This window comes from Massilia sp. CCM 8734, assembly GCF_011682155.1.
Taxonomy (GTDB): Bacteria; Pseudomonadota; Gammaproteobacteria; order Burkholderiales; family Burkholderiaceae_D; genus Telluria_A; species Telluria_A rubra.
The window spans coordinates 1-56,622 of the sequence record NZ_WHJI01000014.1; the positions used below are offsets into that span (position 1 = coordinate 1).

Genomic DNA, 56,622 nt, shown 5'->3' on the forward strand with positions numbered 1-56,622 from the left:
CCCCCCCCCCCCCCCCCCCCCCCCCCCCCCCCCCCCCCCCCCGCCCCCCCCCCCCCCCCCCCCCCCCCCCCCCCCCCCCCCCCCCCCCCCCCCCCCCCCCCCCCCCCCCCCCCGGGCGCATGCGGCTTGACCAATTCATCACCGCATGGTTATAATTCGATGCATAGCCAACCAGTGATGAGTGCCGCATGCAAAATGACGTCAATGCGCTGTTCAGGACGATGGCGGACCCGACCCGCAGGGCCCTCTTCGAGCGCCTGTGCCGCGATGGCGAGCTGACCGTGGGCGCGCTGACGGCGCAGTCCGGGGTCTCGCAGCCGGCCGTGTCCAAGCACCTGAAGCAGTTGAAAGAAGCGGGCCTGGTGCGCGACCGGCACGCGGGACGCCAGACGCACTTCACGGCGCAGCCGCAGGCACTGGCTCCCATGCTGGACTGGACTTCCCGGATGAGCGCTTTCTGGGAAAGCCGGTTCGACTCCCTCGACGACCTGTTGAAAAGGATGGACCAATGAACAACGCTACGCTTGATACCCGCACCGTCACCGTCGAACGCGATTTTGCCCATCCGCCCGAGAAAATCTGGCGCGCGCTCACCGAGCCGCACCTGATCGAAGCCTGGCTGATGAAAAGCGATTTCGCGCCAAGGCCGGCCCATCGCTTCACCTTCAGCGCCGACTGGGGCTCGGTCGCGTGCCAGGTTCTTGTGATTGAACCGAACAGCGCCCTGTCGTACACCTGGTCCGCCATGGGACTCGAGAGCGTGGTGACCTGGACGCTCTCGCCCAGCGGGGCCGGCACGCGCCTGCGGATGGAGCAGACCGGCTTCGGTCCGGAGCAGGAGCAGGCCTACCGTGGGGCGCAATATGGCTGGCCGACGTTCATGGCGCAACTCGACAAGGTGCTGTCGAGCGAAGATTGATCGCCTGGCGGCTTGCCAAGCTGACCGGCGACGGTGTGCGATTGAACAATCGCCGGTCAGCGCAACTGCTCGAGCAAGAAGGTGTACGTCAGCGCCCACATCTGCGCCTGCTGGTCGTTGTTCGCCGCGCCCGCGTGCCCGCCTTCCAGGTTTTCCCAATACAGCACGTCATGCCCCTGCGCCTCCATCAGCGCCACCATCTTGCGCGCGTGCCCCGGATGGACCCGGTCGTCCCTCGTCGAGGTGGTCAGGAGCATGCGCGGATAGCGCTTGTCGCCGAACACATTGTGATACGGCGAATAGCGCTGGATATATTCCCACTCGCCGGCCACCTCCGGATCGCCATACTCGCCCATCCACGAGGCCCCGGCCAGCAGCTTGTGATAGCGCCGCATGTCGAGCAGCGGCACCTGGCACACGACCGCGTTGAACAGGTCGGGCCGCTGGGTCATCGCGGCCCCGACCAGCAGGCCGCCATTGCTGCCGCCCATGATCCCCAGGTGACGCGGACTGCTCACCTTGCGCTCGATCAGGTCTTGCGCCACCGCTAAAAAATCGTCGAACGCGCGCTGGCGCTGGTCCTTCAGCGCCGCCTGGTGCCAGCGCGGCCCGAACTCGCCGCCACCGCGAATATTGGCCAGCACGTACACGCCGCCCTTGGCCAGCCAGGCTTGCCCGGTCACGCCGCTGTAAAACGGCTTCATCGCGATCTCGAAGCCGCCGTACCCGTACAGGACGGTCGGATTCAAGCCGTCCATGCGCGCTTTCCGGTCCATGACGACAAAATACGGCACCCGCGTGCCATCTTTCGACACGGCCTCGAACTGCTTGACGATGTACGGTTTGGCGTCAAAAAACACCGGCATCGACTTGAGCGGCTGGCGCCGATCGCTGCCGGCCTGGCACAGATACAGGCTGGTGGGCGTGAGGAAGTCGGTCACGGTCAGGAAGTACCGGTCCGACGCGGTCGCGTCGAGCGCGCTCACGCCCAGGGCGCCGAAGGCCGGCGCATTCACCTCGCGCCGCTGCCACTGGCCGTTCACATGGCGCAGTTCGACGATGCGGTTCTTGACGTTATCGAGCTCGGTCAGGAGCAGGGCGCTGGCGGTCATGGCAACGCCATCGAGCGAACTGGTCGCGCTCGGGGTGAACAGCACCGCAAAGTCGCGTTCGCCGTCCATGAAACGGACAAAGTCGGTGGCCACCAGCGCCCCTTGCGGATAGGTGCGCCCGCCCACCTCCCAGTCCGAGCGCAGCTCGATCACCAGCTGGTCGCGCACGGTGTAGGCGTTGGCGTCGTCGGGTTTGTCCACCCGCACCAGGCCCGCATCACCCCTCAAAAACAGCTCGCTGCTGTAAAAACCGATCTGGCGCTCGACGAATTCGTGTTCGAAGCCGGGCGTGAAGTCTTTGTACGCCGACACGCTCAGGTCATCGGCGCGCGCTTCGAACAGGGTGCTGGCCTGGTCCAGCGCGCCGCCGCGCCGCCATTCCTTGACGATGCGCGGATAGCCCGACGTCGTCATGCTGCCGGCGCCGAAGTCGGTGGCCACGGCCAGCCGGTCGATGTCGAGCCAGCGCGCGCTGCACTTGGACTCGGGCAGCGCAAAGCCGCCGGCCACGAAGGCTTTGCCGGCCAGGTCGAATTCGCGCATCACGTGGGCGTCGCCGCCGCCGCGCGAGAGAAACACCAGGCAGCGCGTGCCGGCCGGCGGCAGCGAGGAGGCCCCGGCCCAGACCCAGTTTTCGCGTTCGGCGATAGCCAGCTGGTCGAGGTCGAGCACCGTTTCCCATGCCGGCGCCGCGTCGCGGTAGCTCTCGAGCGTGGTGCGGCGCCACACGCCGCGCACGTGGACGGCGTCGCGCCAGAAGTTGTATACCAGTCCGCCGTGCTCGCTGATGTAGGCAATCCTGGCCTTGTCGTTGAGGATGGTCGCCAGGCGCTCGCGCAGGGCGGCAAAGTCGCTGTGGCCTTCGAGTTCTCGCTCGCACGCGGCGTTGCGCGCACGCACCCAGTCCAGCGCCGCGCCGGAGCTGACGTCTTCCAGCCACAGATGGGGATCGTCGGCGTCAATACTGCGCGCCGTTATGGACGTTTCCGATATCATTTCACCTATTAAATGCCGCATTCCTGCTCCTGTATTGTGTCTGTATTGACGTTCTGCCATGGCGCGGACGCGACAGTAAAATTTATCAATTGCATGTTCTCTTGCTGCAAAGTACTCTTGAGGTAATGAAGCGCGCGTGCGGCGGGGCCGCGCCCGCCTTTTCATGAATAGTATGCTGCCTGCCGGGCAGTTTCCAAGTGCCAGCGAGCGAAAACAACGGGGTTGGACAATGACGCAAGCGATCAAGCGCAGCATGACAGGCACCGTCGGTAGCCGTCCTGTTTCGCGCCTGGTGTGGTGGGGCGTGGGCGTGGCGCTGTCGATCCTGGTCGCGGCGCTGCTGCGCATGGGCGCGACCAGCACGGTCGATGTCGATGCGCGCCAGCGTTTCGACGCGCTCGCGCGCGGCGCGCAATCGAGCCTGGCGACCCGCATCAAGTCGTATTCGGACCTCGCGCGCGGCATGTCGGCCCTGTTCCAGAGCACCGACGCCCCCAACCGCCTGCATTTTCACCGCTACGTGCAGGCACTCGGCATGCGCACGCATTTTCCGGCCATCGAAAGCATCACCTTTGCGCGTTACGTGACGGCGGCCGGGCGCGATGACCTGATCGCCTCGGTGCGCGCCGACCGCAGCGTCGACGCCGGCGGCTACCCCGACTTCAGTATCCGTCCGGCGGGCGAGCGAGCCGGCTATACGGTACTGACCTTTATCGAACCGGAAGCGGCGCGCGCCAGCGGCCGCATGGGCCTGGACATCGGCGCCAATCCGGTCGCCGCCGCCCACCTCGAGCAGTCGCGCGACAGCGGCAAAATCAGCGCCTCCGGCATGCCGATCGTGGTCAACGAGCCGCGTCCGCACGTGGCGCTGGGCATGCGCATGCCGGTTTATCGCAGCGGCGCGCTGCTCTATAGCGTGGTGGCGCGCCGCGCCGCCTACATCGGCAGTGTGGGCGTGGGCTTCTCGGTGCCGGCGCTGGTCGGCAGCGCGCTCGAAGAAATGCCGCAGCGGCGCCTGCGGCTTGCCTTGTACGCCGACGGCAGCCTTGACCCCGAGCGCCGTACCCTGGCCCTGGGCGCCCAGGACCGGCAGCTGTATAACGACCATGATCCGCTGCCCGCCGGCGACAGCGCCGGCGACTGGTTCGACACCGTGCTTCCGGTCGATTACAACGGCAGCCTGTGGAAGGCCCATTTCCGCATCGCCCGCGCGGACCTGTACAGCGATTTCGACCTGATCCTGCCGCCGCTCACCTTCGCGGTCGGTTTCCTGGTGACGCTGCTGGCCTACGCCTACTTCCTTACCCTGTACCGCTCGCGCCGCACCGCCATCGAACAGCGCGTGCTGCTCGATTCGGTCTTGAACAGCATCGACGCGCATGTGTACATGAAGGACCGCGAGCGCCGCTACATCTATATCAACGCGCGCACCGCCGAAGCGATGGGCCAGCCGGCCGAAGCGATCATCGGCAAGCGCGATAGCGAGGTGATGGCGCCCGAACTGGCCGATGTCGACTGGAACCAGGATCGCCAGATTTTCGTCGACGGCGCGCGCCATGCCGGCCAGGTCGAATTCACCCGGCTTGACGGCGAGGTGCGCCAGCTCTGGACCGTCAAGGTGCCGGTGCTGCTCGACGGCGAAGTGAACGCCGTGATCGGCCTGTCGACCGACGTGACCGAACTGCACACGCTCAAGGCGCAGGCCGACGCCGCCAACCAGGCCAAGAGCAACTTCCTGTCCAACATGAGCCACGAAATCCGCACGCCGATGAACAGCATCATCGGCATGTCGCACCTGGCGCTCAAAACGGTGGCCAACCCGAAGCAACGCGATTACCTGGAAAAGATCCATCATTCGAGCCAGCACCTGCTCGGCATCATCAACGACATTCTCGATTTTTCCAAGATCGAAGCCGGCAAGCTGGAACTGGAAGTGCTCGACTTCGGCCTGGGCGCGCTGATGCAGAACATCGCCCACCAGCTCGGCGACGCGGCCGCCACCAAGCACTTGTCGCTCGAATTCGAGATCGACCCGGCCCTGGCGCAGCAATTGCGGGGCGACCCGCTGCGGCTCGAACAGGTGCTGCTCAACTTCACCTCGAACGCGATCAAGTTTTCGGAAAACGGCCGCATCCGCGTGCGCGCGGTGGCCGGCAACGAAGGCGAGAGCGAGAACGAGAACCAGAGCGACCTGCTGGTGCGTTTCGAGGTCGAAGACGCGGGCATCGGCATGAGCGAAGCCGAAATCGCCGACCTGTTCAAGTCCTTCCACCAGGCCGACCCCTCGACCACGCGCAAGTACGGCGGCACGGGCCTGGGACTGGTGATCAGCAAGCAGTTGGCGGAGCTGATGGGCGGCAGCGTCGGGGTCGATTCGCTTCCCGGCCGCGGCAGCTGCTTCTGGTTCACCGCGCGCCTGGGCAAGGCGCTCAACTTCCTGCCGGGCGACGGCGGTGCGGTCGATCCGGCGGTGCTCGAGCAACTGCGCGGCGCCTATATCTTGCTGGTCGAAGACAATATCTTCAGCCAGCAGGTGGGCCAGGAACTGCTCGAAGAAGCCGGGGCCACGGTGGTGGTGGCCAACAACGGCAAGGAGGCGATCGACCTGATGCTCAAGGAGCGCTTCGACTGCGTGCTGATGGACGTACAGATGCCGGTGATGGACGGCTTCGAAGCGACCCGCATGATCCGCTCCGACGCGCGCCTGCGCGACGCGCTGGTGATCGCCATGACCGCCAACGCCGGCCGCGACGACCAGTCGCGCTGCCTGGAAGCGGGCATGAACGAATTTGTGACCAAGCCGATTTCGCCCAAGCTGCTGTTCGAGGTGATCGCCAAATGGCTGGCCACGCGCCCGGCGCGCAACGGACGGCGACGCCTGGCGGAGCCGGCCGACCAGGCGCCGACCCGCATGTCGGCCGCGCCGGTGGTATCGATCGACGCCGGCATGCTCGACATGGGCGCGCTGTCGCTGACCTTCGGGGCCAATCCGGTCAAGATGCGCAAATACGCCTTCATGTTCCTCGACTCGGCGCGCGACGGCCTGGCCGACGTCAGCGAAGCGCTCGACCGCGCCGACGTCGAGCGCCTGTCCGACCTGGGGCACCGCATGAAAGCGTCGGCCAAGGCGGTCGGCGCGATGCGTTTTGCGGGGATGTGCCAGGACCTCGAACGCCTGCGCGACGGCGGCACGATCGAGCAGGCGCGCACGCTGGTGGAGGGCATGTACGCGCTGCTCGAGCAGTTGAACGAGCACATCGCGCATGAACTGACCGAATCAGCAAGTTGAGCCCGCTTTGAAGCGTTGACCGCACGTATCACCCTACCGCGCCCAGCCCAAAGCTAGTATGCTGTGCGCCATGTCTTCCTCTGTCACGCCCGGCCTCCTTATCCTTCACGGAAACCAGATGGAGCAACTGCGTGCCGCGCTTTTCGCCTGGCTGCGCAAGCACCCGCTCGACCCGCTCGAAACCGAAATCATCCTGGTGCAATCGAACGGCGTGGCCGAGTGGCTGAAAATCGCCCTGGCCGAAGAAATGGGCGTGTGCGCCGCCACCCGCGTGGCGCTGCCGGCGCGTTTTTTGTGGGAAGCCTACCGTGGCATGCTCGGGCGCGAAAGGGTCCCGACCCGCTCCCCGTACGACAAAGGCCCGCTCACATGGCGCCTGATGCGCCTCTTGCCGCAGCTGCTGGTCGACGACGCCTTCGCCCCGTTGCGCCATTTTCTGGGCGACGGCGACCCTGAACGGCGCCTGCAACTGGCCGAACGCCTGGCCGACCTGTACGACCAGTACCAGGTGTACCGCGCCGACTGGCTCGACGACTGGACTGCGGGGCGCGACCGCCTGCGCAGCGCGCGCGGCGACCTGACGCCGCTCACGCCAGAGCAGCGCTGGCAAGGCTGCCTGTGGCGCGCCGTCAACGACAGCCTGCCGCCCCAGTTGCGCGACTCGGGCCGCGCCACCATCCACCAGCAATTCGTGCGCGCGGCCGACATTGGCGAAGCGCCGGCCGCGCGCCTGCCGCGCCGCGTGGTGCTGTTCGGGATGTCGGCGCTGCCGTACCAGACCTTGCAAGCTATCGCCTCGCTCTCGCACCACACCCAGGTGCTGCTGGCCGTGCCCAATCCCTGCCAGTTTTATTGGGGCGACATCATCGAAGGGCGCGAACTGCTGAAAGCGGCGCACAAACGCCAGCGCCAGCGCGGCGGCATCGATTTATCCGGCGTGCCGCTCGAAGAACTGCACGCGCACAGCCATCCGCTGCTGGCCAGCTGGGGCAGGCAAGGGCGCGATTTCATCCGCATGCTCGACGAATTCGACACCGAGTCGGGCGAGCGCGCCGACAAGCTGCGCATCGACCTGTTCAGCGAAGGCGAGGGCGACACGCTCCTGGCGCAGGTGCAGGCGGCTGTGCGCGACATGCTGCCGCTGCGCGAGCACCCGTGCGCCAGGGGGCAGGCGCAGCCCGGCGCGTTTGCCAACCCGGCGCCGCATGACGACTCGATCGAATTCCACGTCGCCCACAGCGTCCAGCGCGAAGTCGAGGTCCTGCACGACCAGCTGCTGTCGTGGTTCGGCGCGCCCGGCGCCCGGCTGCGCCCCCGCGACGTGGTGGTCATGGTGCCCGACATCGACATCTTTTCGGCCGCCATCCACGCCGTCTTCGACCAGCACAAACGCAGCGACCCGCGTTTCATCCCGTTCGAAATCGGGGATGTGAAAGACCGCAGCGTCAACCCGCTGCTGGTCGCGCTCGAATGGCTGTTGCGACTGCCGCAGCAGCGCTGCCGCCAGAGCGAAGTGCGCGACCTGCTCGACGTGCCGGCGCTGGCCGCGCGCTTCGGCCTGTCCGAAGACGAACTGCCGATCCTGGGCAACTGGATCGAAGGCGCCAGCGTGCGCTGGGGCCTGGACCAGCAACACCGCGACGGCCTCGGTCTCGGTTCGGCCGGCGAGCAGAATGCCTGGATCTTCGGGGTGCGGCGCATGCTGCTCGGTTACGCCAGCGGCGCCGGCGGCAGCTTCCGGCAGATCGAGCCGTACGCCGAAGTGGGTGGGCTCGACGCCGCGCTGGCCGGCTCGCTGGCACAGCTGATCGAAACCCTGCTGGCCTGGCGCGCCACGCTGGCCGGGTCGCGCACGCCGGCGCAGTGGGGCGAACAGGCGCGCGCGCTGCTGGCGGCGTTTTTCGCCGCGTCCGAAGAAGGCGACCGCCTCACGCTGGTGCAACTGCAGGACGCCCTGCAAAGCTGGCTGGAAACCTGCGAGAACGCCGGCTTCGACGAAGCGGTGCCGCTGGCGGTGCTGCGCGAAGCCTGGCTCGGCGCCCTCGACGAGCCGACCCTGAACCACCAGTTCGTGTCCGGCGGCGTGACCTTCTGCACCCTGATGCCGATGCGCGCCGTACCGTTTCGGGTGGTCTGCCTGCTCGGCATGAACGACGGCGACTTTCCGCGCCGCGCGCGCCAGGCCGATTTCGACTTGCTGGCGCTGCCCGGCATGGCGCGCCCGGGCGACCGTTCGCGCCGCGACGACGATCGTTACCTGATGCTCGAAGCGGTGCTGGCCGCGCGCGACAAACTGTATGTCAGCTGGGTCGGGCGCAATGTGCGCGACAACAGCGAGCAGCCGGCGTCGGTGCTGGTGTCGCAACTGCGCGACTACCTGGCCGAAGGTTGGGACCTGGACCTGGCCGCCATGACCACCGAACACGCGCTGCAACCATTCAGCCGCCGCTATTTCGAGCAGGGCGGCATGCTGACCTACGCGGCCGAATGGCGCGCCGCGCACGGCGCCGCTGCCGGCGCCGACGGCGCCCTGGACGACGCGGTGCTGCCGCCGTTCGAACTCGAATCCGAATACCGCCTCAAGCTGGGCGAACTGGCGAATTTTTTGCGCCAGCCGGCGCGCTACTTTTTCCGGCGTCGCCTGGGCGTGGCCTTCGGCGACGCCCAGGCAGTGGGCGAGGACGAAGAACCGTTCTCGCTCGATGCGCTGGAACGCTACTTTCTAGAGGACAGCCTGCTCGACGACGCCGCCGCGCCGGAGGAGCTGCACGAAGTGCGCGACAGCTTGAGCGCGCGCGCCGAACGTCTCAAGCGCGAAGGCGTGCTGCCGATTGGCCTGGTCGGCAAGCAGTGGCAGGAACAACTGGTCGAGGGCCTGGTGCCGGTGCGTACCGCCTGGCTGACCCTGGGCGCGCGCTTCGGCGAGATCGCGCCCAAGCTGGCGGTGAGCCTGGACTTCGGCGGCGTGCACCTGGACGATTGGGTCGACAAATTGCGCAGCAACGCGGCCGAAACGGCGTGGTTGCTGCAAATTTCGTCCAAGGTGCTCGATAAAAAAGGCGCGCCGCGCGGCGACAAGCTGATCGCCCCCTGGCTGCGCCAACTGGCGGCGGCGGCGGTCGGCCAACCCGTCACCGGCTACCTGGTGGCGCGCGACGCCATCGTCATGCTGGCGCCGCTCGAGCGCGACGAATCGCACGTGCAGCTGGCCGACCTGGTGGCGCTGTGGCGTCGCAACATGGATCAACCGCTGCCGGTAGCGTGCAAGACGGCGCTCGCGCTGCTCCAGCAGGGCGAACCGCGCAGCACCTACGACGGCGGCTTTGAGCTCTCCGGCGAAGTGCTGGACCAGTGCCTGGCGCGCCTGTGGCCCGACTATGCGGCCTTGAGCGCCAGCGGCGAATTCCCGGCGGTGGCCGAAGCGCTGTACGGACCATTGGCGCGCTGGCTCGGCCAGCACATCGAAATCGCTCCCATGGACCGGGACGCGCCATGAGCCAGCTGCTCGACGCCCTCGAGTTCCCGCTGTTCGGCACGCGCCTGATCGAGGCTTCCGCCGGCACCGGAAAAACCTGGACCATCGCCGCGCTGTACCTGCGCCTGGTGCTCGGCCACGGCGGCGAAAACGGCTTTGCGCGCGCCTTGCTGCCGTCCGAGATACTGGTGATGACGTTCACCCGCGCCGCCACGCGCGAGCTGTCGAACCGGGTGCGCGAACGCCTGGTGGAAGCGGCAGGTTACTTCCGTGGCGAATTCGAACTGGACGACCCCTATCTGCACCAGCTGGCCGACGCCTGCGGCAGCGAGGGCGAACGTATGGTCGCCGCCCATCGCCTGATGCTGGCCGCCGACACCATGGACGAAGCGGCGATCTTCACCATCGACGCCTGGTGCCAGCGCATGCTGCGCGAGCACGCATTCGACAGCGGCAGCCTGTTCGACGAAGAACTGGTCAGCGACGAACACGCGCTGTTCGAAGACGCGGCGCACGACTACTGGCGCCAGAACGTCTACCCGCTCGAGCCCGGTGCGCTCGGCGCGCTGCTGGCCTGCTGGCCCGACGTGCGCGCCCTGAAGAACACCGTACGCGAACTGGTGCGCCGGGTTGCCGTGCTGGGAGATCCGCCCGACGAATCGCTGGAAGAAGCCATCGACCGGGTCGAGCGCACGCAGGCGGCCGAACTGGCCAAGCTCAAAGCCGGTTGGGCCGAACGTGCCGACGCCATGGAACAGTGGATCGCCGGCCAGCGCGAGATCGCCCCCAAGTGCTTCAACGGCAACAAGCTGCGTGCCGACTCGCTGCTCAAGTGGTTCGACGCGCTGCGCACCTGGGCGCGCGCGCCCGCCATGCTGATGCCGACCCTGACCGACACGGCCTGGCACCGCTTGACGCCGGACGGCATCACCGACGCGTTCAGCAAGGGCTTCAGCGCCGACATTCCACCATGTTTCGAGGCCACCACCGACCTGTGGGAATCGCTCAAAGCCATCGACCCGCTGGCGCACGCGCTGTACCGCCACGCCGCCTTCCATATTGCGCGGCGCATGATGGAACTGAAGCGCCGCAAGCGCCAGTTCGGTTTTGCCGACATGCTCGATCGCCTGAAAAGCGCGCTCGAAGGCGCCAACGGCGAGGCCCTGCGCCAGCGCATCGTGGACCAGTTCCCGGTGGCGATGGTCGACGAATTCCAGGATACCTCGCCCGACCAGTATGCGATCTTCAACCTGCTGTACCGGGTGGCGGACAACGACCCCGCGCGCGGCCTGTTTCTGATCGGGGACCCGAAGCAGTCGATCTACGGCTTTCGCGGCGCCGACATCCACAGCTACCTGGACGCGCGCAGCGCCACCGCAGGGCGCCACTACCAGCTCGGCACCAACTACCGCTCGACGGCGGCGCTGGTGGAGGCGGTCAACCAGCTGTTCTTGCACGCCGAAGGGCGCGACGGCCATCCCGGTTTTGCCGGCGGCGCTTTTCGCTTCCGCAAAGGCGGCGTCAATCCGCTGCCGTTCGACGCGGTGGCCGCCAAAGGCCGCGACCAGCAACTGGTGGGCGTCGATGGGCCGTACCAGGCGCTGGCCATCTGCAGCACCGACCGCGACGACCTGAAAGCGGACGATTACCGCGAATTTTTCGCCCATCACAGCGCCGAGCATATCGTCGGCCTGCTGAACGATCCGCACGCCGGCTTTAGCGAAAACGGCGTCTTCACGCGCCTGGTGCCGGCCGATATCGCCATCCTGGTGCGCGACCGGCGCGAGGCGACTGCGATCCGGCGCGCGCTGGCGCAGCGCAAGATCCCGAGCGTGTACCTGTCCGACAAGGACTCGGTGATCGAAAGCGAAGAAGCGGCCGACGTGCTGCGCTGGCTGCAGGCGGTGGCCAATCCGCTCGACGGGGCGCTGGCGCGCGCGGCGTTCGCTACCCGCACCTCGGGCCTTTCCTTGGCCGAACTGGCGCGCCTGTCGTCGGACGAACTGGCGTGGGAAGTGCGGGTCGAGCAGTTGAAGGGTTTGCACATCGTGTGGCAGCGCCAGGGCGTGCTGGCCATGCTGCGCCGCTTCATCCACGACATGCGCCTGCCCGCCGCGCTGTTGCGCCAAGCCGGCGGCGAGCGGCGCCTGACCAATCTGCTGCACCTGGCCGAACTGCTGCAAAGCGCCAGCAGCCAGCTCGAAGGCGAGCAGGCGCTGATCCGCTGGTTCGCCGAACAACTGGCCGGCGTGGGCGAGGGCGGCGACGAACGGGTGCTGCGCCTCGAGAGCGACGCGGAGCTGGTCAAGGTGGTCACGGTGCACAAGTCCAAGGGGCTTGAATACCCGCTGGTGTACCTGCCGTTCGCGGTAACGGCGCGCACCACCGACCGGCGCAACCGCAGCTTTTTCGAGTTTGTCGGGGTTGATGGCGTGCGCCGCATCGACCTGGCCTTGTCGGACGAAGCGATGAATGCGGTGGACCGCGCGCGCATCGAAGAAGACCTGCGCCTGCTGTACGTGGCGCTGACGCGCGCGCGTCACTTCTTGTGGCTGGGCGTGGCCGCGGTCACTGCGCGCAAGGCGGGCGAGAACAAGCTGCACGAATCGGCGCTCGGTTACCTGCTCACGGGCGGCACGCCGATCGGCGCGGCCGACCTTCACCCGCACTGGGAAAAGCTGCGCGGCGGCTCGCAAGCGATCGACCTGCAGGCGCTCGATACGCCGCAGCACATCACCATGCTGGCGCGCGACGAGGCCCGGCCGGAGCTGGTGAACGCCGCCGCGTTTGGCGGCAATTTCGAGCGCAACTGGGCGGTCGGCTCGTTCACATCGCTGACGCGCCAGACCAACGCGGCGCCGATGCGCGCACAGGAACAGACCTTGTTCGACGAAGAACAGCAACAACAAGCGCCGCGCACCGACGACGCGCCGTGGCACCGCTTCCCGCGCGGTTCCGTGCCCGGCAATTTTTTGCACGAACAGCTTGAATGGATGGGGCAGGAAGGCTTTGCCATCGCCGAAGACGAGCAGTTCGGCGCGCGCCTCGGCCAGCGCTGCGAGCGCGCCGGCTGGGGCCATCGCCAGGAAGACGCCGTCACCTGGCTGCACGCGGTGGCGACCACGCCGCTGCCGCAGCTTGGCGCGCCGCTGGCGGCGATCGATCGCGTGATCCCTGAAATGGAATTCTGGTTCCCCAGCGAGCACCTGAACAGCGCCGCGCTGGACCGGCTGTGTACAGCCAACCTGCTCGGCAAAACGCCGCGTCCCTCGCTGCCGGAACGCTACCTGCACGGCATGCTCAAGGGTTTTGCCGACCTGGTGTTCGAGCACGAAGGCCGCTACTGGGTGATCGATTACAAGTCGAACGCGCTCGGCCCAAACGACGCCGCCTACGGCAAGGCGGCGATGGCGGTGGGGATGGCGGCGCACCGCTACGATATCCAGGGCGCCATCTACATGCTGGCCCTGCACCGCCTGCTCAAGAGCCGCCTGGGCGACGCCTACGAGCCGGCGCGCCAGCTCGGTGGCGCGATTTTCCTGTTCCTGCGCGGGATCGCCAACGCCAGCACGCGCGGCTGCTACCTGTTGGAGCCGGATGTGAGACTGCTCGACAACCTGGACGCGCTGCTTGGCCCGTCGACGCGGGGTGAGACATGAAACCGGCGCCTACGCTCGACGCCCTGTGGACCCAGGTCGCCGTCTTGACCGAAGACGGCCAGTTGCGGCGCCTGTCCGGCACCTTTGCACGCTTTGTCGGCTCGCTCGGCAGCGCCACGCCGGCGCTGATGCTCGCTTGCGTGTTGCTTTCCGAACTGGAAGGGCGCGGCCATAGCTGCCTGATGCTCGACCAGCTGGCGCTCGACCCGGCCACCTTGATGGCCTGGGACAAGGAGCAGTGGGATGCGCTGGCCAGGTCGGCCGGGGCGCTGCCGAAAAACCGCAAGGGCTGGATCGATCAGTTGGCGGCGTCAAGCCAAGTGTGGCGGGTGGGCGACCTTGATTTCGACCAACCGCTGGTGCTCGACGGCGAGCGCCTGTACCTGCGCCGCTACTGGCGCGACGAAACCCTGGTCGCGCACACGATCCGCGCGCGCGCCGGGCAGGTGCGCGAGGTCGATGCGCCGGCGGTGCGCATCTGGCTCGACGTGCTGTTTGCATCCGAGCGCCGCATCAAGGGGCCGGACTGGCAAAAGCTCGCCTGCGCGATCGCGCTGCGCGGCTCGATCGCCATCATCACCGGCGGTCCGGGCACCGGCAAGACCTACACGGTGGCGCGCCTGCTTGCGCTGCTGTTCGCGGTGGCGCCGGATGCCGGGCGCCAGCGCATCGCCCTGGCCGCGCCGACCGGCAAGGCGGCGGCGCGCCTGAAGCAATCGATCGACAAGGCGCTGACCGAACTGGCCGACAAGGTCGGCACCACCTTGCCGCTGCGCGACCTGACGGCCCGCATGGGCGCGGCGCGCACCTTGCATAGCTTACTGGGCGCGCGTCCCGACACCCGCACCTTCGCGCACAACAAGGGTAATCCGCTCGATATCGACGTGCTCATTGTCGACGAAGCGTCGATGGTGCACCTGGAGATGATGGCGTCCCTGCTGGATGCGCTGCCCGCAGGTGCGACCCTGATCCTGCTCGGAGACAAAGACCAGCTGGCGTCGGTGGAGGCGGGCGCGGTGCTGGGCGACTTGTGCCGCGACGCGCAGGCGGGCGGTTATTCGGCGGCCACGATGGCGTATGCGCTGGCGGCCAGCGGCGAGACCATTCCGGCCGAGTATGGCGGCGCCGGCGGGGCGCTGGCGCAGCAGACCGTCATGTTGCGCAGCAGCCGCCGCTTCAGTGGCCCGATCGGGCAACTGGCGCTGGCGGTGAACGCGGGCGATGTCGCGCGTGCCGAGGAAGTGCTGCGCGGTGGCGATGACACGGTGCGCTGGATCGAGCATGGACACCAGCAGCATGTGGTGCAGCTGGGGTTCGACGGCTATGCGCCGTATTTGTCGTTGATGGGCGAGGGCGATGGCGGCGGCGCGCACGAAACCTGGGTGCGCGCGGTGCTGCACCGTTTTGAAGCGTTCCGCGTGCTGTGCGCGGTGCGCGAGGGCGAGTGGGGCGTGGGCGGCTTGAATGACGCGATCGAACAGCGGCTCGACGGGGCGGGACTGATCCGGCGCCGGGGAGAGTGGTATGTGGGACGGCCGGTGATGATTACGCGCAACGACTACGGCACCGGCGTGTTCAATGGCGATATCGGGCTGACCTTGGGCGATCCGGCGCGTCCGGGATCGCTGCGCGTGTATTTCCTGGAGGGCGACAAGGTGCGCAGCGTGCTGGCGACGCGCTTGCGGCACGTGGAGACCGCGTTCGCGATGACGGTGCATAAATCGCAGGGATCGGAGTTTGCCCACACGGTGCTGGTGCTGCCGCGCGAGCGCGGGGCGATGATTGCGCGCGAGCTGATTTACACGGGGATTACGCGGGCAAGTGCGCAGTTCACGCTGGTCTCGCCGGGGGCGGCGATTCTGGGCGAGTCGATCGCGCAGAGGACGCAGAGGGCGAGTGGCTTAAGGGAGATGATTGCGGGGTGAGTACGACCGTCGTTGGCGTCACCACGCCGTTGTTCCCGCAACTGGCTCGTCGTTCCCGGCCTGGGCGGCTCCCTTGGCGGGAACCCAAGTTTGACGAGCCGCCTGTAATTGCGGTACGAACTTGGGTTCCCGCCTTCGCGGGAACGACGGAAGTGGCGGGAACGACGGAGGTTTTTTTACGCGCGGCGGTGGACGTGAATGACCGGCTTGTTCTGCTTTAACTTCACGCGGCTGGCGAAACGCGCCTTGGCCGGCGGGGCTGCTTTTGCCACGGCCACAACGCGCGGCTGATGCCGTCCGTGACTGCGCAGGCTGGTCTTGAGCACGGGCGCACGCGCCGCCGACGCCAATACAATCACCGGCTGGGTGACGCGCTGGCGCGTCCTGGCGCGGGCAATCACCGGCGCCGGCGCTTCATCGCCGGCGATAAAACGGCGGATGCTCAGCGCGTCCACAATCCGCGCCGAACTGGCTTTGGCGTTGAGCAGCACCAGGGTGGCGTTCTTGCCCGCCGATTTGATCTTCATGATCAGGCAGCGGCCCGCTTCTTCGGTATAGCCGGTTTTCGACAGGCCGATTTCCCAGCCCTTGGCGCCCACCAGGCGGTTGGTGTTGCGGTACTCGACCTCGCGCCCGCTGATATTGATGGTGTCGCTCGACTCGGTCGTGATGCGCGTAATTTCCGAATACGCCGCTGCGGCCCTGGCCATCTTGACCAGGTCCGAGGCCGTCGATTTATTGTTCGGCGACAGGCCGGTTGGCTCTTCGATCACGGTCTGCGTCATGCCCAGCGCGGCCACCTTGGCGCGCACGGCCGACTTGAACGCCACCACGCCGCCGGGAAAGGTGCGGCCCAGGGCGGCGGCGGCACGGTTGTCGGAACTCATCAGGGCCAGGGTGAGCACGTCCTGGCGGCTGATCACGCCGCCGACCGGCACCCGCGAGGTGCTGTGCTTGACGATGTCGACGTCACGCTCGTCGATGGCGATCAGTTCGTTCATGTTTTGCCTGGCGTCGAGCACGACCATGGCGGTCATCAGCTTGGTCAGCGAGGCGATCGACACGACCTGGTTGGGGTTCTTTTCGAGGAGGATCTTGCCGGTGGCGTCCTCGATCACCAGCACTGATTGCGAGCCGAAAGGCACGGCCATGGCGGCTGCGGCCGACATCGACATCAGTAGGGTGACAAGCAATTTCTTGATCATGTGGTGGGTCTTTGCAGTAGGGCTGGTCTGGGGCGGCGCTCGGTGTGCGCGGCAGCTGCTGGATGGGTTAATTCTATGCGGCAACTACTATAAGGGGCACGATAGCATCAAAGGCGCGGCCATGTCTAGCGTGCGCGCGGCAAAACGAGCTCGAGCGCAAGAAACACGTGAATAAACGGACGTAAGTACCTGAATTATTTCAAGAAAGCAAAGTTTCTTGTATGCTATGCGGGTGGCGAAAATGCTACCGGAAGGGGTGGGGAGGGATGGCAAAAACCGCTTCCGCGCCGATGGCGGAAGCGGCCAACCAGGCTTACTTGGCCTGGTAGATTTTGTCGAATTCGCCACCGTCGTCGAAGTGGGTTTTCTGCGCTTTTTTCCATCCGCCGAAGACCTCGTCGACCGTGAACAGCGAGATCGGCTTGTAGTTGGCGGCAAACTTCTTGGCCACCGCTTCCGAGCGCGGACGCAGGAAGTGCTTCGCGCCGATCGTCTGGCCCGCTTCCGAGTACAAGAAGTTCAGGTAGGCCGTGGCCTGCTTGCGCGAGCCGCGCTTGTCGACCACCTTGTCCACCACGGCCACCGGCGACTCGGCCAGGATCGACACGGGCGGATAGACGACCTCGAAATTGTCGCCGAATTCGGTGCGCACCATCTGCACTTCGCTCTCGAACGTCACCAGGGCGTCGCCGATGTCGCGCTGGGTGAAGGTGGTGGTGGCCGCGCGCCCGCCGCCGTCGAGTACCGGTACGTTTTTGAAGATGCGCGTGACCAGTTCGCGCGCCTGGGCCTCGGTGCCGCCCTTCTTGATCGTGGCGCCCCAGGCGGCCAGATAGGTATAGCGACCGTTGCCGGCCGTTTTCGGATTCGGGATGACCACTTTTACGCCCGGCTTGGCCAGGTCGTCCCAGTTCTTGATCTGTTTAGGGTTGCCTTTACGCACCAAAAAAATCATGGTGGAATAAAACGGCGCCGCATTGTGGGGAAATTTCTTGGCCCAGTCGGGCGAGACCACGCCGCGCTCGGCCAGCATGTCGATGTCGTTGGCCTGGTTCATCGTCACCACCGATGCTTCGAGCCCGTCCGAGACCGAGCGCGCCTGCTTGCTCGAGCCCCCGTGCGACATGTTGATGCTGACCGTCTCGCCGCTCGTCTTCTTGTAGTCGGCAATGAAGGCCGGGTTGATTTCCTTGTACAGCTCGCGGGCCACGTCGTAGGACACGTTGAGCAACTGGGCGTCGGCGGCGCTGGCGCCGAGCGGCAGGATGGCCAGGCCGGCAGCCAGCGCCAGGAGCGCGCGGCGGGTACGCAAATTGCATGTTGTTTTCATGGTGTTCTCTTGGGCTTTCTATTGTAGGAACTGAGACGCATGGTCTAAAATCCGCAGCCAAAACGGAAGGATTGTTTTGTCATATGCTTAGAGCCTGTCTCAGTAGATCGGGGGAAGCTGATTGCGATGCATGGCAAGCGAGGGCAAGGCGCGAGGAGGCCGCATGGCTAGCCATGCAACGACGAGGGTATTCCGAAGGAATACCGAGGCCGCGCTCGCTTGCCAGGCGCGCCAGCAGCGACTCCGATCTACTGAGATAGGCTCTTAGACCGCCCGGTACGGGTAGCGTTGCATAAGCTTCCTTGATTTTCTTCGTTGGGTTCGGCCGCAGGTCGGGGTAGGCTGATTGGATTGGGCAGATTCGCAACAGGTCATGGCGCCGGTTCTTGGTATAGTTGGTGGGTTGCGATTGAGTCGCGGCAACAATTATTCCTTCTGATTATTAACTATGGGTACACATGGGTATTGAGATTCGCACAGCAGTGCCTGACGACGCGTTCGCCGCGTGTGATGTGTTGCGCCGCTCGATTTCCGAGTGTTGCGTGGCCGATCATCGCAACGACCCCGACTTGCTCAAGGCATGGCTGGGCAACAAGACGCCGCAGAATGTGGCGAGCTGGTTCGTGTCGCCGGCCAACCACGTTCTCATCGCCGAGCGCGACGGGGTGGTGGTGGGCGTGGCCCTGCTGACCCAGGCCGGCAAGCTGTCGCTGTGCTATGTGTTGCCCGAAGCGCTGTATAGCGGCGTCGGCAAGGCCCTGTTGCAGGGTGTCGAAGCCCAGGCCCGCGCCTGGGGCGTGAGCGTGTTGCGCCTCAATAGCACGCTCACCGCCAGCAAATTTTACGAGCGCAATGGCTACATCCTCGCGGGCAAGGAAATGAGCTGCTACGGCCTGGAATGCGACTTCTTCTGGAAGAAGCTGAACGCGACCGACGCCTGCGACCCGGCGCCGAAAAAGCGTTTTTGTCACTGCAGCGGTCAATAAAGCGCGTGCGCCCTGTGCGCGGGGCAAGCTTGCGCTATAGTGTGCGCCTTGTTTACTGAGTATTCGTCATGGCCACGCGCAGAGATTTTCTACATCAAGGTTTATGCCTGTCCACTATGGGCATGATTTCCGTTCCGCTGATTGGCTGCGGCAGCGCCAGCGCGGCGCCGTCGGCGTCGGACAAGCCCAAGCGGCCGCTCCAGGCCGCCAAAGCGGGCAAGCCCGCCCCTGTGGCCCCGGTGTCCCGTACGGCGGTGCCCGGCGCCCCGGTCGCGCAGACCGAACTGGCGCCCCCTCCCGATATTTTCGACGCGCAAGCACTCGATCTCGATTTCTGGCTCAAGCCGCGCGTGCTGACGATGACTCGTCCGCAAAGCGGCGAGAAAACCAAGGTGCTGTACTGGAAAGATGGCCAGGTCATCGATGCCGCCTATCAGGAACTGTGCCACTTGATGCGCGACGTCAACGGCAAGGAAACCGCGCCGATCGACCCCAAGCTGTTCGAAACGCTGTGGGGCACCCAGGCTTTCCTCGAGCGTTACGGGATCGAGCAACCGCTGGAAATCCTGTCGGGTTTTCGCACCTCCAAGTCGAACGAGAAGTTGCGCGAAGCGGGCGTGCCGGCGGCGCGCCAGTCGCTGCACATCGAAGGCAAGGCGGCCGATATTCGCATCGCCAACCTCAATAGCGAGGTGCTCGGCGGCCTGGTGCGCAGTTTCCGCCAGGGCGGTGTCGGCTATTACTACCGTTCCGGACCGCGCGGCGGCTGGATTCATGCCGATACGGGACTGAAACGGACCTGGAAGGGTTGAATTCGGCGCCGCTGTCCAATCGGCTGTATTTATGTCACTATGGATTTTTAATTGCCGAGTGACAATCATGCGAGTTGTTTTTGCCGTCGTGGCGCTGAGCGGCGTATTCGGGCTGGCCACGCTGGCCTGGTCAACAGAACCGGCGAAGCAGGAGAAGCCTGCGGCCTCCCAATCCGCCGCCGATCCGGAAGTCATCAAGCGGGCCGGGGAAGGGGAGCGCGATGCGCGCATTGCGATTGCCCAAGGCAAGGACCGCTTGCAATACAGTGTGGGTGGCGGACCACCGCCGCGTCCGGAAGAAGTCGAGCCCATGCGACTGCGCGCCGAGATTCCGGTGCAGGTCATGAAAAAGCATGGCATCGAGGCTGTCATCCATTCGAGCGGCTGCGACATGCAGGCCGCGCGCTGGCAGGAAGCGTACGCCACGGCCTACAACGCCGTGATGGACGCGCACCTGCGCAAACAGCGCGGTCCGGACTACCGCAAGGCAATCGACGCCGACATTGCGGCTGAGCTTCAAAAGGCGCTTGCCGCCCTGGCCAAGCGCTAAAACAAGCCACGGCCGGCAACATCCGCAGCGCTGCGGCCGGCCGGGCAAGAAATTACTTCGCCCCGTTCAGCATGATCGTCTTGACTTCCCCCTCGGTGACGTCTTCCTTCGAGGTGAGCAAGCCGCCCTGGACGCCGTGGAATGGCACAGTCCAGGTCAGTTCGCTACGCACATAGTAAAACCCGGCTGGCAATCTGGTAAATTTGAAGCGGCCGTCCGCATCGGCGGTGACGGTGCGGCGCGCTTTGGTGAAACCCGCGGATGGCGGCAGGGAAGCCCGGTGTTTCCATACGCGTCCGGCTTGCATCCACCAGTTCTGGCTGATGGTCGTCACCGGATCGAGCGTGACCGTTCTGCCCGCCGCCTTGACTGTTCCGCCGCCTTTTTGGACCAGGAACGCCTGGCCGCTGATTTCAGCCGTCCCGTCGACGATATACGGAGCGTAATCGTTTTCCAGGTTGGCATCGTACGACGATGGGTAAGTCGGCTTGGGCATGTTGACAGGCCCCGCGCACCCTGCCAGCAACGCTAACAGGGCAAGCGATAACGTAAAGTTCTCATGGTCTGCACTCGATCAGGAAGTTAACGTACCCGTTTTTATAGTTGCAGGGTACTTAAGCTAATGATTTTGATAAAATTTCTCATCGAAAATTTGTATTTTGCTGATCCGAAGCATTGCTGCGGGCAGGCCCTGCCACTGTGCGCATCGTTGATGTGTTCGCTGCGCGGGAGCGCTCGCGCCGCTATGATCGTTGAACAGCCGTGCTGCCTGCGGCAGTGTTACGCATATCAACGATTGGAGAAAACCATGAACCATCAGAATTGGCCCTGGAACTTTCCGGAGAGCGTGCCCGTCTCCCTGCGCGATTTGATCGGCCGACCTGTCCGCACCGTGCGCCCTGGTGAAGTGATTACGCTGGAGTATCTCGCCGGGCGGGTTACTTTCTTCCTCGATGAAGCCGGCCTGGTGACCGACATCGGCTTCGAGCCGGAAGAGGCCGTTACACGAACGGTATGAGGCGTGTACTTCGCGCCAAGGCCGCGTTCAGCTGGCTTTGGCGGCTGTCTGACAAAGCCAGTGCTGGCAATAGCCTGTTTTCCTGAATAAGCCACGCTCAGCCCCATTCGGACCGCCAGCGCGCCAACGACGAAGATCGTACTGCGGGGGTGTCAGTCGAACGCGCAATCGGGGTTCATTTCCCAAGGCGTTCTCCAGGTGATGCCGTAACGCTCCAGTAACTCGCGCTTTATCCACGCTGAACGACAGCCGCCACTCCCCATGCCTCTGCCAAATTCCCCTTGCTCGCTCAGTTGGTCGGCTTCACGACGGCATGCGTCATGCCCGCCATGTTCCTGTCCGTGCATAAATCACGTCGAACGATACAGGGTGAACAGCCCGCAGCTTTTCCATCTCAGTAACCAGGATGACACTCATGTTCGGTGGCCAAAAAATTGTTATGCGCAGGCCAGCGGGCATCATCGAGGCGAGTGGGCTACCAATGCCCGACCGAGCGCCTTGCCGGTGGCGGTCCATTTTATCCGGCCGCGAGCGGCGCCTGGTTTTTACACACCCCTTAGCGAGAATACTTTTCATCACCACTACGTCGGATGCGAGTGCCTTGTCCGGCATGCCTTTTTTCATGGAAGCGAGCTTGGCTGAAAGGATCTCTTGCATCCTTTCCCTGGCCGGCGTATACACCGTGCCTAACAAGCCCCATGCCTGGAAGCCGCACGCCCGTCTGAATACTTCCGAGATGGGTTCGTCCGGCACCGGATGATCGTGCAGCCAGACGAATGCTTCCAGCGCATCAGGGTAATTGCCTTGCACGACTAATTGACATGCCCTGATGTATGTTTCCTTCAGCTTTTCCATACGCCATCTCCAAGACAGGAAAATGGGTTGGACCGTGCCGGGCACCGGGTAGTTCGCCGGGTGGAGCGTGATCAGTATGGCCCGCGATAGCTGTCCAGCCAGCTCCAGTCGCCGGTGTGGCAGCTTTCCGTGCAATGTCGCAGAAAATCGTTGATCACCATCCTGCAGTTGTACCGGCCCTCGCTATCGCGCGCGTTGGTCAATTCGCAGACGACATCCAGGTTGATCGAGGCGGGTATGCAAATCGATAATTTGCAGCGGCGCGGATCTTTGTGCGCGTCGCGCAGGTTGGCCAGTGGATCACCACCGGCAACATTCCGGATCAGGTTCGGCGTTGCGCATATCGATGGATGACTACCGGACGTCATATTCGCGCGCCACCTCGGTGCATCCTCTTTTGCATTCGGCGCGACGACGATGGTCGCGCTGGCTGCCGCATCCCGTGCCGCGCCGGGCGCCATTAACACCAGCATCAGGCCAACCGCGAGTTTCTTCTTCATGGCATCCCTGTCAAAATGATTGAGCTCGACAAACAGCAAAAATGGACGCACCCCGGCGGCCAGGCCATGTACATGGGAGCTGGAAGGTGATGTAACCGGGAGTTAATATACTGTATGGATGTACAGTAGCAAACTGGAAAAACAAGGGGGTGACTCAGGGCAAAGCCCTAAGCCGAGGTGATCTCGGGCAAGCCAGGCAGCCGACTGGGTGGACGATGGGAGCGGGGCGGGGCAGGCCGCTGGTGTCAGCGGCTTTCTTTTCGTGTGGGTGAAGTCCAGCTGGAAGACGAATTGTCGGGTATTGCTTGGGGAGGTGACGGGATCGTGATCACGATAGGTGGAACGACGGCTGGGGCCTTCGTCACGACGTTATTGAAAAGAAATGTCATGATGGCGAGCCCGATCGTCCCGAGTATCAGGACAATGCCGACAACCCACTTGACGGTATCGGCTTGCGATTTGTGCATTGACGCTTCAAACCTCGCAAACTGGGCGTCGATGCTCGCTGAGTGAGCGTCCATATTGGTTTTTAACGATGAGATGCCGCTCTCAAGGGTAAGTTCGATCGCCGCCAACCGACCGTCGACTTTCGTCTCGATGGTTTTCAGCTTTGCATCAACTTCTTCTCGGCTTGGGCTGGTCATCGTGCGATCTTCAATCGCGTCGGCGCGCTTGTCAACCGGGGCGCGCAAGGACAATGCGCTTGCCTGTGTGAACACTGTTGAATCTAGTGCGTGGTCCAGGACTCGAACCTGGTTATCAGTCATTCGGTCTGTGACGCTCTTGACTGGGCTTTACCAAATAAGCGAACCGCGCACCTTCATCATAGTCCGAAAATTCTATTTGGCAATAGAAATTTATGCAGAACAATTAGATGATTCAATCGTACACGCAGGGCTTGACCGGCAACGCATTCTCGCGCTGCTTGTCGAGCTCATCGAGGTCGACGCGGTGATCCCACCATCTATACCAGCCGCGCTGGCGGTCTTCTTGCACGTCCGGATGGCGCGCCAGATAGTCGTCCATGAATTGCTCGAATTCGGACACATACTGCCTGCTCGCAGGACGATATTTCTCGGTGTGCTTCATCATCAGGCCTCCCGTTAACGCTACTATGACCACCCATGCGCGCGTTGGTTCCACGCCCATGTACGTGCGGCCGAAAATGCCGTACGATACGCGCCGTTATCGCTTAACTCTCAGGACGCAATGAACTCAGAAACACCCGCGCCAGCGCCGGCGCCGCGCTTTCGCCCCCGTCCCTGGACCGCCCTGGAAACGCCGCAAGACGTCGAACTGTGGATCGACGAGCACAACCAGAGCCTGACCGAACACATCGCCCCGCACGAAACCGGCTACGGCGTCTGCTTTACCCTGGCCGTGGGCGGCAATATCTATATGCAGACCAGCGCCGACGCCGTCATCCTCGACGTCGACGACGATGCCGCATGGATCGCGCCGCTGATCATGGCCGCTACCGGCGTCGAGGCGCCGCAGGGCCAGCTGTGGATCCTGCCGGACGATAAATTGGTCCAGCTCATCATCGGCCTGTCGACCCTGGTCGCCAGCACCACCCTGGTGGTCGGACACAATTTTGGCGGACGCCACCGTAAAGCGAGCTATTCGCGCTAAACTGATTTTCTTTTCCATAACATTGCCGCCTCCATGCCCATCCTTTCCCGTCGCCGCCTGACCCTGACCCTGACCCTCGGACTGATCGGCGCCGCCCTGGCCATGCCGGCCGGCGCGGCCGACCTGCTCACTACCGTCAAAGCCCGCGGCACCCTGAAAATCGCCATGGAAGGCACTTATCCTCCCTTCAATTTCAAGGATTTGAAGGCCAACCAGTTGGCCGGCTACGATGTCGACGTCGCCACCTTGCTGGCGGCGCGCCTGGGTCTCAAGCCCGAGTTCGTCACCACCGAGTGGAGCGCCATCCTGGCTGGCTTGGCCGCCGGCAAGTTCGATGTGGCGATCAGCCAGGTGGGCATCAATCCCAAGCGCGAGCAAACTTTCGATTTTTCCGAACCGTACACCTATTCCAATCCACAACTGATCGTGCGCAAGAATGAAAAGGCCAGCTACGCCAGCCTCGCCGATCTCAAGGGCAAGAAACTGGGCGTGGGGCAGGGCAGCGTCTACGAGCAGCAAGCCAAGGCCGTGCCCGGTATCGACGTGAAAAGTTACCCGGCCGCGCCGGAAACCTTGCAGGACCTGGCGTTCGGGCGCATCGACGCCGCCCTCAACGACAGCTTGATGGTCGCTTACCTGCTCAATCATTCCAAGCTGCCGATCCAGGCCGGCGCGCGTGTCGGCAATGTGGAGCGCATGGGTATTCCCATCCGCAAAGGCAATCCCCAGCTCAAGGCCGCCTTGAACAAGGCGCTGGCCGAGGCCCAGGCCGACGGCAGCCTCAAAAAAATCTCGGTCAAGTGGTTTGGCAGCGACGTCAGCCGCCCGGCCGCCCAGCCCTGATCCGGGGCGCTGCCGATGGACTGGGCCGCACTGGCCGAACTGTTGCGCGATGCCGCGCCGTCGATGCTCAAGGGCACCGGCTACACGGTAGCCTTTGCGTTGGCCTCGATGGTCGGCGGTTTGCTGCTCGGCTTTCCCACCGCCCTGATGCGCCTGTCGCGCTGGAAACTGGTGCGCGCCCCCGCCGAACTGTACGTCAGCGCCATGCGCGGCACGCCGCTGCTGGTTCAGTTGTACGTGATCTACTACTGGCTGCCCAGCATCGGCATCGACTTCCCGCCCGTGGTGGCAGGCGTGCTGGCGCTCTCGCTCAATGCCGGTGCATTCCTGTCGGAGAGCATTCGCGGCGCCGTGCTCGGCGTGAGCGAGGGCCAGTGGCGCGCCAGCTTCAGCCTGGGCCTCGGTTACTGGTTCACCCTGTATCACGTGGTGCTTCCGCAAGCCTTGCGGGTAGCCGTGCCGTCGATGAGCAATACCCTGATCAGCCTGATCAAGGATACCTCGCTGGTGTCGGTCGTCACCATTAGCGAGCTCATGCTTGCTACCAAGGAGGCGGTGGCCGGCAGCGCCAATCCCTTGCCGCTGTATATGACCGCGGCCATGATCTACTGGTGCCTGAGCCTGCTGTTCGAAGCGCTGCAGCGCTACCTGGAACGGCGCCTGAACCGCGCGCAGCGCTGACGACTGCATCGCGCCGCGCGAATATGCGGCGCGATCGCCGGCTGCGTCCAGACGGCGCTCGACATCGCGTCCGCGCCCATGCTAGTCTAGGCGACAGTGCTTCCACCTTCCGTCCTGCGCTGCTTGCGTGCCGGTGCGTGGCAGGTCCGCTGGCGTGTGCTATGTGTGCGAGGTGAGATGGACAAGGATCACGATCCGGCAGCACAGGGTTCCGCGCAGGCGCGCCAGCGCCGGGCCACGCCAGGCCAGGCCGGGCAGGGCGCGGCCCGGCCGGACAGCGCCCTGCCGGGTGGCGCCTTCGCCTGGCATCCCGGACAGCCGGCCGCCGTGCCCATCGCCCCGCATGCTCAAGCGCTTGCCCCCGCCCTTGACAGCAGTGGCGTGAGCATCGAGCGCCTGCGCCACGAGCAAGACCTGGCCCGTTCGGGCGACTTGTACCTGCTGGCCCCGGTCGGCTATTTCCTGCTCGCCTTCGACACGACCATGCTGCAGGTTAACCTGGTCGGCGCCACCATGCTCGGGGTGGCGCGCGCCAGTCCCGGCCTGCACCATTTCCGCTCCTTCGTGGTACCCGCCTTCCTGCCCGACTTCGACGGATTTTTTTCCCGTTCCCTCAACAGCGGCAAGGGCGAAACCTGCCGCATGCGCCTGCGAACGCCCGATGACGGCGCGCTCGACGTCACCCTGCACGGCTGCGCCGACGGCAGCGGCCAGGCTTGCCGCCTCGTGGTCGAGCGCGCCGACGGCAGGCAGGCCGCGCTCGAACGCAGCGAGGAACGCTTCCGGCGCATCGTCCACAGCGCCGGCGAAGGTATCTGGGAAATCGACGCCACCGCCAGCACCACCTTCGTCAACCCGCGCATGGCGCAGATCCTCGGCTACAGCATCGAAGAGATGCTGGCGCGCCCCTTGCTCTCGTTCATGGATGACGAGGGCATGGCCATGCTCGAGCAGTGCATCGGCGAGCGCGCCCAGGGCGTGCCGGCGCCGTACGAATACCGCTTCATCGGCAAGGATGGCAGGGTGGTGTGGACCACCATGTCGACCAGCCCCATCCTCGACGCCGACGGCGCCTGTCTGGGCGTGCTGGCGCTGGTCACCGATATCACCGAGCGCAAGCAGTCAACCGAGCTGATCTGGCATCAAGCCAACTACGACACCCTGACCGGACTGCCCAACCGCCACATGTTCATGGACCGGCTGGGCCACGAAACGCGCAAGGCCGATCGTGGCGCCGCCTTCCTGGCGCTGCTGTTCATCGACCTCGACCACTTCAAGCAGGTCGACGAGCGCCTCGGCCATGCGCTCGGCGACCTGGTGCTGATCGAAGCGAGCCGGCGCATCGCCAACTGCGTGCGTTCGAGCGATACCCTGGCGCGCATGCAAGGCGACCAGTTCACGGTGGTGTTGTCGGGGCTCGACCATGTCGGCAGCGTCGAGCGCATCGCCCACGCCGTGGTGGCGGCGCTGGCCATGCCGTTCGAGCTGGGCGGCGAGAAAGCGTTCCTGTCGGCCAGCATCGGCATCGCCCTGTATCCGCCGGACGGGCGCGACGTCGGGCACTTGCTCGAGCGCGCCGAGCGCGCCATGGTGGTCGCCAAACACGCCGGCGGCCACCAGTTCAGCTATGTCACGCCGGATCTGCAACAGGCGGCGCAGGCGCGCCAGAGCATTGCCGACGACTTGCGCGCGGCCATTGCGCTGCGCCAGTTCGAGATCGTGTACCAGCCGATTGTGTCGCTCCAGACGGGGACGGTGCACAAGGCCGAAGCGCTGTTGCGCTGGCGCCATCCCACGCGCGGCTTGCTGGGACCGGCGGAGTTCATCCCGTTTGCCGAGTCGAACGGGCTGATTGTCGAGATCGGCGACTGGGTGTTCCGCGAAGTGGCGCAGCAGGTGCAGCGCTGGCAGCGCAGTATCGACCCGTCGTTCCAGATCAGCGTCAACAAGTCGCCGGTGCAATTCCGGCGCGACGCCGACCTGTATCTGAGCTGGCTCGATTATCTGAACGAGCTCGGTTTGCCTGCGAACAGCATCGTCATCGAGATTACCGAAGGGGTGCTGTTCGAAGGCGCGACCGAGGTCATCGAGCGCCTGCGCCAGTTTCGCGCGATGGGCTTGCAGGTCGCGCTGGACGATTTCGGCACCGGATATTCCTCGCTGTCGCACCTGAAGCGCTTCGATATCGATTATGTGAAGATCGACCAGTCCTTCGTGGCCACGCTCGAGAACGACGTGGGCGACCTGGCGCTGTGCGAAGCGATCATCGTCATGGCGCACAAGCTGGGACTCAAAGTGGTGGCGGAAGGGGTGGAGACCAAGGTGCAGCGTGCGCTGCTGGTCGACGCCGGCTGCGATTACGCGCAGGGCTATGTGTTTGCCCGGCCGATGCCGGCGCCGGAGTTCGAAGCAATGGCGGCTGCGGGGGCGCCGCGCTTGCCGCATTGACCGGGCACCGTCGGCTTCGCCATGGCGAAACCGACGGTGAGGGTCTTACATTCCCGGATAATTCGGCCCGCCGCCACCTTCCGGCGTGACCCACACGATATTCTGCGTCGGATCCTTGATATCGCAGGTCTTGCAATGCACGCAGTTCTGCGCATTGATCTGCAGGCGATCCTTGCCCTCGTCGGTCTTCACATACTCATACACGCCCGCAGGGCAATAACGCGACTCCGGACCGGCATACTGCGCCAGATTGACCGATACCGGAATGCTATCGTTCTTGAGCGTCAAGTGAATCGGCTGGTCTTCCGCGTGGTTGGTGTTCGAAATAAACACCGACGACAAACGGTCGAAGGTCAGTTTGCCATCCGGCTTAGGATACGCGATCGGCGCATAGTTGGCCGCCGGTTTCAGGCACTCATGGTCGCCATAATCGCGGTGCAAGGTCCACGGCGCCTTGCCGCGCAAGATCAACTGGTCGATGGCGGTCATGATCGAGCCCAGGTACAGGCCTTTCGACAGCCACGGCTTCACATTGCGCGCCACGTGCAGCTCCTCGTGCAGCCAGGACTGTTCGAACGCGGTCGGGAAGGTCGACAATTCATCGTGCTGGCGCTGCTCGCCCAGCGCCGCGAAGGCCGACTCGGCCGCCAGCATGCCGGTCTTGATCGCCGCGTGGCTGCCCTTGATGCGGCTCATGTTCAAGAAACCCGCCTCGCAACCGATCAGCGCGCCGCCCGGGAACACCAGCTTCGGCAAGGCTTGCAGGCCGCCGGCCGTGATCGCGCGCGCGCCGTAGGAAATGCGCTTGCCGCCTTCGAAGAAGGTGCGGATTTCCGGGTGCGTTTTATAGCGCTGGAATTCTTCATACGGCGACAAATAGGGATTCTCGTACGACAGCCCGATCACATAACCGACCATGACCTGGTTGTTTTCCATGTGATACAGGAACGAACCGCCATAGGTATCCGACTTGAGCGGCCAGCCGGTGGTGTGGATCACCAAGCCTGGCTTGTGCTTGGCCGGATCGATTTCCCACAGTTCCTTGATGCCGATGCTGTACGACTGCGGGTCCTTGCCCTTGTTCAGGTCGTACTTGACCATGAGTTGCTTGCCGAGGTGACCGCGCGAACCTTCGGCGAACATGGTGTACTTGGCATGGAGTTCCATGCCGAGCTGAAAGGCTGCGGTCGGCTTGCCGTGGCGGTCGACCCCCATATTGCCGGTCGCCACGCCCTTGACCGAGCCATTCTCGTTGTACAGGATTTCGGCGGCAGGGAAGCCCGGGAAGATTTCCACGCCCAGCGCTTCGGCCTGTTGGCCCATCCAGCGCACCACGTTGCCCAGCGAAACCACGTAATTGCCATGATTTTCAAAGCAGGCCGGCACCACGAAACCCGGCGTCTGGTACGCCTTGCTTTCGGTCAGGAACAGGATGCGGTCTTCGGTGACGGCGGTATTCAGCGGCGCGCCGAGTTCTTTCCAGTTTGGAATAAGTTCAGTCAGTGCGCGCGGATCCATCACGGCGCCGGACAGGATATGGGCGCCAATTTCGCCGCCTTTTTCCAGCACGCAAACGGACACTTCCTGACCCTTGTCGGCCGCCATTTGTTTCAGGCGGATGGCGGCGGCCAGGCCGGCAGGCCCCCCGCCGACGACGACAACGTCGTACTCCATTGCTTCGCGCGGACCGTATTGTTCGAGGATGTTGATAGGCTCTGTCATGGTCTCTTCATGGGATAGAAAAATTTAAGCACGAGTGTGCGGCTTTTTGTCGAGGATTGCAACTTTGACGCCATTTTACGGACAATATTAGACGCTGCCATCTAATACTGGCAATTTGTGACATCATTATGCTTTCGCAAGACCACCGCACAGGAGCCGATCGTGGGTATTGAAGTAAATTTCGAAGGAAAAATCGCACTCATTACCGGCGCATCGAGCGGCCTGGGCGCACGTTTCGCCAAGGCCCTGGCCGGGGCCGGGGCTCAGGTTGTGCTCGCTTCACGCCGCACCGACCGGCTCAAGGAGTTGCGCGCCGAGATCGAAGCCGACGGCGGCGCCGCGCACGTGGTCACGCTCGACGTGACCGACCTGGCCAGCATCAAGTCGGCCATTGCGCACGCCGAAACCGAAGCCGGCCCGATCGACATCCTGGTCAACAACTCGGGTGTTTCGACCACCCAGCGCCTGGTGGACGTGACGCCGGAAGACTACTCCTACGTCATGGACACCAATTTGCGCGGCGCGTTTTTTGTCGCGCAACAAGCCGCCAAGCGCATGATCCAGCGCGCCAAGGGCGATCCCAAAAAGCAGCACCGCATTATCAATATTGCCTCCGTGGCCGGCCTGCGCGTGCTGCCGCAGATTGGCGTGTACTGCATGAGCAAAGCCGGGGTGGTGCAGATGACCAAGGCGATGGCGGTAGAGTGGGGCAAATATGGCATTAACACCAACGCCATCTGCCCCGGCTACATCTCGACCGAAATCAATGAAGAATACTTCGCCACCGAGCAAGGCCAGAAGCTGATCGACATGCTGCCGCGCAAGCGCCCCGGCAAGCCGGAAGACCTGGACGGCCTGCTGCTGCTGCTCGCCGCCGAAGAAAGTCACTTCATCAACGGCGCCATCATCACCGCCGATGATGGTATGACCGCGCAATAAGGTCATAGTTCCCCGTTCATCGGCGCGGCAAGCAATTCGCTCAACAGACGATGCGCGTCCACCAGGCGGTGCCAAGACGCTGTGTGCCAAAGACGGTGTCAGGTCTGACATTCGGACACGGCCTGTGCAGTTGAACGCCCCCCCGGCTGGTGTCAGGCATCGTAGTGCGGTCGAGGCCGTGTCTGAATGTCAGAGACCTGACACCGGCGGTAGTGTCGAGGTCGTGTCCGAATGTCAGACCTGACACCAAGGTTTGCGCACCAAGGTTGCGTCATTCCGCCATTTTCGCAACACCCGCCATCCTGCGAGTACTGTCCACCTGCGCCCAGGCCGAGAATCGTCTTTGTTGCTCCCCGGCCTCCCTCCAGCCTCCTCCCTGTTGTGTATCAGCTATTTATTTGCATAAAATCCGCTAACAGTGGGACAATTCGCACTTCTGTTGCTTGGTGCTACTTTAGTTTCTCGAATGGAAGTATTCCCCTAGGAGCCAGTATGACCGGCAGTTTATAATTTGGGCTGTATGTACCTTTGAGAAATTAGTACCCAATGCGAGTAGACGGGCTGAAGTTTTCCATTGCTGCGCATTCGGCGTGGGCGCCCGGGCTGGCAACGGCCGAGGCCTGGTCCGCATGGGCGCAAGCGCCGACCCGGATCGGCGAGGGCGCCGACCCGGTCGTGGCGGCGATGCCCCCCATGCTGCGCCGCCGCGCCGGCTTTCTGGGCAAGATGGCGCTCGACGTGGCTTACCGCTGCCTGGATGGACGCACGAATGTTCCGGCCGTATTTTGCTCGCGCCATGGCGAAGTGTCGCGCGCGGTCGACTTGCTTGGCGAGCTCGCGCGCGGCGAGCCGATGTCGCCGACCGGCTTCGGCCTGGCCGTGCATAACGCCAGCGCGGGCCTGTTCTCGATCGCGCGCACCGACCGCGCCAATCACATGGCCCTGTCGGCCGGTGCGGCGACGGTGGAACATGGGGTGGTCGAAGCCTGCGGCCTGCTGACCGACGGCGCGCCCATGGTCCTGCTGGTGGCGTACGATTGCGCGCTGCCGGCGGCGCTCGCGCACTTCGAGGATTGCGACGAACAGCCGCACGCGTGGGCATGGCTGATGACCGCGCCCGGCGCGGACGCCATCAGCCTGGCCTGCGATGGCGGCGCTGGCGAGGTGGCGGCGTCCACCCGGCCCGGTGGCCTGGACGTGCTGCATTTTCAGTTGAGCGGCGCGCCCCGCCTGGTGCGCCACGCCGGCCCGCAACGATGGACCTGGACGCGTAATGGTTAAGCGGATCGGCCGGTACTGGCGCGTGCTCGCCACCGGCCTGAGTTTTCTGGCGTTCGGGATCGGCGGCCTGCTGCTGCGCATCGTGGTGTTTCCGCTGCTGCAGCTGGTGGTGTGGGAGCGCGCGGCACGGGTGACGGCGGCGCGCGCCATCCTGCGCCTGACGTTTCGCAGCTTTGTAGGCCTGATGCGCGGCCTTGGTGTACTGCGCTACGAATTCATCGGCCTCGAAAAACTCGAACGCGGCGGCCTGCTGATACTGGCGAACCATCCGTCGCTGATCGACACCGTGTTCCTGATGGCGTTCGTCAAGCGTGCCGACTGCATCGTCAAGAGCCATTTGTGGAATAACCCGTTCACCCGCGGCCCGGTACGCGCCGCCGGCTACATCAGCAACGACAGCGGCGAGCAATTGGTCGAGGCGTGCATCGCCTCCCTGCGCGCCGGGAACAACCTGATCATTTTCCCGGAAGGGACGCGCACCCCGGCCGGCGGCGCGATCAGCCTCAAACGCGGCGCCGCCAACATCGCCGTGCGCGGCGCGCGCGCCGTGACGCCGGTGGTTATCGACTGCCAGCCGCCCACGCTCGGCAAAGGCGACAAGTGGTGGCGCGTGCCGGAGCGCTTCGTGCAGTTCCGGCTTGAAGTGAAAGACGATATCGAAATCGGCGCCTTCCTCGGCACCGGCGTAAGTGAAGTAATGGCGGTGCGTCATCTGACGGATCACCTGCAACGATTTTTTACTGGAGAGTACCAAGGCCATGCTTGAAACAGAAGTGAAACAACTGATCATCGACGTCCTGCAACTGGAAGATATTGGCGTCGACGATATCGACAGCGCAGCGCCGCTGTTCGTCGAAGGCTTGGGCCTGGACTCGATCGACGCGCTGGAACTGGGCGTCGCGCTGCAAAAGCGTTACGGCATTTCGCTGTCGGCTGATTCGGAAGATACCCGCAGCCACTTCGCGTCGGTGCGCGCGCTGGCGGCGCTGATTGAAACCCACCGCAAAAAGTAATGGAGGTTGTATGGTAGACGTAAACAATATGAGCCGCGACGAGCTGCAAGCGTGGGTTGTCGATCTGCTGGCCGAGATGTTCGAGCTCGATAAATCGGCCCTGACGGCCGAGTCGAACCTGTACGCCGATCTCGATATCGACAGCATCGACGCGGTCGACCTGGCGGTCAAGCTCAAGCAGTTGACCGGCAAGCGCCTGCAGCCGGAAGTGTTCAAGACCATCCGCACCATCGGCGACGTGGTCAATGCGCTCGATGCCCTGGTCGAGGAACAGGCGGTATAAGCGTGCGCCTGTTGGCCGCGCTGTTGGCCGCGACCTCGGTCGTTCTCACGCTGTGTTATCCGCTGGCCATCTGGTATGGACAGGGGAGGGTGGAGCCGCGTTGGCTGGCGCTGCTGCTGGTGCTGGCCGCCGGCGCGCGCCTGCCGGCCATGAAGGCCAGCGTGGCCGCGCGCTGGTCGGTCGCCGGCGCCCTGCTGCTGGCGGCGCTGACGGTGATGGGCAACGGCATGCTGCCATTGAAGCTGTATCCGGTGCTGGTCAACGCCGGCCTGCTGGCGGCGTTCGGGTACACCTTGAGCACGCCGGTTTCGATGGTCGAGCGCTTTGCGCGCATGCGCGAGCCGGACCTGCCGCCGGCGGCGGTGGCGTACACGCGCACCGTCACCAAGGTATGGTGCGGGTTTTTCGTGGTGAACGGCGCCATTGCGCTGGGCACCGCGCTGTGGGCTTCGCAAGAGGTTTGGTCGCTGTACAACGGCGTGATTTCGTACGGCCTGATGGGCGTGCTGTTCGCCGCTGAATTTTTGGTACGCCTGCGCTTTAAGCGATTGCATCATGGTTGATTTGTTTTCTGTTCTCGGCGCGCGCGATGGCGCCGCCATCGCCGGCTGGCGCAAGGCCGCCTCGGTCAGCACGCCTGTCAGCGTGGCCGCCTTGCGCGCGCGCGTGGGCGCGTGGCGCGCGCTGGCGCTGCGTACGCCCGGCGCCAACGCCGCCCTGTACCTCGACGATAGCCTCGAATTTGCCGCCGCGCTGCTCGGCGCCTGGCAGGCCGGCAAAACCGTCTGGCTCAGCGCCGATACGCTCGACGCCAGCTGCGTCGCGCTGGCGCGTTCGGTCGACTGCTTCCTGGGCGAGTTCCCGCCGCGCTGGACCCCGCTGCACCCTCGGCAGGACGAGGCCTGCGCGCTGCCATGGAGCGGCCCTGACGCCAGCTTCCCCGCGCTGGTGGTGCACACCTCCGGCAGCACCGGCGAGCCGCAGGCGATTCCCAAGAAACTGTCGCAGTTGATCAGCGAAGTGAGCACGCTGGAGGCACTGTTCGGCCCCGCCATGGGCGACGCCGACATCATCGCGACCGTCTCGCATCAACATATCTACGGCCTGCTGTTCAAGGTGCTGTGGCCGCTGGCGGCCGGTCGCGCAATCCACGCGGCCAGCCTGGCCTTCCCGGAACAACTGGCGCTGATGCTGGGCCAGCGCCCGTGCGTGCTGGTGGCCAGCCCGGCCCATTTGAAACGCCTGCCGTCGCACCTGGACTGGCGCGCCGCCGCAGCCTGCCTGCGCGCGGTGTTCTCCTCGGGCGGCCCGCTCGCACCCGACGCTTCGGTGGCGGCCGCCCACCTGCTCGGCCACGTCCCGGCCGAAATTTACGGTAGCTCCGAAACCGGCGGCGTGGCCTGGCGCCGCCACCATCCCGGCTCGCCCGGCGCATGGGAAGCGCTGCCCGGCGTGGCCTGGCGCATCGCGCCCGACAGCGGGCGCCTCGAAGTGCGCTCGCACCACCTGGGCGACGACGGCTGGCTGGAACTCGAAGACCGCGTCAGTTCCGCTCCCGACGCACGCTTCCTGCTGCTCGGGCGGGGCGACCGCCTGGTCAAGATCGAAGAAAAACGCATCTCGCTCGACGCCATCGAAGCGGCCTTGCTGGCGTCCGGCTTTGCCAGCGAAGCGCGCGTGATCGTCTGCCCCGAACGCGCCGGCGAGCGCCAGGTGCTGGCCGCCTTCGTGATTGCTTCGGCCAGCGGGCGCGCGCTGCTGGGCGCCGAGGGCAAGCAGGCGCTCAACGCGCTGCTGCGCGCCCACCTGGGCGGCGTGGTGGAGGCGGTGGCGCTGCCGCGTCGCTGGCGCTATCTCGATCAACTGCCATTCAACGCCCAGGGCAAGACCACCCACGCGCAGCTGCTTGCCTTGCTCGGCGTGGGCGACGCCCGCCCGCGCGTGCCGCAGGTGCGCCTGATCGAGCGCGACGCGCCACCGAACGGCGCCCGGGTGCTGCTCGAACTGGTGGTGCCGTCGACCCTGTTCTACTTCGACGGCCACTTCACGCAGGCGCCGGTGCTGCCTGGCGTGGTGCAGGTCGACTGGGCCATCCGTTACGGGCGCGAGCACTTCGCCGTGGCGCCGGGGTTCCGCGGCATCCACGCGCTCAAGTTCCAGCAAGTGGTGCGGCCCGATGTGCCGTTCCGGCTCGAGCTCAAGTACGACAGCGCAAACTGCACCCTGCATTTCCGCTATTTCTCCGACGCCGGGCAGCATGCCGGTGGTCGCATCCTGTTTGGCCCTTAACCTGAAGCGTCGCATGTTAGATAAAAAATTCTCCCCTGAACGCCAGACTGCCTTCGAAGCCCGTTTCGAAGCGCAAAAAATCGCCTTCGGTCCGGTGGTCTTCCAGTGCGTGCGCTACGCCTGGAAGCGCGGCATGCTGCAAACGCTGGCCGACGCCGGCGAAACGGGGCTGACCGTGAGCGAGATGGCGGCCAGCGGCCGCTGGACCGAGTACGCGCTCAAGGTGGTGCTGGAAACCTGCCTGTCGGCCGGGGTGGTGTTCGTCCATGGCGGGCGCTATGCGCTCGACAAGGCGGGCTTTTGCGTCCTTACCGACAGCATCACCCAGATCAATATCGATTTCAATCACGACGTCTGCTATCAAGGCCTGTTCAAGCTGGACGAGTCGCTCGACGCCGAAAAGCCGATCGGCCTCAAAGCCCTGGGCGAGTGGCCCACGTTGTACCAGGGCCTGTCGGAATTGTCGGAGCCGGCCAAGACCAGCTGGTTCGCCTTCGACCACTACTATTCGGACACCTCGTTCCCGTCGATCATGCCCGACGTCTTCGCCACCGCGCCGCGCAAGTTGATGGACGTGGGCGCCAACACCGGCAAATTCAGCTGCGTCGCGCTGGACTACAACGCCGACGTCGAACTGCACCTGGTCGACCTGCCGCGCCAGTTGTCGGTCGCCGCAAGCGCGCTGGAGACGGCCGGCGTGCGCGAACGCGCGCACCTGCACCCCACCGACCTGCTCGACCCGGCCCTGGCGCTGCCGTCCGGGATGGACGTGATCTGGATGAGCCAATTCTTGAGCTGCTTCTCGGAGCCGGCGATTGCCACCATCCTCGAACGCGCTAGCGCCGCGCTGGCGCCGCAGGGCCAACTGCTGGTGATGGACACCTTCTGGGACCGCCAGCGCTACGACATCGCCTCCTACTGCCTGATCAACACCTCGCCGTACTTCACGGCCATGGCCAGCGGGAACAGCAAGATCTACGAGAGCGGTGACTACGTGCGCCTGGCCGAAGCGGCCGGCCTCAAACTGCTCACCGCGCGCGACGGCATCGGCTATTGCCACTCGCTGCTGCGTTTCGGCCGCGCGGCGTAAGTCATGTTCAAGCCCTGCGTGATGATCCCCGTGTACGACCACGAACACGCCATCGGCGCCGTGGTCGACGCGGTGCTCGCTCACGACCTGCCATGCCTGTTGGTCGACGACGCCAGCTCGCCTTCGTGCGCGCGCGTGCTCGACCAGCTGGCGCAAGCGCATCCGGGCAAGGTCGCGCTGGTGCGCCACGCCGTCAACCAGGGCAAGGGCGGGGCGGTGCTAACGGGTTTCAGGAGCGCCGCGCAAGCCGGCTTTACGCACCTGCTGCAAGTGGACGCCGACGGCCAGCACGCTACGTCCGACATCCCGCGCTTCATCGCGCTGGCGCGCCTGCATCCGCGCGCCGTGATTGCCGGCTGCCCGGTGTACGACGAGTCGGTGCCGAAGCTGCGCCTGTACGCGCGCTACCTGACCCACGTCTGGATCTGGATTAACACGCTCTCGTTCGCGATCCGCGATTCGATGTGCGGCTTTCGCATTTACCCGGTGGCGCCGGTGCTCTCGCTCGACACGCGCTGTTCGCTCGGCAAGCGCATGAACTTCGACCCCGAAATCCTGGTGCGCCTGTTCTGGGACGGCGTGCAGGTGGTGAACCTGCCGACCCGGGTCACGTATCCGAGCGACGGCGTGTCGCACTTCCATGCCTTTCGCGACAACGTGCTCATTTCGCGCATGCATACGGTCCTGTTCTTCGGCATGCTGGTCCGCCTGCCCAAGCTGTTGGCCCGCAAATGGCGCAGCGCATGACGCGCCTGCACGCCAGCCACTGGGCGTCGATCTCGGAATCGAGCTTCGTGGGCGGCATGCGCCTGCTGTTCTGGGTGTGCCGCGTGTTCGGGCGCTGGCCGTTCCGCGTAGTGCTCTATCCGGTGCTGGCCTGGTATGTGCTCACCAAACCGGCCGCGCGCCGCGCATCGACGACCTACCTGGACCGCGTACGCGCCTTTGCCCCGGTTCCCAAAGGCTGGTACGGCGTGCTGCGCCACTTCGGCAGCTTCGCCGAAACCATTCTCGACAAGATGCTGCTGTGGGGCGGCCTGTTCGACACCGCCTCGGTCAGCCATATCGGCATGGCGCCCATGCGGCGCCTGCTCGATGAAGGGCGCGGCGCGGTGCTGGTCTGCTCGCACCTTGGCAACGCCGACTTGTGCCGCGTGCTGTCGAATGACGTGCCGGGCCTGAAACTAACGGTGCTGGTGCACACGCGCCACGCGCAGGCCTTCAACAACATGCTCGCTTCGCTCGACCCGCGCAGCCAGACCAACCTGCTGCAAGTGACCGAGATGAATCCGGCCACGGCAATGATGCTGTCGGAGCGGGTAGGGCGCGGCGAACTGGTCGTCATCGCCGGCGACCGCGTACCGGTCGCGCCCGACCCGCGCGTAGCAACGGTGCCGTTCCTGGGCTTTGACGCGGCCTTTCCGGTCGGCCCCTACGTGCTGGCCTCGGTCCTGCAATGCCCGCTCTACATGATGTTCTCGACCCGCATCAAGCGCGGCTACGAAGTCCACTTCGAACTGCTGCGCGAGTCGGTGCGCCTGCCGCGCAAGGGCCGCGACGAAGCCGTGTCGGCCATCGCCACCGATTACGCGGCGCGCCTGCAGCACCACTGCACCCGTTCCCCGCTCGAGTGGTTCAACTTTTACGATTTCTGGCACTTACCCCATCTGGACAAGCACGATGCACCCTGACCCGAGCACCACCCGCCGCGCCGTCACCTTCGACCGCGAGCGCCTCACCATCGAGGATATTGTCGATATTGCGCGCGGCACCGCCAGCGCGGAACTGTCGCTCGATCCGGTATTTCGCGCGGCGATCGCCCGCGGCGCCGATTTCCTCGACCGCCTGCTGCGCGAGGACGGCACCATCTACGGCGTGACCACCGGCTACGGCGACTCGTGCACGGTGGTCATCCCCCCCGAACTGGTAGCCGAACTGCCGCACCACCTGTATACCTATCACGGCTGCGGCCTGGGCGAGTACCTGACTCCTGCGCAAACGCGCGCGGTCATGGCCACGCGCCTGGCGTCGCTCTCGAAAGGCTTTTCGGGCGTGAGCGTCGAACTGCTGGAACAGATCGCGCGCCTCCTGGACGCGGGCCTGTTGCCGCTGATCCCGAGCGAAGGCTCGGTCGGCGCCAGCGGCGACCTGACCCCGCTGTCCTACCTGGCGGCGGTATTGTGCGGCGAGCGTGAAGTCTGGCGCGACGGCGTGCAGGTCCCGGCCGCGCAAGCCTTGCGGGAAGCCGGCATCACGCCGCTGCGCCTGCGCCCCAAGGAAGGGCTGGCGATCATGAACGGCACCGCCGTCATGACCGCGCTGGCCTGCCTGGCTTACGACCGCGCCGAATACCTGACCCGCATGTGCACGCGGATTACCGCCATGGCCTCGTTCGCACTCGACGGCAATGCGCACCACTTTGACGAAACCCTGTTCTCGGTCAAGCCGCACGCCGGCATGCAGGGCGTGGCCGCATGGCTGCGCGAAGACCTGCACGTGGGCCGGGCCGAACGCAATGGCAAGCGCCTGCAGGACCGCTACTCGATCCGCTGCGCGCCGCACGTCATCGGCGTGCTGGCCGACGCGCTGCCGTTCTTCCGCCAGTCGATCGAAAATGAACTCAATAGCGCCAACGACAATCCGATCATCGACGCCGAAGGCGAACGCGTACTGCACGGCGGCCATTTTTACGGCGGCCATATCGCCTTTGCCATGGACGGCATGAAAAATGCGGTCGCCAACCTGGCCGATCTGCTCGACCGCCAGATGGCATTGCTGGTCGACAGCCGCTACAACCACGGCCTGCCGGCCAACCTGTCCGGCGCCGAAGGTCCGCGCGCGGCCATCAACCACGGCCTGAAAGCCTTGCAGATCAGTTCTTCGGCATGGACCGCGGAAGCGCTCAAGCTGACCATGCCGGCCTCGGTGTTTTCGCGCTCGACCGAATGCCACAACCAGGACAAGGTCAGCATGGGCACCATCGCCGCGCGCGACTGCCTGCGCGTGCTCGACCTGACCGAGCAGGTGGTCGCCGCGCTCCTGATCACGGTGCGCCAGGGCGTGTGGCTGCGCCTGCGCGTCAATCCGGAGCATCCCGCGCCGGCCGCGCTGATGGACATGATGGAAAAAATCGGCGTGGACGTGGCGCCGGTGGTGGAAGACCGCCGCCTGGAGCCCGAGCTGCGCGTGCTCATTGCGCGCCTGCGCGAGCAAGCCTGGAGCCTGTATGCGTAGGGGCGCGCCGCCGAGCCGCTGGTTCGCCGAGACCGGGATGCAGGTCCAGTTCTTCGACCTGGACCCGATGCAGATCGTCTGGCACGGTAACTACGTCAAGTACCTCGAAGTGGCGCGCTGCGCGCTGCTCGACAAGATCGGCTACAACTACGAGCAGATGAAGGCGTCCGGCTTCGCCTGGCCGGTGATCGACATGAACCTGCGCTACATCGGGCCGGCCGTGTTCGGCCAGCGCCTGACCCTGCGCGCCGAAATCGTCGAATACGAAAACCGCCTCAAGATCGATTACCTGATCACCGACGCGGCCAGCGGCAAGCGCCTGAACCGCGCCAGCACCACCCAGGTGGCGGTCGATATCGCCAGCGGCGAGATGTGTTTCATGTCGCCGCCCGTGCTGTTTGAAAAACTAGGAGTCACACCCGCATGAAACGCCTGATCCTGGCATTCGCCATCGCCGCCTCCTGCGCAGCGGCCACCGCCGCCGCGCCGATCGCCAAAATTCAAGCGCTGCTGGCCAAGCCGAGCATGCTGTGCGGCCGCTTCGACCAGACCAAGCACCTGGCCGGCATGAAAAAGCCGCTCGCTTCGAACGGCCGCTTTTGCGTCGTCGCCGGCAAGGGCGTGCTGTGGCGCACCTTGAAGCCATTCCCGAACACCCTGCGCCTGACGCGCGACGAAATCGTCAGCTTCCAGGGCGAGCGCGTGGCGATGCGCCTCGAAGCGAAGCAGGAACCGACCGTACGCATGATTAACAGCGTGCTGTTCTCGCTGCTCTCGGGCGACCTGGGCCAGCTCGAGACCCTGTTCGAAGTCGATGGCAGCGTCGATGGCGGCGCCTGGCAAGTGGCGCTCAAGGCGCGCCAGCCGGCGCTGGCCAAGGCCATCGGCGCCATCTCGCTCGACGGCGGCGCCTACGTGAAAAATATCCAGATTGCGGAAGCATCGGGCGACAAAACCTTGATCGTTTTCTCCGAGATCAAAACAGGCGAGGGCGCAATCACGCTTGATGAGGCGGCGCTGCTGTGAACATGGAAGTAAAGCGGCACAAGTGGCTGGCCTGGATCTGGGCCGTGGTGGTGTGCGCCCTGCTGGGGCATAACGCCTACCTGTGGATGGTCCAGCGCATCGTGCCGGACACCGACATCCTGACCTTGCTGCCGGTGCAGGAGCGCGATCGGGTGCTGCAGGAGTCGTTCACCCACATGGTGGACGCGGCGCAGCAGCGCGTGATCGTGCTGGTCGGCGCCGCCGACTGGAACGACGCCAGGCGCGCCGCAGACGCCTACAACGCCGTATTGGCCAGCAAGCCCGGCGTGCTGGAAGCGGTCAAATTGTCCGACGAAACCCAGGGCGACTGGCTGGCGCCATTCCAGAAGCACAGCGTGGCTTTGCTGACGGCGCCGCAGGAAGCGCAGCTGCGCAACGAGAGCGCGCAATTCTGGACCGAGGCGGCGCTGGCAAAACTGTACACCGCCTTCTCAGGCCCGAAGCTGGGCGCCTTCCGCGACGATCCGTTCGGCCTGTTCACCGGCTGGGTCCAGGAACGCGCGCAAGAAACACCCGTGCGTCCGCGCGACGACAAGCTGTTCGTGGCCGACGCCGAACGTCAATACGTGCTCATGCCGCTGACCATGCGCGCGCCGGCATTTTCGATGACGGCCCAGCAAACCGTGGTGCCGCTGCTCGAACAGGCCAAGCAGGCCGCGCTCAAGGCCGCCCCGCAGGCGCGCGTGATCACGGCCGGCGTGGTGCTGCATGCCGCCGCCGCCAGCCACCAGGCCGAAGGCGAAATGTCGACCATCGGCGTCGGCTCGCTGGCCGGCATCGTGCTGCTGACGTGGTTCACCTTCCGCTCGCTGCGTCCGATCGCGCTGGTGCTGCTCTCGATCGGAATCGGTTTTCTCGGTTCGCTGTCGGTGTGCTGGCTGCTGTTCGGGCGCATCCACCTGCTCACGCTCGTTTTTGGGGCAAGCCTGATCGGCGTGGCCCAGGATTACGGCATCTACTACCTGTGCAACCGCATGAGCGCCGATCCGGACGAGAATTCGGTGCGCCTGCTCAAACGCCTGCTGCCGGGACTGTGCCTGACCTTGCTGGCGGCGGTGATCGGCTACACGGGCCTCGGTTTTACGCCGTTCCCCGGCCTGCGCCACATGGCCGTGTTTTCCGCCGTGGGGCTGGTGTTCGCCTGGCTGACGGTGACCTGCTGGTTCCCGCTGCTCGTTTCCGGCGGCACCCTGAAAACCGGCTCGCTGGCGCGCAGCTACGGCGCGGCGCTGGGCCGCTGGCCGCGCGCGCGCCTGGACGCGCCGACCTTCGCCATCGCAGCCGTGTTCGTGCTGCTGGCCGGTTTCGGCTGGTCGCGCCTGGGCGTCAATGACGATATCCGCTCGCTGCAAACGCCGCCCAAGCACCTGATCGACGACCAGATCAAACTGGGTAAATTGCTCGATGCGCCGACGCCGGTGCAGTATTTCCTGGTGCGCGGCGCCAGCGCCGAAATCGTGCTGCAGCGCGAAGAAGCACTCAAGCGCCGCCTCGATCCGCTGGTCGCGGCCAAGCGCATCGGCGGCTACCAGGCCATGTCGAACTGGGTGCCGTCGACCCGCACGCAGATCGAACGGCGCGCCCTGGTCGATGCCAAACTGCTCGCGCCCGGCGGCCCGCTCGACGCGCTGGCCAAGGCGATCGATGAAGACAGCGCCTGGGTCGCCGCCACGCGCGCGCACCTGATGGCGCCGCGTACACCGCTCACGCCCGAGGAATTCCTCAAGACGCCGCCGAGCGAGCCATGGCGCCATTTGTGGCTGGGCCAGATCGACGGCGTCCACGCCAGTATTGTCGCGCTGCGCGGCATGAGCATGGCCGCGCTGCCCGAACTGCGTAAGGCGGGCGAGGGCATGGAAGGCGTGCAGTGGGTCGACAAGGTCGCCGAGATTTCATCGGTGCTGGGCCGCTACCGGCAGTACATGGGCTGGGTCGTGCTGGCCGCCTACGCGGTGGTGCTGGTGCTGCTGTACCCGCGCTATCGCGGCAACGCCTGGCGCGTGGTGGCGCCGACCGCGCTGGCGACCATCGCCACCCTGGGCGTGCTTGGCCTGGCCGGCCAGTCGCTGCAACTGTTCCACGTGCTCGCGCTGATGCTGCTCTTGGGGGTGGGCGTCGATTACGGCATCTTCATGCAGGAGCACCCGGACCGGCGCGACAGCACGCCGTGGCTGGCGGTGGGCCTGTCGGCTGCCAATACGATTTTGTCTTTCGGCCTGCTTGGCCTGAGCCGCACCCCGGCGCTGCAAGCGTTCGGACTGACGATGTTGATCGGGACCGCGCTCGCGTGGCTGCTGGTCCCCTGTTTCACGAACACCGAGGACAAGAAACATGCGTAACTCCCGCCTTCTCGCGGCCCTGCTGGCCGCCACGCTGCTGGGCGCCTGTAGCACGCCGCCGGCGCCGGTCGCGCGCCTGGGCATCAAGCTGGCGCCGCAAGCGCTAGGGGCAAGCATTAGCGTGCAGCAGCACCTGAAGGTCGAGCGCAAGGGCCGCATCGACGAACTCGACGCCGCCGTCGAAGTCGATCCGCAGCAGGTGCAGATGGTCGGCCTGGCCTTCGGCCAGCGCGTCCTGAGCCTGAACTACGACGGCAAGGAACTGAACTCGTGGCGCCACATGATGCTGCCCAAGCAGGTGCGCGCCGACGACGTGCTGGAAGACATGCAGCTGACCCTGTGGCCGGCCGAGGCAATTGCGCGCAGCCTGCCGCAGGGCTGGTGCATCGAAGACGCCGGCCTCTCCCGCACCCTTTACCTCGATGGCGCGGTGGTGGCCACGATTACCTACACGCAGATGCCGCGCTGGAGCGGCACTGTGGTCCTCGACAACCTGCGTTACGATTACCGCCTGACCATCGAGTCGGCGCCTTAAGAATATGAAGCTCTTTCTGAACGAATGCGGGATCGTGTGCGCGCTGGGCGACTCGCATCAAGAGATCAAGCGCCGCCTGTACGCCGGCGAGAGCGGCATCGCCCCGACCGAGGCCTGGTCGCCGGGGCGCGAACTGCCGCTCGGGCGCGTGCTTGGCGCGCTGCCCGACGACGCCGCGCTCCCGCTCGGCCAGCGCAGCCGCAACAACCGGCTGGCGCTGGCCGCGCTGGCGCAAATCCGCCCCGCCGTCGATGCCGCCGTGGCGCGCTACGGCGCCAACCGGGTCGGCATCGTGATCGGCACCAGCACGTCCGGCATCGCCGAAACCGAAGCGGCGCTGCGGGCGCATTTTGCGGGCGCCGCGCTGCCGGCCGATTTTCATTATGCGCAGCAGGAGATGGGCTCCCCCGCATCCATGCTGGCGCACGAACTGGGCACCACCGGCCCGGCCTACGCCCATTCGAGCGCCTGCGCGTCCGGCGCCAAGGCCATGGCCAGCGCCGCGCGCCTGATCCGCATGGGCCTGTGCGACGCCGTCGTCACCGGCGGTGTCGACACCTTGTGCGGCTTTACGGTCGCCGGTTTTTCGGCGCTCGAATCGGTCAGCGCGGCGCGCTGCAACCCGCTGAGCGCGAACCGCGCCGGCATCAACATCGGCGAGGGCGCGGCCCTGTTCCTGATGACGCGCGAGCCGGCCGCGGTCGCCCTGTGCGGCTGGGGCGAAGCTTCCGACGGCCATCACATGTCCGCCCCCGATCCGGCCGGCAGCGGCGCACGCCTGGCGATTGCCGAAGCGCTCGGGCGGGCGGGCATCGACGCCGCGCAGATCGACTACATCAACCTGCACGGCACCGCCACCATCCAGAACGATGCGATGGAGTCGCGCGTGGTGCACGACCTGTTCGGGCCAGCGGTGCCGGTCAGTTCGACCAAGGGTTTTACCGGTCACGCGCTGGGCGCGGCGGCCGCGCTGGAAGCGGCGCTGATCTGGCTGGCCATGCAGATCGACAATCCGGAAGGTTTACTGCCGCCGCAGTTGTGGGACGGCGTGCCCGACCCGGCGCTGCCGGTCCTGAACGTGGCGGCGCCCGGCGCGCGCCTCGGTCGCCCGCTTAACTGGGCGCTGAGTAACTCGTTCGCCTTCGGCGGCTCGAACGCCACCTTGATCCTGGGACGGACCCAATGAACAGCGACAGCTTCCCCGACATCCGCGCGCTGGTCCCGCATGAAGGCGAGATGGTATTCCTCGACCGCGTGCTCACGGCCGGCACCAGCACCTTGTGCGCGGAAGTGACCATCGGCCAGCACAGCGTGTTTTTCGACGCGGAAGGAGTCGAGGGGGCGGGCGTCGGCTCGTGGGTCGGCATCGAATACATGGCGCAGGCCATCGCCGCCCACGCCGGCTTTCTGGCGCGCCTGCGCGGCGACGCGGTGCGCGTGGGCTTTTTGCTCGGCGCGCGTCGCTACCAGGCCAATGTGCCCCTGTTCACCCTGGGTAGCGTGCTGCATGTGCATGTCCAGCACGTGCTGCAGGGCGAGAACGGCCTGGGCGCGTTCGACTGCCGCATCGACGATGGCGCCAGCGCGGCCAACCTGGCCAACGCCACCATCACGGTCTTCCAGCCCGATAATGTTAACGAATTTTTGCAGCGGAGTTTTTAATGAGTAGCCAGAGCGGTAGCCACAGCAGTATCAACGAGACAGTATTGGTGACGGGTTCGTCGCGCGGCATCGGCAAGGCCATCGCGCTGCGCCTGGCGCGCGACGGCTACGATATCGTCGTTCATTGCCGCAGCCAGCGCGCCGAGGCCGACGCGGTCGCGCGCGAGATCGAAGCGATGGGGCGCCACGCGCGCGTGCTGCAGTTCGATATCGGCGAGCGCGATGCGGCCGCTGCCGCGCTGCTGGCCGACATCGAACAGCATGGCTGCTACTACGGCGTGGTGTGCAACGCAGGCGTGGCGCGCGACAATGCCTTCCCGGCCATGAGCGGCGAGGATTGGGATATCGTCTTGAAGACCAATCTCGATGGCTTCTACAACGTGCTCAATCCCCTGGTCATGCCGATGGTCCAGCGCCGCAAACCCGGCCGCATCGTCACCATGGCGTCGGTGTCGGGCCTGGCTGGCAATCGCGGGCAGGTCAATTACAGCGCCGCCAAGGCCGGCATCATCGGCGCCACCAAGGCGCTGGCGATCGAACTGGCCAAGCGCGCGATCACCGTCAACTGCGTGGCGCCCGGCCTGATCGAGACCGACATGATCAGCGACGTGCCGCTGGAAGAAGCGCTCAAGATGATTCCCGCCAAACGGGTCGGCAAACCCGAGGAAGTGGCGGCGGCGGTCAGTTTCCTGGTCGGGGCCGACGCGTCCTACATCACGCGCCAGGTTATCTCGGTCAACGGAGGCATGGTATGACGCGCCGCGTCGTCGTCACCGGCATGGCCGGCATCAGCCCCCTGGGCAACGACTGGGCCGCGATTCGCACGCGCCTGGGCGAATACCGCAACGCCATCGTGCCAATGGCTGATTGGGCCGACTACGAAGGCCTGAACACCAAGCTGGGGGCGGCGGCCGCCCCGTTCGAACTGGGCGAGCGCTTTCACCGCAAAGCCATCCGCAGCATGGGACGGGTGGCGCTGATGGCCACGCGCGCCAGCGAAATGGCGCTCGAACACGCCGGCCTGCTCGAGCATCCATTGCTTAAAAGCGGTCGCATGGGCGTGTCCTTCGGTTCGTCCGCCGGCACCCCGAGCGCGATCGGCGACTTTGGCCGCATGATGGAAGAGCGCAGCACGCGCGGCATCAACGCCACCACCTACATCAAGATGATGGCGCATACGGCGCCGGTGAACATCGGCGTGTTTTTCGGTTTGACCGGGCGCGTGATCACCACCTCGTCGGCCTGCACCTCGGGCAGCCAGGGCATCGGCTACGCGTATGAAGCGATCCGCAACGGCCAGCAAACGGCCATGGTCGCCGGCGGCGCGGAGGAGTTGTGCGCCACCGAAGCGGCGGTGTTCGACACCCTGTTCGCCACCAGCACGCGCAACGATACGCCGGGCAGCACCCCGCGTCCGTTCGACGGCGCGCGTGACGGTTTGGTGATCGGGGAGGGCGCCGGTTGCCTGATCCTGGAAGAGATGGAGCATGCGCTCGCGCGCGGCGCCACCATCCACGCGGAGCTGGTCGGCTTCGGCACCAACAGCGACGGCTGCCACGTTACCCAGCCGAATGCGGCGACGATGAAGATTGCGATGGAGCTGGCCTTGGCCGATGCCGGCCTGGCGCCTGGCGCGATCGGCTACATCAACGCGCACGGCACCGCCACCGAGCAGGGCGACATCGCCGAATCGCACGCCACGAACGCCATGTTCGGCGCGGGTGTGCCGATCAGTTCACTGAAAAGCTACATGGGCCACACCTTGGGCGCCTGCGGCGCGCTGGAAGCGTGGATCAGCATCGAGATGATGCGCGAGGGCTGGTTTGCGCCGACCATCAACCTGGAGCAGGTGGACCCGCGCTGCGCGCCGCTCGACTACATCCACGGCGAGGGTCGGCGCATCGACACCGACTACATCATGACCAACAATTTTGCCTTCGGCGGCATTAACACCTCGCTCATTTTCAAGAAGTACGGCTAACGAGGCAAGACTGCGCGGCCGGGAACGCCGGCCGCGCGATCGGGCAGTTGATCATTACTGACCGGCCTTGCCCGGGAACAGCTGCTCGGCCATCCCCTCGATCTTGGTGTCGCCATTGGCCATCTGCGACAGCAAACTCGCATCACGGTCCACCTTGTACGTGGCCCGGCCGACCTGCTTGCCATCTTTATAGATGATCGTATCGCTCAACTCCAGATGGAAGGAGCCGCGGTTGACCCAGCTGCGATCATAGAGCGCGGTCACCGGGCAGGCCTGCGGGGAACTGCCGGCCGCCAGCAGCTTGACCTCATCCCCCTTGCTGACTAGCAAAGCACCGTGCCGGGGTTTACGAGCCGGCAGTGCTCGGGAACAGCTGGTCGACCAGCTCGGTGATCTTCTTTTCCGCACCGATGAACTTGCCCATATTGCCGCCGCCGCGCGTGGCGTCGTAGGTGGCTTTGCCGGAAGGCTTGCCGTTCTTGTAGACGACGATGTCGGCATACGACATGTACATCGCCAAGTCCCAGCGCCAGCTCGCCGTGTAGGTCGAGGTGACCGGGCACGCGATCAGCGAGGCGTCGCTGTCGAGGCGCCTGACCTCGTAACCCTTGTTGCTCAGCGCGCGCTCGAAGGCGTCGAGGAAGGTCGCACGCACGTTGCCGTTCTGGACGATGCACACGGTTTTGCTGTCGAGCCGCTCGACAGGCTTGACGGTTTGATGGATCGCACAGCCGCTCAAGGCGAACAGGGCAAGGGAAACGCTGGCCAGTCTGGAGAACATATAGTTTCTTAATGGAAATTATGGGGACTGAACTATACCATTGCGTTTCCCCGTAAACATATCTTTTTCAGTGATTGCTGAGTTCGCTAAGGGGCAGTACGCAGCCTCTTAAAAAGCAACGCTTATGTGCGAATAGTTCGACATGGATCAATACGGGGATAGAATCGACAGTTGTCCACCGGAAACTTGAGAGGTCTCCATGTCCTGGTTCTACAATCTGAAGATTGCCCGCAAGCTGATGCTGGTGTTTGCGCTGGTCGTCGCGATGGCCTGTTTCCTGGGCGTGTTTTCGATCAGCCAGCTGGTCAAGGTGCGCGACGCCTCCAACGATATCGCCAGCAACTGGCTGCCCTCGGTACGCTACCTGGGGCAGGTGCAGGCCTCGCTGTCGCGCTACCGCATCTCGGAAGCGACCCATGTGCTGCTGCTTGAGGAAACCGACATGCTGGCCACCGACAAGTCGATGGCCACGCGCCTGGAGACCCTGCGCAAACAGCAGGCGTCGTACGCCGCGCTGGTGACCGAAGCGGAGGAAACGCGGCTCTACAAGGAACTGAAGGTGGTGCTCGACAACTACCTGGCCGAGAGCAAGAAAGTGACGGACTTGTCGCACGCCGGCAAGAAGGATGAAGCGCGCGCGGCCTTCCGTGGCCCGTCGAACAAGGTATTTCGCCAGATTAACGAAGCGCTCGACGCCATCATCAAGACCAATGACAGCGGCAGCGCGGCGTCGGCGGCGTTTGCCATGCAGACCTACGAGATGGCGCGCAAGCTGATCATCGGCAGCCTGGTGGCGCTGGCGGCGGTGGGCCTGCTGCTGGCCGTGGGCCTGGCGCGCATCGTGGCCGGCCCCCTGCAGGAGGCGGTGGCGATCGCCGGACGGGTGGCCGGCGGCGACCTGACCGGGGTGATCGTCGCCTCCAGCACCGACGAAACCGGGCAGCTGATGACTTCCCTGCGCAGCATGAACGACAGCCTGCTGGGCGTGGTCCAGCAAGTGCGCAGCGGCACCGATACGATCGCGCTGGCCTCGGCGGAAATTGCCAGCGGCAACCTGGACCTGTCGAGCCGCACCGAGGAACAGGCCAGCTCGCTCGAAGAAACCGCTTCCGCCATGGAGGAGCTCACTTCCACCGTGCGCCAGAATGCCGACAATGCGCGCCAGGCCAACCAGCTGGCCATGACCGCCTCGACCATCGCCAGCGACGGCGGCGCCGTGGTGAGCGAAGTGATCAGCACCATGGAATCGATCAGCGCTTCCTCGCGCAAGATCGTCGACATCATCAGCGTGATCGACGGCATCGCCTTCCAGACCAATATCCTGGCGCTCAACGCCGCCGTCGAAGCGGCGCGCGCCGGCGAGCAGGGCAGGGGTTTCGCTGTGGTCGCCTCCGAAGTGCGCAACCTGGCCCAGCGTAGCGCGGCGGCCGCCAAGGAAATCAAGCAATTGATCGACAATTCCGTGTTCCAGGTCGACGCCGGCACCGCGCTGGTGCAGCGCGCCGGCAGCACCATGACCGAGGTGGTGGTCAGCGTGCGCCGCGTGAGCGACGTGGTGGCCGAAATCTCGGCCGCCAGCCACGAGCAGAGCACCGGCATCGATGAAGTCAACAAGGCCATCGTGCAGATGGATGAAGTGACCCAGCAGAACGCCGCGCTGGTCGAACAGGCGGCCGCCGCGGCGAACGCCTTGCAGGAACAGGCTGACAAGCTGGCGCGCGTGGTCAGCGTGTTCCGGCTCGACAGCGCCGGCGCGCCTGCGCCGGCGTTGCGGCCGGCGGCCGCGCGCACCCGTCATTAAGGGCCGCAAGGCCCCGTACACTTTACCGGAGAGACCAATGAAAAGTAGCTCGTTCGCAGTTGCCGTCCTCGCCCTCGGCGCCAGCGCCGCGGCCCATGCCCAGTCCAGCGTGCAAGTCTACGGACTGCTCGATGCGGGCGTCGATTATGCGTCCGATGCGCTCGCCGGCGGCAAGTCGGCCACCCGGGTCAGTTCGGGCGGCATGAATACCTCGCGCTGGGGCTTGCGCGGCAGCGAGGACATCGGCGCCGGCCTGAAAGCGGTGTGGAATCTCGAAGGCGGCGTGCTGATGGATACCGGCGGCATGGACGGCGCCTTGTTCCGGCGCCAGGCCTGTGTGGGCCTGGACGGCAAGTTCGGCCGGGTGCTGCTGGGGCGCTCGTTTACCAGCGTGTACGACACCGTCATCCAGTTCGATCCGATGGGCTTTGCTCCCTTCTATTCCTGGGCCACCAGCGGGCCGGCCACCGGGCCGTCCAAGTACGGCATGACGACCGGCTTCGATAATATGGTCAAGTATTCAGGCGCGACCGGCGCCTTCAAGTATGGCGCGACCTATGGTTTCGGCGAGCAGAGCAGCGGCGCGCGCGACAGCGCCAAGATCGCCGCTGCCGTGAGCTACAGCGCCGGCGGCCTCGGCTTGATGGGCACTTGGGAGCGGGTCAACGGCAACACGCTGGCGGCCAGCGGCCGGCGCGACGAGGCCACCGTCATCCATGCCGGCGCGACCTATGAAACCGGTTCGTTCAAAATGTACCTGGTCGCGCGCGATTACCAGGCCGAGTCGGGCAACCGCACGCTGCGCGATGTGGAAGGCAAGACTGTGTGGGCCGGCGTCGCCTGGAAAGGCTTGCAGAACACCACCATCACCGGCGCGGTCTACAAAATCGATGTGAGCAACGTGGCCGCCGGCGCCGATGCCGACCCGACCTTATATGTGGCGCGCTACCGTTACGCGCTCTCGAAACGCACCGATGTGTACGTGGCGGCGGCGTATGCCAAGGCCAAGAACGCGCGCCTGACAGGTCTGTCGCGTGATGATGCCGGTTTTGCCGACACCCAGCGTGGCGTCATCACCGGCGTGCAGCACCGTTTCTGAGAGACTCAATTGCAAGCAATGAAAAGGCGGACGAACGACGACACCCTCGAACTGGCCCAGCGCTACTTTCGCGAGAACGTGCAAGCGCACCTCACCGCGGAAGAGATCGACGAGTTCGCGCAATATGGTGCTGTCGGTTGCGGTTCGCCCTTCGACTTCTGGGAGGCGGTGGTGGGCAGGCCAGTCACGGCGCGCGAGTTCACCCAATACAAGGTGTTCAAGCCGTCCGATACCTGTCCGTACGTCGAACGGATCTACGCATGGCTTCTGGTGAGCCGCTACTGGGATGAGCAGCCTTGCTACGCTCTATGGAAACCGGTCCTCGAACCGTACACGGGACCGTGGTTTCCTGAGCGGGGACGGCGCAAGCTTCCGGTGTGCCCGCAGGTCCATCTACCAGTCTCCCGGTGTCAGGTCTGACAAACGGACACGGGCTCTACGCATTCCCGGTGTCTTCCCGGTGTCAGGTCTGACAAACGGACACGGGCTCTGCCGCAGTACAGCCGAGCTCGTGTCCGAATGTCAGACCTGACACCGGGGGGAGGCAAACGGGCACCGGTTCTGCCGCAATACCGCCGAGCTCGTGTCCGAATGTCAGACCTGACACCGGGGGGAGCGACACCGGGGGAGCGCGGGGATGCGTACTTACCAGAGCAGCGGCCGCCCGAAACTGGCCCAGAACAGCCAGCGTTGCAGTTCGCGGTGTCCGCCGGTGCCGATCTGCCATGGCGCGGCCTTGCCGGCGTCGAGGCGGATGGTGGAGATAAATCCGGCGCAGGTCGACACCACCAGGGTGTTGCCGTCGCGTGAAATATCCATCGCCATGACGGTCGAACCGACGAAGTGGTGCCAGTGCTTCCTGCCGGTCGGGCCGAATGCGCGCAGGTAGCCTTGCGCGTCGCCGACGATGAACTCGCCCTGGCGGTGCACCGCCGCGTACACGCGCGCGCCTTCCTGCACGGTCGGGGTGCGCGGGTCGTCGTCGTAGAAATCGGTGTCCAGGCCGGGGAAATCCTTCACGTCCACGGCCAGGGTGGCGCCCTCGTAAAAGTGGCAGGCGTTGAAGATCGCCATCTGGCTGTCGCCGCTGAAAGCAGCATAGTGCGGATATTCGCCCACCGGGCCGATGCTCGAGACCATGTTCAACTGCGCGTCGAACACCTGGTGCGCGCCATCCTGTCCGCCCACCGCGATCCACTTGCCATCCGGTGAAATGGCGCCGTGCTCCATGTCGAGCCGCACCGGCAAGCCATCTTCTTCCAGCGACTCGGCGGTCGGCCACAGGCGCCGCGCGCCCCCGGCCGCCAGCACGTAAATGCCGCTTGAACTGACCAGCAGCACACGCTGGCCGTCGGGAAAGGGGATCAGCCGGGTCGGGCGCGGGCGGTCTTCCAGGTCTTCGCCTTCCATTCCTTCGGGCAGGTCTTCATGCCCGGTCGGCCAGGCCAGCTCGGCCACCTTGGGGCCGAGCCAGCCATCGGTGACGGTCACGCCTTCGTCATTGCAGGTGGCAAAATAGCGGCGCTGCGGGCAGCGCCCGATAAAGTCGATGCCCTCGATATCGGTGCAGGTGGCGCCCTGCAGATGCAGCACCGGCCCATCCTGGTACGGGGCGCCGGCGCGCAGCAGCATGCTGCCATCGTCGAGCAAGAGCAGTTCCGAACTCTTGATGCCTTGCGAATCGAGCAGGTCGGCCAGCGGCGCGTGCGCCGGCGGCCAGGCCTTGCGGAACGCGTCATGCGCGGCCTCGTCCTTGCCGGGCTGGTTGACCTCCCGCAGCGCTTCGAGCCAGTGCGGCAACAGGTGCTGCATCGGTGGCATGGACGGCTCTTCGCCGGCCTTGTCCCAGCCGTCGGCCAGGCCGGTGCGCACATAATCGTTGATGGCGTCGGCATAGCCGAGCACGTGTTTTTGCCATTCTGCCTGGGGAGAAGTCATGCGCTTATTCCTGATCGTGAGCGGAGTAGATAAGTGGTAATTATTGGCAAGAAAATATTGCCGGAAATATATTACCAGAAATCGAATGGCAACAGAATGTCAGCGGCTCACGCCCACCAGTTTATGCACCAGTTCGGACGAAGTGGATGCGGAGAATTTGCGCATCAGCTTGGCGCGATGCATTTCCACGGTGCGGGGACTGAGGTCGGTTTCGCGCGCGATCACCTTGCTGGTCTTGCCCTCGACCAGCAAGGCGGCGATTTCGCGCTCGCGCGGGGTCAGTTCGGCCGTGACCGGGCGCTTTTCGCTGACATCCTCGAACGTCCACACGCCGGCGCCGAGCGGCTCGCGCGCGTCCAGGGCGCGCCCGCTCACGTGGCACCAGAACAGTTCGCCGGCGGCGCGGCGCATGATGCGCTCGTCCGAATACACGCCGCGCGCGTTCATCACCGGAATGATGCGGTCGCCCGTGCGCAGGAATTCATCCATGGTCGGGTACAGTACCCGGAACGATTGCCCATCAAGTTCGCCGTGGACGTAGCCGAACATCGAGGTCAAGGCATCGTTGCTGGACTGGATGACGCGGTCGACCGAAATGCACATGCCGACCGGCGCGTGGCGGAAAATGGTTTCGTAATCGATGGCGTATGATGCGGTCATTGGATGGTGATCAGTGATTCGGCAAGCCGGTAGTTCTACGGTATTGTGCTTTCGGCCCGCGTATTTTATGCTGAGAATCCACTATGCAGTGCAGTAGGAACGAATTTAGCTTAACTATAAAAAGGGACAGGGAATGAACAAAGTTTATCCTGACGCGGCATCGGCGTTGGCCGGCATCGTGAGCGATGGCCAGACCATCGCAGTCGGCGGCTTCGGCCTGTGCGGCATACCGGAAGCGCTGATCCTGGCCTTGCGCAACAGCGCCGTCAAGCAGCTCACCGTGATTTCCAACAATGCCGGCGTGGACGACTTCGGCCTCGGCCAGTTGCTCACCACGCGCCAGATCAAGAAAATGATTTCGTCCTACGTGGGCGAGAACAAGGAATTCGCGCGCCAGTACCTGGCCGGCGAACTCGAACTCGAATTCACCCCGCAAGGCACCCTGGCCGAGAAGCTGCGCGCCGGCGGCTCGGGCATTCCCGCGTTTTTCACCAAGACCGGCGTCGGCACCATCGTCGCTGAGGGAAAAGAAGTGCGCGAGTTTGACGGAGAACAATACGTGATGGAGCGCAGCCTGGTAGCCGATGTGTCGCTGGTCAAGGCCTACATGGCCGACCGCGCCGGCAACCTGGTGTACCGCAAGACGGCGCGCAACTTCAACCCGAACGTGGCGCAAGCCGGCAAGATCACCATCGTCGAAGTCGAAAAGCTGGTCGAAGTGGGCGAGATCGATCCCGACCAGGTGCATACGCCAAGCATTTTCGTGCACCGCATCGTCGTCAACGCCACGCCGGAAAAGCGCATCGAACAGCGCACCGTGCGTACCAACTAAGAGTACAGGAGAAGAAGATGGCATGGACTCGTGATGAAATGGCCGCGCGCGCGGCAAAAGAATTGCAGGATGGATTTTATGTGAACCTGGGCATCGGTTTGCCGACCCTGGTGGCGAACTACGTGCCGGCCGACATCGAAGTCTTCCTGCAGTCCGAAAACGGCTTGCTCGGCATCGGCCCGTTTCCGCTTGACGCCGCCGTCGACGCCGACCTGATCAACGCCGGCAAGCAGACCGTGACGGCCTTGCCCGGCGCGGCCTACTTCAGCTCGGCCGATTCCTTCGGCATGATCCGCGGCGGCAAGATCAACCTGGCGATCCTGGGCGCGATGCAGGTGTCGGCCCAGGGCGACCTGGCCAACTGGATGATTCCTGGCAAAATGGTCAAGGGAATGGGCGGTGCGATGGACCTGGTGGCCGGCGTCAAGCGTGTGGTGGTGGTGATGGAACACGTCGCCACGGCCAAGGATGGCTCGACCTCGCATAAAATCCTGCCGAAGTGCGACCTGCCGCTGACCGGCGTGGGCGTGGTCGACCTGATCATCACCGACCTGGGCGTGATCGAAGTGACCCCGGCCGGCCTGAAACTGGTGGAACTGGCTCCCGGTGTGAGCAAGGAACAGGTACTGGCCGCCACCGGCGCCGAACTCGACGCCAGCGCGCTGTAAGCGCGCTATCACCGCGCTGTAACATATGGCGCCCGCGCGGCGCACATGCGGTTCAATCAAAACAGCACCGGCCTGAACACCGGTGCTTTTTTTCGTCTGTATGGATGATCGATAAAGAAATGTAAGTCGTGGTTCGTCGAGCGCGGCGCGCGATCACGGCGGTTTAGTCGGTCAGGCTCCAGACATACTGCATTTCCATCCAGGCCGCGGCGGGCTTGCCCTTGTGCGTGCCGGGCTTGAACTGGCATCGCATGATGCCGGCGCGCGCCGCTTCATCGAGCGGCACGTGCCCGCTCGATGCCTTCACGCGCGAGCCGGTGACGCGCCCGCTCTCGCTGACCTTGAAGCCCAGCGTGACGGTGCCGGTATGCCCGGCCTTGAGCGACGACGCTGGCCAGACCGGCTTGGGGCAGCTGGAAAAGTCGACCACGGGCCTGGTCGTCGCCAGCGTCGGGGTGGCGCCCGCGCGCTCGTCGGCGGCATGGGCATACAGGCTGAAACAGGCGGCGGCCAGGCCGAGTGCGGGCAGGGCGGCCTTCCAGTCGAGCGCCTGGCGGCCAGGCTTGACCAGGCGCCGCACGCGCTCCACCAGGTCGCCGCCATTGGCCGCCACGGCCAGGTGGTGCGCGGAAAACTGCAGGCGTTCGAGTTCCGACAGGGCGCGCGCCAGCCGGCGCGGCTCGCCCAGGTGGCGCGCCGCCAGGTCGTCGGCGATCTGCTCGCGTTCGATGCGGATGCGGCCCGAAATCCACCACACCGCCGGGTGATAGAACAGCACGATCTCGGCCACGTTCTGGCCCAGGTTGACCAGGTAGTCGAAGCGCCGCACGTGCGCCATTTCGTGCGCCAGCAGCGCTTCGAGCAGGTCGGCCGGCATGCCGCTCATGAGCGAAGCCGGCACCAGCACCACGGGGCGCAGCCAGCCGATGGTCAGCGGGCTGTCCAGGTTTCCGACCACGCGCAGGCGCACCGTGCGCGTCACGCCGAAGGCGGCGGCCATGCGCGCGGTGCGCGCCTGCCATTCGGCGCCGGCCGGTGGCGCGCTGCCGGTCCGGCCGATCCACGCCAGCCCGGCCGCCATGCGCAGCGCCAGAAGCGCGGCGCACACCGACCAGAAGCCGACGATCCACAGTAGTTGATCCTGCAGCCAGGCCGCGAGGCCGGCGTCGCCGCCGCGCGCGGCGCCGATCACC

General features: G+C 65.1%; 52 protein-coding genes and 1 tRNA gene (1 of these 53 only partly in view). 38 read left to right on the plus strand and 15 right to left on the minus strand.

Going from position 1 to position 56,622, the window contains the following annotated elements:
* The first annotated feature begins 188 nt into the window (after positions 1-188).
* Both F2P46_RS14670 and F2P46_RS14675 read left to right on the plus strand, forming a co-directional pair.
* On the plus strand, positions 189-512 hold the full coding sequence (locus F2P46_RS14670) for a metalloregulator ArsR/SmtB family transcription factor (RefSeq protein WP_166890801.1): 324 nt from the start codon (positions 189-191) through the stop codon (positions 510-512).
* The gene (locus F2P46_RS14675) at positions 509-919 is read left to right on the plus strand and encodes an SRPBCC domain-containing protein (protein ID WP_166890804.1); all 411 of its coding nucleotides are present in this window, start codon (positions 509-511) and stop codon (positions 917-919) included. The genes F2P46_RS14670 and F2P46_RS14675 overlap by 4 nt, the downstream gene beginning before the upstream one ends.
* Before the next feature lie 56 nt (positions 920-975).
* Here the strand turns inward: F2P46_RS14675 and F2P46_RS14680 are convergent, their stop codons facing one another.
* Positions 976-3,048, minus strand: a complete 2,073-nt coding sequence (locus F2P46_RS14680; RefSeq protein WP_166890807.1) for a prolyl oligopeptidase family serine peptidase — start codon at positions 3,046-3,048, stop codon at positions 976-978.
* A 208-nt stretch (positions 3,049-3,256) separates the two neighbouring features.
* Between F2P46_RS14680 and F2P46_RS14685 the strand changes: the two genes are divergently transcribed.
* The 4 genes from F2P46_RS14685 to recD all read left to right on the plus strand — a co-directional run bounded on the left by F2P46_RS14685 (position 3,257) and on the right by recD (position 15,375).
* Positions 3,257-6,316: a CHASE domain-containing protein gene (locus F2P46_RS14685; protein ID WP_229509295.1), complete on the plus strand. Its 3,060-nt coding sequence runs from the start codon at positions 3,257-3,259 to the stop codon at positions 6,314-6,316.
* Positions 6,317-6,386: 70 nt separating this feature from the next.
* Entirely contained in the window at positions 6,387-9,812 is a 3,426-nt protein-coding gene (gene recC / locus F2P46_RS14690) for an exodeoxyribonuclease V subunit gamma (protein WP_166890809.1), read from the plus strand.
* Positions 9,809-13,450: an exodeoxyribonuclease V subunit beta gene (gene recB / locus F2P46_RS14695; RefSeq protein WP_166890812.1), complete on the plus strand. Its 3,642-nt coding sequence runs from the start codon at positions 9,809-9,811 to the stop codon at positions 13,448-13,450. Before recC ends, recB begins: the two co-directional genes overlap by 4 nt.
* Positions 13,447-15,375 (plus strand): exodeoxyribonuclease V subunit alpha, encoded by a 1,929-nt coding sequence (recD, locus tag F2P46_RS14700; RefSeq protein WP_166890815.1) that lies wholly within the window; start codon positions 13,447-13,449, stop codon positions 15,373-15,375. Before recB ends, recD begins: the two co-directional genes overlap by 4 nt.
* A gap of 176 nt (positions 15,376-15,551) precedes the next feature.
* Here the strand turns inward: recD and F2P46_RS14705 are convergent, their stop codons facing one another.
* Positions 15,552-16,580 carry a serine hydrolase gene (locus tag F2P46_RS14705; RefSeq protein ID WP_166890818.1) on the minus strand — a complete coding sequence of 343 codons (1,029 nt, stop codon included), beginning with the start codon at positions 16,578-16,580 and terminating at the stop codon, positions 15,552-15,554.
* A 313-nt stretch (positions 16,581-16,893) separates the two neighbouring features.
* Positions 16,894-17,910: a sulfate ABC transporter substrate-binding protein gene (locus F2P46_RS14710; RefSeq protein ID WP_166890821.1), complete on the minus strand. Its 1,017-nt coding sequence runs from the start codon at positions 17,908-17,910 to the stop codon at positions 16,894-16,896.
* Positions 17,911-18,452: 542 nt separating this feature from the next.
* On the opposite strand from F2P46_RS14710, the gene F2P46_RS14715 reads away from it, so the two are divergent.
* The 3 genes from F2P46_RS14715 to F2P46_RS14725 all read left to right on the plus strand — a co-directional run bounded on the left by F2P46_RS14715 (position 18,453) and on the right by F2P46_RS14725 (position 20,258).
* Positions 18,453-18,896 (plus strand): GNAT family N-acetyltransferase, encoded by a 444-nt coding sequence (locus F2P46_RS14715; RefSeq protein ID WP_368737913.1) that lies wholly within the window; start codon positions 18,453-18,455, stop codon positions 18,894-18,896.
* A gap of 122 nt (positions 18,897-19,018) precedes the next feature.
* Positions 19,019-19,708 carry a YcbK family protein gene (locus F2P46_RS14720; protein ID WP_166891193.1) on the plus strand — a complete coding sequence of 230 codons (690 nt, stop codon included), beginning with the start codon at positions 19,019-19,021 and terminating at the stop codon, positions 19,706-19,708.
* 31 nt (positions 19,709-19,739) lie between these two features.
* The gene (locus tag F2P46_RS14725; RefSeq protein ID WP_166890827.1) at positions 19,740-20,258 is read left to right on the plus strand and encodes a hypothetical protein; all 519 of its coding nucleotides are present in this window, start codon (positions 19,740-19,742) and stop codon (positions 20,256-20,258) included.
* A gap of 52 nt (positions 20,259-20,310) precedes the next feature.
* On the opposite strand, the gene F2P46_RS14730 is transcribed toward F2P46_RS14725, so the two are convergent.
* Entirely contained in the window at positions 20,311-20,754 is a 444-nt protein-coding gene (locus tag F2P46_RS14730) for a carboxypeptidase regulatory-like domain-containing protein (protein WP_166890830.1), read from the minus strand.
* A gap of 312 nt (positions 20,755-21,066) precedes the next feature.
* Between F2P46_RS14730 and F2P46_RS14735 the strand changes: the two genes are divergently transcribed.
* Positions 21,067-21,276, plus strand: coding sequence for an I78 family peptidase inhibitor (locus F2P46_RS14735; protein WP_166890833.1), 210 nt, complete (start codon positions 21,067-21,069; stop codon positions 21,274-21,276).
* 318 nt (positions 21,277-21,594) lie between these two features.
* Here the strand turns inward: F2P46_RS14735 and F2P46_RS14740 are convergent, their stop codons facing one another.
* The 5 genes from F2P46_RS14740 to F2P46_RS14760 form a co-directional block, all read right to left on the minus strand.
* Positions 21,595-22,131 (minus strand): hypothetical protein, encoded by a 537-nt coding sequence (locus F2P46_RS14740; protein WP_166890835.1) that lies wholly within the window; start codon positions 22,129-22,131, stop codon positions 21,595-21,597.
* Positions 22,132-22,202: 71 nt separating this feature from the next.
* Positions 22,203-22,631 (minus strand): hypothetical protein, encoded by a 429-nt coding sequence (locus F2P46_RS14745; protein ID WP_166890838.1) that lies wholly within the window; start codon positions 22,629-22,631, stop codon positions 22,203-22,205.
* A gap of 245 nt (positions 22,632-22,876) precedes the next feature.
* Positions 22,877-23,398: a hypothetical protein gene (locus F2P46_RS14750; RefSeq protein WP_166890841.1), complete on the minus strand. Its 522-nt coding sequence runs from the start codon at positions 23,396-23,398 to the stop codon at positions 22,877-22,879.
* Positions 23,363-23,447: transfer RNA gene (locus F2P46_RS14755), tRNA-OTHER, on the minus strand. The genes F2P46_RS14750 and F2P46_RS14755 overlap by 36 nt, the downstream gene beginning before the upstream one ends.
* Before the next feature lie 63 nt (positions 23,448-23,510).
* Positions 23,511-23,723 carry a DUF3460 family protein gene (locus F2P46_RS14760; protein ID WP_166890843.1) on the minus strand — a complete coding sequence of 71 codons (213 nt, stop codon included), beginning with the start codon at positions 23,721-23,723 and terminating at the stop codon, positions 23,511-23,513.
* Positions 23,724-23,840: 117 nt separating this feature from the next.
* On the opposite strand from F2P46_RS14760, the gene F2P46_RS14765 reads away from it, so the two are divergent.
* The 4 genes from F2P46_RS14765 to F2P46_RS14780 all read left to right on the plus strand — a co-directional run bounded on the left by F2P46_RS14765 (position 23,841) and on the right by F2P46_RS14780 (position 28,235).
* Entirely contained in the window at positions 23,841-24,263 is a 423-nt protein-coding gene (locus tag F2P46_RS14765) for a hypothetical protein (RefSeq protein WP_166890846.1), read from the plus strand.
* A 33-nt stretch (positions 24,264-24,296) separates the two neighbouring features.
* Complete coding sequence (locus F2P46_RS14770) at positions 24,297-25,106, plus strand: transporter substrate-binding domain-containing protein (RefSeq protein WP_166890849.1); 810 nt, start codon at positions 24,297-24,299, stop codon at positions 25,104-25,106.
* Positions 25,107-25,121: 15 nt separating this feature from the next.
* The gene (locus F2P46_RS14775; RefSeq protein ID WP_166890852.1) at positions 25,122-25,787 is read left to right on the plus strand and encodes an amino acid ABC transporter permease; all 666 of its coding nucleotides are present in this window, start codon (positions 25,122-25,124) and stop codon (positions 25,785-25,787) included.
* A gap of 177 nt (positions 25,788-25,964) precedes the next feature.
* Entirely contained in the window at positions 25,965-28,235 is a 2,271-nt protein-coding gene (locus F2P46_RS14780) for an EAL domain-containing protein (RefSeq protein WP_166890855.1), read from the plus strand.
* A gap of 45 nt (positions 28,236-28,280) precedes the next feature.
* On the opposite strand, the gene F2P46_RS14785 is transcribed toward F2P46_RS14780, so the two are convergent.
* Complete coding sequence (locus F2P46_RS14785; RefSeq protein WP_208296629.1) at positions 28,281-29,957, minus strand: electron transfer flavoprotein-ubiquinone oxidoreductase; 1,677 nt, start codon at positions 29,955-29,957, stop codon at positions 28,281-28,283.
* A 162-nt stretch (positions 29,958-30,119) separates the two neighbouring features.
* Between F2P46_RS14785 and F2P46_RS14790 the strand changes: the two genes are divergently transcribed.
* From F2P46_RS14790 to F2P46_RS14880, 19 genes are all read left to right on the plus strand, one after another.
* Entirely contained in the window at positions 30,120-30,896 is a 777-nt protein-coding gene (locus F2P46_RS14790) for an SDR family oxidoreductase (RefSeq protein WP_166879616.1), read from the plus strand.
* 546 nt (positions 30,897-31,442) lie between these two features.
* Positions 31,443-32,177: a beta-ketoacyl synthase chain length factor gene (locus F2P46_RS14795; RefSeq protein ID WP_166890858.1), complete on the plus strand. Its 735-nt coding sequence runs from the start codon at positions 31,443-31,445 to the stop codon at positions 32,175-32,177.
* Positions 32,170-32,943 carry a lysophospholipid acyltransferase family protein gene (locus tag F2P46_RS14800; protein WP_166890861.1) on the plus strand — a complete coding sequence of 258 codons (774 nt, stop codon included), beginning with the start codon at positions 32,170-32,172 and terminating at the stop codon, positions 32,941-32,943. Before F2P46_RS14795 ends, F2P46_RS14800 begins: the two co-directional genes overlap by 8 nt.
* The gene (locus tag F2P46_RS14805) at positions 32,936-33,190 is read left to right on the plus strand and encodes a phosphopantetheine-binding protein (RefSeq protein ID WP_166890863.1); all 255 of its coding nucleotides are present in this window, start codon (positions 32,936-32,938) and stop codon (positions 33,188-33,190) included. Before F2P46_RS14800 ends, F2P46_RS14805 begins: the two co-directional genes overlap by 8 nt.
* A 10-nt stretch (positions 33,191-33,200) precedes the next feature.
* Positions 33,201-33,473, plus strand: coding sequence for an acyl carrier protein (locus F2P46_RS14810; RefSeq protein WP_229477196.1), 273 nt, complete (start codon positions 33,201-33,203; stop codon positions 33,471-33,473).
* 2 nt (positions 33,474-33,475) lie between these two features.
* Positions 33,476-34,036 carry a hypothetical protein gene (locus F2P46_RS14815; RefSeq protein WP_368737914.1) on the plus strand — a complete coding sequence of 187 codons (561 nt, stop codon included), beginning with the start codon at positions 33,476-33,478 and terminating at the stop codon, positions 34,034-34,036.
* A complete protein-coding gene (locus tag F2P46_RS14820) occupies positions 34,029-35,762 on the plus strand; it encodes an AMP-binding protein (protein ID WP_166890866.1) in 1,734 nt (577 codons plus the stop codon). Before F2P46_RS14815 ends, F2P46_RS14820 begins: the two co-directional genes overlap by 8 nt.
* 13 nt (positions 35,763-35,775) lie before the next feature.
* The gene (locus tag F2P46_RS14825; protein ID WP_166890869.1) at positions 35,776-36,852 is read left to right on the plus strand and encodes a class I SAM-dependent methyltransferase; all 1,077 of its coding nucleotides are present in this window, start codon (positions 35,776-35,778) and stop codon (positions 36,850-36,852) included.
* Between the two features lie 3 nt (positions 36,853-36,855).
* The gene (locus F2P46_RS14830; RefSeq protein WP_166890871.1) at positions 36,856-37,599 is read left to right on the plus strand and encodes a glycosyltransferase family 2 protein; all 744 of its coding nucleotides are present in this window, start codon (positions 36,856-36,858) and stop codon (positions 37,597-37,599) included.
* Complete coding sequence (locus F2P46_RS14835) at positions 37,596-38,543, plus strand: acyltransferase (RefSeq protein WP_166890874.1); 948 nt, start codon at positions 37,596-37,598, stop codon at positions 38,541-38,543. The genes F2P46_RS14830 and F2P46_RS14835 overlap by 4 nt, the downstream gene beginning before the upstream one ends.
* The gene (gene hutH, locus F2P46_RS14840) at positions 38,533-40,086 is read left to right on the plus strand and encodes an aromatic amino acid ammonia-lyase (RefSeq protein WP_166890876.1); all 1,554 of its coding nucleotides are present in this window, start codon (positions 38,533-38,535) and stop codon (positions 40,084-40,086) included. Before F2P46_RS14835 ends, hutH begins: the two co-directional genes overlap by 11 nt.
* Positions 40,079-40,513, plus strand: a complete 435-nt coding sequence (locus F2P46_RS14845) for a thioesterase family protein (RefSeq protein WP_166890879.1) — start codon at positions 40,079-40,081, stop codon at positions 40,511-40,513. Before hutH ends, F2P46_RS14845 begins: the two co-directional genes overlap by 8 nt.
* The gene (locus tag F2P46_RS14850) at positions 40,510-41,112 is read left to right on the plus strand and encodes an outer membrane lipoprotein carrier protein LolA (RefSeq protein WP_166890882.1); all 603 of its coding nucleotides are present in this window, start codon (positions 40,510-40,512) and stop codon (positions 41,110-41,112) included. Before F2P46_RS14845 ends, F2P46_RS14850 begins: the two co-directional genes overlap by 4 nt.
* A gap of 2 nt (positions 41,113-41,114) precedes the next feature.
* On the plus strand, positions 41,115-43,472 hold the full coding sequence (locus F2P46_RS14855) for an MMPL family transporter (RefSeq protein WP_166891205.1): 2,358 nt from the start codon (positions 41,115-41,117) through the stop codon (positions 43,470-43,472).
* Positions 43,465-44,007 carry a DUF3261 domain-containing protein gene (locus F2P46_RS14860; protein WP_166890886.1) on the plus strand — a complete coding sequence of 181 codons (543 nt, stop codon included), beginning with the start codon at positions 43,465-43,467 and terminating at the stop codon, positions 44,005-44,007. The genes F2P46_RS14855 and F2P46_RS14860 overlap by 8 nt, the downstream gene beginning before the upstream one ends.
* Before the next feature lie 4 nt (positions 44,008-44,011).
* Positions 44,012-45,193, plus strand: coding sequence for a beta-ketoacyl-ACP synthase (locus F2P46_RS14865; RefSeq protein ID WP_166890889.1), 1,182 nt, complete (start codon positions 44,012-44,014; stop codon positions 45,191-45,193).
* Entirely contained in the window at positions 45,190-45,669 is a 480-nt protein-coding gene (locus F2P46_RS14870; protein ID WP_166890892.1) for a hotdog family protein, read from the plus strand. The genes F2P46_RS14865 and F2P46_RS14870 overlap by 4 nt, the downstream gene beginning before the upstream one ends.
* On the plus strand, positions 45,669-46,424 hold the full coding sequence (locus tag F2P46_RS14875) for a 3-ketoacyl-ACP reductase FabG2 (RefSeq protein ID WP_166890895.1): 756 nt from the start codon (positions 45,669-45,671) through the stop codon (positions 46,422-46,424). The genes F2P46_RS14870 and F2P46_RS14875 overlap by 1 nt, the downstream gene beginning before the upstream one ends.
* The gene (locus F2P46_RS14880) at positions 46,421-47,650 is read left to right on the plus strand and encodes a beta-ketoacyl-ACP synthase (protein ID WP_166890898.1); all 1,230 of its coding nucleotides are present in this window, start codon (positions 46,421-46,423) and stop codon (positions 47,648-47,650) included. The genes F2P46_RS14875 and F2P46_RS14880 overlap by 4 nt, the downstream gene beginning before the upstream one ends.
* Before the next feature lie 54 nt (positions 47,651-47,704).
* On the opposite strand, the gene F2P46_RS14885 is transcribed toward F2P46_RS14880, so the two are convergent.
* Together F2P46_RS14885 and F2P46_RS14890 are read right to left on the minus strand one after the other, a co-directional pair.
* The gene (locus tag F2P46_RS14885) at positions 47,705-47,980 is read right to left on the minus strand and encodes a hypothetical protein (protein WP_166890900.1); all 276 of its coding nucleotides are present in this window, start codon (positions 47,978-47,980) and stop codon (positions 47,705-47,707) included.
* Positions 47,981-47,996: 16 nt separating this feature from the next.
* A complete protein-coding gene (locus F2P46_RS14890) occupies positions 47,997-48,431 on the minus strand; it encodes an Sbal_3080 family lipoprotein (RefSeq protein WP_166890903.1) in 435 nt (144 codons plus the stop codon).
* Positions 48,432-48,630: 199 nt separating this feature from the next.
* Between F2P46_RS14890 and F2P46_RS14895 the strand changes: the two genes are divergently transcribed.
* From F2P46_RS14895 to F2P46_RS14905, 3 genes are read left to right on the plus strand one after another with little or no spacing between them, the layout of a single operon-like run.
* Entirely contained in the window at positions 48,631-50,232 is a 1,602-nt protein-coding gene (locus tag F2P46_RS14895) for a methyl-accepting chemotaxis protein (RefSeq protein ID WP_166890906.1), read from the plus strand.
* 37 nt (positions 50,233-50,269) lie between these two features.
* Positions 50,270-51,331, plus strand: coding sequence for a porin (locus F2P46_RS14900; protein ID WP_166890909.1), 1,062 nt, complete (start codon positions 50,270-50,272; stop codon positions 51,329-51,331).
* 18 nt (positions 51,332-51,349) lie between these two features.
* On the plus strand, positions 51,350-51,751 hold the full coding sequence (locus F2P46_RS14905) for a DUF440 family protein (protein ID WP_229509301.1): 402 nt from the start codon (positions 51,350-51,352) through the stop codon (positions 51,749-51,751).
* A gap of 225 nt (positions 51,752-51,976) precedes the next feature.
* Here the strand turns inward: F2P46_RS14905 and F2P46_RS14910 are convergent, their stop codons facing one another.
* Both F2P46_RS14910 and F2P46_RS14915 read right to left on the minus strand, forming a co-directional pair.
* The gene (locus tag F2P46_RS14910) at positions 51,977-53,269 is read right to left on the minus strand and encodes a hypothetical protein (protein ID WP_166890915.1); all 1,293 of its coding nucleotides are present in this window, start codon (positions 53,267-53,269) and stop codon (positions 51,977-51,979) included.
* A 99-nt stretch (positions 53,270-53,368) separates the two neighbouring features.
* Positions 53,369-53,929 carry a PAS and helix-turn-helix domain-containing protein gene (locus F2P46_RS14915; RefSeq protein ID WP_166890918.1) on the minus strand — a complete coding sequence of 187 codons (561 nt, stop codon included), beginning with the start codon at positions 53,927-53,929 and terminating at the stop codon, positions 53,369-53,371.
* A 133-nt stretch (positions 53,930-54,062) separates the two neighbouring features.
* Between F2P46_RS14915 and F2P46_RS14920 the strand changes: the two genes are divergently transcribed.
* Positions 54,063-54,761, plus strand: coding sequence for a CoA transferase subunit A (locus F2P46_RS14920; RefSeq protein WP_166890922.1), 699 nt, complete (start codon positions 54,063-54,065; stop codon positions 54,759-54,761).
* 17 nt (positions 54,762-54,778) lie between these two features.
* Positions 54,779-55,429 carry a 3-oxoacid CoA-transferase subunit B gene (locus F2P46_RS14925; protein WP_166890925.1) on the plus strand — a complete coding sequence of 217 codons (651 nt, stop codon included), beginning with the start codon at positions 54,779-54,781 and terminating at the stop codon, positions 55,427-55,429.
* 163 nt (positions 55,430-55,592) lie between these two features.
* On the opposite strand, the gene F2P46_RS14930 is transcribed toward F2P46_RS14925, so the two are convergent.
* Positions 55,593-56,622 carry the 3' portion of a M56 family metallopeptidase gene (locus F2P46_RS14930; RefSeq protein ID WP_166890928.1) on the minus strand. Its footprint extends 239 nt past the window's final position, so 1,030 of the gene's 1,269 nt are visible here — the last part of the coding sequence; its start codon lies beyond the right edge, outside the window; the stop codon is at positions 55,593-55,595.

Coding starts and splice junctions, on each gene's coding strand:
- F2P46_RS14745 (WP_166890838.1), bottom strand. CDS start 22,631: ATGAAGAAGAAACTCGCGGTTGGCCTGATGCTGGTGTTAATGGCGCCC.
- F2P46_RS14855 (WP_166891205.1), top strand. CDS start 41,115: ATGGAAGTAAAGCGGCACAAGTGGCTGGCCTGGATCTGGGCCGTGGTG.
- recD (WP_166890815.1), top strand. CDS start 13,447: ATGAAACCGGCGCCTACGCTCGACGCCCTGTGGACCCAGGTCGCCGTC.
- F2P46_RS14850 (WP_166890882.1), top strand. CDS start 40,510: ATGAAACGCCTGATCCTGGCATTCGCCATCGCCGCCTCCTGCGCAGCG.
- F2P46_RS14900 (WP_166890909.1), top strand. CDS start 50,270: ATGAAAAGTAGCTCGTTCGCAGTTGCCGTCCTCGCCCTCGGCGCCAGC.
- F2P46_RS14750 (WP_166890841.1), bottom strand. CDS start 23,398: ATGACTGATAACCAGGTTCGAGTCCTGGACCACGCACTAGATTCAACA.
- F2P46_RS14905 (WP_229509301.1), top strand. CDS start 51,350: ATGAAAAGGCGGACGAACGACGACACCCTCGAACTGGCCCAGCGCTAC.
- F2P46_RS14870 (WP_166890892.1), top strand. CDS start 45,190: ATGAACAGCGACAGCTTCCCCGACATCCGCGCGCTGGTCCCGCATGAA.
- F2P46_RS14685 (WP_229509295.1), top strand. CDS start 3,257: ATGACGCAAGCGATCAAGCGCAGCATGACAGGCACCGTCGGTAGCCGT.
- F2P46_RS14770 (WP_166890849.1), top strand. CDS start 24,297: ATGCCCATCCTTTCCCGTCGCCGCCTGACCCTGACCCTGACCCTCGGA.
- F2P46_RS14670 (WP_166890801.1), top strand. CDS start 189: ATGCAAAATGACGTCAATGCGCTGTTCAGGACGATGGCGGACCCGACC.
- F2P46_RS14890 (WP_166890903.1), bottom strand. CDS start 48,431: ATGTTCTCCAGACTGGCCAGCGTTTCCCTTGCCCTGTTCGCCTTGAGC.
- F2P46_RS14845 (WP_166890879.1), top strand. CDS start 40,079: ATGCGTAGGGGCGCGCCGCCGAGCCGCTGGTTCGCCGAGACCGGGATG.
- F2P46_RS14680 (WP_166890807.1), bottom strand. CDS start 3,048: ATGCGGCATTTAATAGGTGAAATGATATCGGAAACGTCCATAACGGCG.
- F2P46_RS14830 (WP_166890871.1), top strand. CDS start 36,856: ATGTTCAAGCCCTGCGTGATGATCCCCGTGTACGACCACGAACACGCC.
- F2P46_RS14775 (WP_166890852.1), top strand. CDS start 25,122: ATGGACTGGGCCGCACTGGCCGAACTGTTGCGCGATGCCGCGCCGTCG.
- F2P46_RS14805 (WP_166890863.1), top strand. CDS start 32,936: ATGCTTGAAACAGAAGTGAAACAACTGATCATCGACGTCCTGCAACTG.
- F2P46_RS14735 (WP_166890833.1), top strand. CDS start 21,067: ATGAACCATCAGAATTGGCCCTGGAACTTTCCGGAGAGCGTGCCCGTC.
- F2P46_RS14795 (WP_166890858.1), top strand. CDS start 31,443: ATGCGAGTAGACGGGCTGAAGTTTTCCATTGCTGCGCATTCGGCGTGG.
- F2P46_RS14835 (WP_166890874.1), top strand. CDS start 37,596: ATGACGCGCCTGCACGCCAGCCACTGGGCGTCGATCTCGGAATCGAGC.
- F2P46_RS14720 (WP_166891193.1), top strand. CDS start 19,019: ATGATTTCCGTTCCGCTGATTGGCTGCGGCAGCGCCAGCGCGGCGCCG.
- recC (WP_166890809.1), top strand. CDS start 6,387: ATGTCTTCCTCTGTCACGCCCGGCCTCCTTATCCTTCACGGAAACCAG.
- F2P46_RS14910 (WP_166890915.1), bottom strand. CDS start 53,269: ATGACTTCTCCCCAGGCAGAATGGCAAAAACACGTGCTCGGCTATGCC.
- F2P46_RS14785 (WP_208296629.1), bottom strand. CDS start 29,957: ATGACAGAGCCTATCAACATCCTCGAACAATACGGTCCGCGCGAAGCA.
- F2P46_RS14740 (WP_166890835.1), bottom strand. CDS start 22,131: ATGGAAAAGCTGAAGGAAACATACATCAGGGCATGTCAATTAGTCGTG.
- F2P46_RS14880 (WP_166890898.1), top strand. CDS start 46,421: ATGACGCGCCGCGTCGTCGTCACCGGCATGGCCGGCATCAGCCCCCTG.
- F2P46_RS14800 (WP_166890861.1), top strand. CDS start 32,170: ATGGTTAAGCGGATCGGCCGGTACTGGCGCGTGCTCGCCACCGGCCTG.
- F2P46_RS14875 (WP_166890895.1), top strand. CDS start 45,669: ATGAGTAGCCAGAGCGGTAGCCACAGCAGTATCAACGAGACAGTATTG.
- F2P46_RS14925 (WP_166890925.1), top strand. CDS start 54,779: ATGGCATGGACTCGTGATGAAATGGCCGCGCGCGCGGCAAAAGAATTG.
- F2P46_RS14865 (WP_166890889.1), top strand. CDS start 44,012: ATGAAGCTCTTTCTGAACGAATGCGGGATCGTGTGCGCGCTGGGCGAC.
- F2P46_RS14760 (WP_166890843.1), bottom strand. CDS start 23,723: ATGATGAAGCACACCGAGAAATATCGTCCTGCGAGCAGGCAGTATGTG.
- F2P46_RS14820 (WP_166890866.1), top strand. CDS start 34,029: ATGGTTGATTTGTTTTCTGTTCTCGGCGCGCGCGATGGCGCCGCCATC.
- F2P46_RS14730 (WP_166890830.1), bottom strand. CDS start 20,754: ATGCCCAAGCCGACTTACCCATCGTCGTACGATGCCAACCTGGAAAAC.
- F2P46_RS14920 (WP_166890922.1), top strand. CDS start 54,063: ATGAACAAAGTTTATCCTGACGCGGCATCGGCGTTGGCCGGCATCGTG.
- F2P46_RS14725 (WP_166890827.1), top strand. CDS start 19,740: ATGTCACTATGGATTTTTAATTGCCGAGTGACAATCATGCGAGTTGTT.
- recB (WP_166890812.1), top strand. CDS start 9,809: ATGAGCCAGCTGCTCGACGCCCTCGAGTTCCCGCTGTTCGGCACGCGC.
- F2P46_RS14895 (WP_166890906.1), top strand. CDS start 48,631: ATGTCCTGGTTCTACAATCTGAAGATTGCCCGCAAGCTGATGCTGGTG.
- F2P46_RS14710 (WP_166890821.1), bottom strand. CDS start 17,910: ATGAAAACAACATGCAATTTGCGTACCCGCCGCGCGCTCCTGGCGCTG.
- F2P46_RS14810 (WP_229477196.1), top strand. CDS start 33,201: ATGGTAGACGTAAACAATATGAGCCGCGACGAGCTGCAAGCGTGGGTT.
- F2P46_RS14860 (WP_166890886.1), top strand. CDS start 43,465: ATGCGTAACTCCCGCCTTCTCGCGGCCCTGCTGGCCGCCACGCTGCTG.
- F2P46_RS14675 (WP_166890804.1), top strand. CDS start 509: ATGAACAACGCTACGCTTGATACCCGCACCGTCACCGTCGAACGCGAT.
- F2P46_RS14780 (WP_166890855.1), top strand. CDS start 25,965: ATGGACAAGGATCACGATCCGGCAGCACAGGGTTCCGCGCAGGCGCGC.
- F2P46_RS14915 (WP_166890918.1), bottom strand. CDS start 53,929: ATGACCGCATCATACGCCATCGATTACGAAACCATTTTCCGCCACGCG.
- hutH (WP_166890876.1), top strand. CDS start 38,533: ATGCACCCTGACCCGAGCACCACCCGCCGCGCCGTCACCTTCGACCGC.
- F2P46_RS14705 (WP_166890818.1), bottom strand. CDS start 16,580: ATGATCAAGAAATTGCTTGTCACCCTACTGATGTCGATGTCGGCCGCA.
- F2P46_RS14825 (WP_166890869.1), top strand. CDS start 35,776: ATGTTAGATAAAAAATTCTCCCCTGAACGCCAGACTGCCTTCGAAGCC.
- F2P46_RS14765 (WP_166890846.1), top strand. CDS start 23,841: ATGAACTCAGAAACACCCGCGCCAGCGCCGGCGCCGCGCTTTCGCCCC.